The sequence below is a fragment of the Albidovulum inexpectatum genome, assembly GCF_002927635.1.
GTDB classification, from domain to species: domain Bacteria; phylum Pseudomonadota; class Alphaproteobacteria; order Rhodobacterales; family Rhodobacteraceae; genus Albidovulum; species Albidovulum inexpectatum.
The window spans coordinates 447,034-502,972 of sequence record NZ_PRDS01000001.1; the positions used below are offsets into that span (position 1 = coordinate 447,034).

The following is a 55,939-nucleotide window of genomic DNA, read 5'->3' on the forward strand; positions in this document are numbered from 1 at the left end:
AAATCGTGGCCGACCTTGTGCGGCAGGAATTGCAAGGGCCTCTGGGGCAGAAGATCACGCGCAGCGTGCGGATGCTGGTTCACCGTGAGGTCAATCGCATCCTGGCCGCGCGCGGGCTGGAGTAAGGGCTTCAACGCAGCGAGCGGCTGGCTTCGGCCCGAACGGATCTCACCGTCTGATCAGTTGCCGGGAACACGCACCCCCTGAAACACAAATCGCGCCCGAAGGGGCGCGACTTGTTGCATCGAAGTCCGGCCGTTCTCAGGCGGCTTCGGCTTCCTCGGCAGCCTGGCGGCGCTCACTCTCCTCGCGGGACAGGGCGACCGACGTCCGCACCCCGCGGCGGACGAATTCCATCAGCCCCTGCACGACGCGTTCATTCGGGTCGATGCCGGCGCACATCAGCACTTCGCGGCCATCGCGCGAACGCGCCCAGCGGGCGATCTGCTCGGGTCCGTTGCCGTATTTCTTGTCATCGGCGATCGCGTCATCCAGGGCAGCCAGAACGACCGCCGCAAACAGTTTGCGTGCCCGCTGGCCCTGCTCATAGTTGAACGCGTTGCCGTCCACGTAATCGCGCATGTTCCTGTTTCCGTTCTTATTGGTCTTGTGTTTCGGGCGTTCTGCTGTCTATGCCTTTCATGGCCGATTCGGTATTGCCCATTCAGAATACCAGCCATGCGCCTACCGCATGGCGACCTATTACGTCGCCGCGCGTCTGTCGGCTTGTCATGGCACGATCTGCCTTATATAGATGCCGGCCAATTCCTTTCAACCTTTGAAACAAGGTCGATCCGATGCCCAAGATCAACGGAAACGAGATCCGTCCCGGCAACGTTCTGGAACATGATGGCGGCCTGTGGGTCGTCATGAAGGTCAGCCATGTCAAGCCCGGCAAGGGCGGCGCCTTTGCCCAGGTCGAGATGAAGAATATCCGCGATGGCCGCAAGCTGAACGAACGCTTCCGCTCGGAAGACCGGGTCGAGCGCGTCCGCCTGGACCAGAAGGACCAGCAATTCCTGTACGAAAGCGACGGCATGCTGGTCTTCATGGACAACGAAACCTTCGAGCAGATCGAGCTGCCGGCCGACCTGCTGGGCGAACGCCGCCCGTTCCTGCAGGATGGCATGGTCGCCACCGTCGAATATCACGGCGAAGAGCCCCTGTCGGTCCAGCTGCCGCAGAAAGTCGTCTGCAAGGTGGTCGAGACCGAGCCCGTCGTGAAGGGCCAGACCGCGGCCAACAGCTACAAGCCCGCCGTCCTGGACAACGGGGTGCGCATCACGGTTCCGCCCTTCATCGACGCGGGCGAAGACATCGTGGTGAACACCGAAACCATGGAATATGTCGAGCGCGCCTGACAGCCGCCGATCAGGGCCGTAACGCAGGGCCGTCCCGTCGGGGCGGCCCGTTTCCTTTCACGCGGAGGTGTCGGGCCGAACGATCGCCTCTCCGGCCTGCATCCGGTCGCGCGCCCGATCGTGGCGCAGATAGGCGATGCCGAGGCCGCCAGACTGCGTGAACAGCCGCCCCACGACCTTGCCGTCGGCCTGGATCTCGGTTCCGATCGGCGCCGCGCCCTCGACACGGACACGGACCAGCCCCTTGCGCAACTCCGTCTTGTGCTTCATCCGCGCGGTCACTTCCTGCCCGACATAACAGCCCTTGCGGAAATCCACGCCGTTCAGCCGCTCGAACCCGGCCTCCAGGATATACGTCTCGTCGGGGATCAGCTCGATCCCGGTTTCGGGTATGCAATGCCGGACGCGGATCGCGTCCCAGTCCGTTTGCGCTGCCGCACCCGCGATGCCATAGGCCCGCCAGCCCAGCGCCGGGTGGCGCGGATCGGCCAGCGCACCTTCGGGCGCCTGCCCCAGCCCCCGGGCGACCGGCATGTCCAGACGCTCCAGCGCCACCTTGGCCCGCAGGCGATACATGCCCAGCCGACGCAAGAGGCCGTCGGCCAGGTCGGCCTTCACATCGATCAGGATTCGGTCCTTCTGCGGGACCAGCAGGAAATCGGCCAGATACTTGCCCTGCGGGGTGAGCAACGCGGCATAGACAAGGCCATCCTTCAGGCGCCGCACGTCATTGGTGACAAGCCCCTGAAGAAAAATTTCGCGATCGTCCCCGGACACCGCGATGATCGCGCGGTCGGCGGCTCTCTCTGCGGCAGAGGTCATGTCGCATGCTCCCTTGTTCACGCGCGCGCCGCAGCCAGGGCATCGGGCAGGGCGCGCGCCAGAAGCTCCAGATCCTCGGCCCGGCCACAGCTGATGCGGATGCACCGGTCCAGCGGCGCGACCGAGGGCATCCGGACGAAGATATCGCGCGCAATCAGTTCGGCAAGGACCCGGCGCGCGAAATCCCCGTCGCCGCCGCAATCGATGGCGACGAAATTCGTGGCCGAAGGAACAGGGGTCAGACCGTTTTGTCGCGCGATGCGGGCAATCGCGTCGCGCGCGGCGGCGACCTCCTTCACGACCCGATCCAGAGATGCGCGGTCGCCAAGGGCAGCCAGGGCGCCCGCCTGTGCGATACGCGATACCCCGAAATGGTTGCGGATGCGGTCAAAGGCCGCGATGACGTCCGCCGCGCCCAGCGCATAGCCGATCCGCGCGCCCGCCATGCCATGAGCCTTCGAGAAGGTCCGCAGGCGCAGCACACGCGGGTCCGATATGTCGATCGCCGGAACGGCCCCGGCCGGCGCGAATTCGACATAGGCCTCGTCCAGAAGGAACAGCACGTCCTCTGGCAGCTCGGCGATCATCCGTCCGATCGTTGCGGCATCATGCCAAGTGCCCATCGGATTGTCGGGATTGGCCAGATAGACGAGGCGCGCGCCATGCTCCCACGCCGCCGCGACCAGAGCCTCGGGGTCCTCGTGATCGTCGCGATAGGGCACCTGGACCAGGCGGCCGCCATGGCCCGCGACATGGTAGTTCAGCGTGGGATAGCCACCAAGCGAGGTCACCACCGGATCGCCCGGCGCCACGACCAGCCGCACGGCAAGACCCAGGATCCCGTCGATGCCTTCGCCGACCAGCACGTTTTCGGGCGCAACCCCGTGTTGGCTGGCAATCGCGGCACGCAGATCGTGGCATTCGGGATCGCCATACATCCACGCATCGCGCGCGGCGCGCGCCATGGCCTCGACCGCCGCCGGCGAAGGACCAAAGACGTTCTCGTTCGCGCCAAGGCGTGCGCGGAAGGGGCGGCCCCGCTGGCGTTCCTGCGTCTCGGGGCCGACGAAGGGGACGATCGCGGGCAGACCCGCCACGATTTCGGTCAGGCGTGGTCCCTTCATGCGATCCCCCGTGCCGGTCAGGCAGCCTCTTCCAGCCGCTTCAGCGCCGCGCGCAGCTTGGCGGCCTCGTCCTCGCCCAGTTGCAGGCGCTCGCGGGTTTCCTCGACGACGTCTTCTGGCGCGCTTGCCACGAATTTGGGGTTGGACAGGCGCGCGCTCAGCCCGCGCAGGTCCTTCTCCAGCTTCTCCAGCGTCTTCTGCAGCCGGGCACGTTCGGCCGCGATGTCGATCACGCCTTCCAGCGGGATGGCAAAGCTGCCGCCCTCGACCGCGACGGTGATCGACCCTTTCGGCGCGGCGCCTTCGGTCAATCCCTCGATGCGCGCCAGACGGTTGATCATGGGTTCATTGCGACGGAACGCCTCGCGCCCCTTTTCATCCAGCTCCAGCATGATCAGCGGCAGGCGCAAGCCAACGGGCACCCGCATCTGCGCGCGGGCCGAGCGGATCTCCTCGATCAGGCTGATGACCCAGTTCATCTCGCGGTCGGCCTCGGCGTCGATCAGCTCGGCGCCCCATTCGGGCCAGTCGGCATGAACCAGCATCTTCCCGCGCTCGCCGGTCAGGGCCCACAGCTCTTCGGTGATGAAGGGCATGAAGGGGTGCAGCATGACATAGCACTGGTCCAGCACCCAGGCCATCGTGGCCCGGGTTTCGGCGCCATGTTCCCCGTCCATCAGCGGCTTGGCGAATTCGACATACCAGTCACAGACCTTGCCCCAGACAAAGGCGTAAAGCGTGTTCGCCGCGTCGTTGAAGCGGAAGGCGTCCAGCGATTCATCCACCGCCATGCGGGCGCGGGCGACCTCGCCGATGATCCAGCGGTTGACATTGTGCCGGACATTCGCGGGCGGGGTGGCGGCATCGCCCCCGACATCGCGGCGCAGCGCGCCGTTCATCTCGGCAAAGCGGGTGGCGTTCCACAGCTTGGTGGTAAAGTTGCGATAGCCCGCGATGCGGTCCTTCGACAGTTTCAGGTCACGCCCCATCGCGGCCATCGCGGCCAGCGTGAAGCGCACCGCATCCGCGCCGTATTCCTCGATCAGGTCCAGCGGGTCCAGCACGTTGCCCAGCGACTTGGACATCTTCTTGCCCTTCTCGTCGCGGACAAGGGCATGGACATAGACCGTATGGAACGGCACCTGGCCCACCACCGCCAGCTGCATCATCATCATCCGGGCGACCCAGAAGAAGATGATGTCGAAGCCGGTGATCAGGACATCGGTCGGGAAGTATTTCTTCAGCTCCTCGGTCTCTTCGGGCCAGCCCAGCGTGCCGATCGGCCACAGGCCCGACGAGAACCAGGTGTCAAGGACATCCGGGTCGCGCGTCAGGCGCGCGTCCGGGCCCGCCATCCTGCGGGCCTCTTCCTCGTTCGGCGCGCAGTACTGGTTGCCCTGTTCGTCATACCAGACCGGGATCTGGTGTCCCCACCACAGCTGGCGCGAGATGCACCACGGCTCGATGTTTTCCAGCCAGTGGAAATAGGTCTTGGCGTCGCGCTCGGGCAGGATGCGGGTATAGCCCGCCTTTTCGTCGAAGGTGCCGGATTCGTGCGCCTCCATGCCGCGGCGGACGGCCTCCAGCGCGGGGCCGACGATCTTCGCCGTGTCCACGAACCACTGGTCGGTCAGCATCGGCTCGATGACGACCTTCGAGCGGTCGCCGAAGGGCTGCATGATCGGCCTGGTCTCGACCAGCGGCACACGCTCCAGATGCTCGGCGCCCGTCTCGGGGTCGATCGATTTCTTCAGAACGGTAACGGCCAGGCCCTCGGCCGTGATCTGTTCGACCACGCGCTTGCGCGCCTCATAGCGATCAAGCCCGCGCAGATCGTCCGGCACAAGGTTCAGCGCGTCGATCTCGGATTCCGACAGCGTGATTTCACCCCGGGCCAGCTTCTGCGCGATCTCCGCGGCCTCGGCATAGGGCAGGCCATCGCTGCGCATATGCGCCCGCGTATCCATCAGGCGATACATCGGGATGTTGTGACGGCGCGCCACGGCGTAGTCGTTGAAGTCATGCGCGCCGGTGATCTTCACCGCGCCCGAGCCGAAATCCGGGTCGGGATACTCGTCGGCGATGATCGGGATCAGGCGGCGATGTTCCTTCGGTCCGACCGGGATCTCGCAATACTTGCCGATTAAAGGCTTGTAGCGTTCGTCATCGGGATGCACCGCGACCGCGCCGTCACCCAGCATGGTTTCGGGGCGTGTCGTCGCGATCGAGATATAGTCCCGCACTTCGCGCAGGATGATGTTACCCTCCGCGTCCTTCTCGACATATTCATAGGTCTCGCCACCGGCCAGCGGGTACCTGAAGTGCCACATATGGCCCTGGACCTCGATGTTCTCGACCTCGAGATCCGAAATGGCGGTTTCGAAATGCGGGTCCCAGTTGACCAGCCGCTTGCCGCGATAGATCAGGCCCTTGTTGTACAGATCGACAAAGACCTTGATGACCGCGTCGTGGAAATTGCCCTCTTCGCCGGCGGGGGCGCCGGGCGCGCCGGACATGGTAAAGGCATTGCGCGACCAGTCGCAGGACGCGCCCAGCCGCTTGAGCTGGTTGATGATCGTCCCGCCCGACTTGGCCTTCCACTCCCAGACCTTGGCGATGAATTCCTCGCGCGTGAAGTCGCGGCGCGACTTGCCTTCCTTGGCCAGCTCGCGCTCGACCACCATCTGGGTCGCGATGCCGGCATGGTCCTGACCGGGCTGCCACAGCGTGTCATGGCCCCGCATCCGGTGCCAGCGCACCAGGATGTCCTGCAGCGTGTTGTTGAAGGCATGGCCCATGTGCAGGCTGCCCGTCACGTTTGGCGGCGGGATCATGATGCAGAACTTGGGCGCGCCGGGTCGCGCATTCGCCCCGGCCCGGAAGGCACCGGCCTTTTCCCAGGCCTCGTAAAGGCGCGCCTCGGCCTCGGCGGCGTTGAAGGTCTTTTCCATCGGCATGGTCGCATCCCTCTTTCCTTGCGCCTCCCTTAGCGAAAGGGCGGCCAAAGGAAAAGGGGCGCGGTCGGGATCAGATGGCCCGGTCCAGCTTTGTCGACAGGTGGATCAGGCTTTCCGAGGACCGCACGCCGGTCATCTCGCCGATCTGGTCCAGAACCGTGTCCAGCGCGGCGGTAGATGGCGCGGCCACCTGCAGCAGCAGATCGACCCGGCCCGAGGTCGTGTGAATGCTTTCCACCTCGGGGATCGATTTCAGCCGCGTCAGCACGTTGGCCTGCGCGCGCGGCTCGATGGTCAGAAGAACGGTCGCGCGGATCCGCCCCTGGCGACCCGTCTCGCCCAGCTTGACGGTATAGCCGGCGATCACGCCATTGGATTCCAGGCGCTCCAGACGGGCCTGGATCGTCGAGCGCGCGACCTTCAGCCGCCGCGCCAGTGTTGCCACAGACATGCGGGCATCTGCGCCCAATTGGGCAAGGATCGCGCGATCAAGATCGTCCATCTGGCAACACCGACAATTTGATGCCACGTTTCGTCATTCTGACGACACCGTCAAGCAGATTTGCACTTCTCTTTGCGCCGAAAGTGCCCCATATGGCGCGCACTTCGTTCAGGCAAAGGGCGGCTCATACGCACCTTACCTGGTTTGGTCAAATGCGTAAGCGCTTTCCAACCGGTGAGGCCGGGGCAGAGGTGGCTGCGCCTTGTTGGCAAGGGGGACTCTGCCGATGGGGCTTTCCAAGACGATCTGGGCGAATCCGTCCGAATTCCTGTGCGCCGAAAAGCCGGTCGATCCGGTGATGTTCTTCGCGCCCTCCGTCCTGCAGGCAACCGCGCGCCGGTTCATCGACGGTTTCCCGGGCCTTGTCACCTATGCGGTCAAGTCCAACCCCGAGGAAGAGGTCATCCAGAATCTGGTTGCCGCCGGCATTCAGGGCTTTGACGTGGCTTCGCCGGCCGAGATCGACCTGATCCGGCGGCTGGCGCCGGGCGCGGCACTGCACTACAACAACCCGGTTCGCGCGCGTCACGAGATCGCGCATGCCGTGGCGCAAGGCGTGCGATCCTACTCGGTCGACAGCCGGTCCGAATTGCGCAAGCTGATCGAGATCGTCCCCGCCGAAGGCGTCGAGATCTCGGTCCGTTTCAAGCTGCCGGTATCCGGTGCGGCCTACAATTTCGGCGCCAAGTTCGGCGCGACCCGCGAAATGGCGGTGGGGCTGCTGCGCGACGTGGCCGCGGCCGGCTTCATTCCGTCGCTGACCTTCCATCCCGGCACGCAATGCACCGATCCGGCGGCATGGGATGCCTATCTGCGCGCGGCGGCCGAGATCTGCCGCACCGCCGGGGTCAAGGCGCAGCGCCTGAATGTCGGCGGCGGTTTCCCGTCGCACCGGCTGGTCGGCGAACTGCCCCGCCTGGACGAAATCTTTGCCCTGATCGGCCGCGTGGCGCACGAGGCCTTCGACGGCGCGCCCCCCGCGCTGGTCTGCGAACCGGGCCGCGCGCTGGTGGCGGAATCGTTCAGCCTGGCAACGCGCATCAAGGGATTGCGCGACGACGAGCATGTGTTCCTGAACGATGGCACCTACGGCAATCTGGACGAGTTGCCGATCGCCGGCATCATCGACCGGATCACGGTCATGTCGCCCGAAGGCGAGATCCGCAACGCCGCCCCGCGCGAACGGGTGATCTTCGGGCCAACCTGCGACAGCGTCGATCGCCTGCCCGGCGAGGTTGCCCTGCCCGGCGACATCGCCGAGGGCGATTTCGTGATCTTCGCCGGGATGGGCGCCTATTCGGTGGCGACGAATACTCGCTTCAACGGCTTCGGCAATTCGACGATCGCCACGGTTCTTCAACTGACCCCTTGATCCCGATCTGTGGGAACCTTTCGGACGGGGCGGCCTGCCGGGGGCCGCCCCTTTCGCATAACCTTGCGCGCCGGCAAGCCGCGCCATCCGCCCCGACCGGCCCCGCCCTGCAAGGCCGCACACGCAATCGTTCCACCTTGTTGCGCAAACGCGACTGGCAGCCGCCCAGCTTCGCGCGCTAGGATGGACGCATGGAGAGGGAGAGGGACCCAACCCACGACGACAGCGCGCCCCGTTCGCTGATCGATCGGGTCAAGAGACTGTTCCGTTTCGCCGGACGTGTCGAAACCCGGGGTGCCGCGCGCGGTCGCGGGCCCGTCGATCACGTCATACTGCTGGACGGAACCCTGTCTTCGCTGGACCCGGGCCACGAGACGAATATCGGCCGCATCTACCGCCTGCTGCAGGAATGCCAGTCGGGGCGCCTGTCCATCTATTACGAATCGGGCGTCCAGATGCGCCTGTGGCGGCACCTTCCCGATGTTGCGATGGGACGCGGGATCAACCGCCAGATCCGGCGCGCCTATGGCTGGCTGGCCTCCCGCTATCACCCGGGCGACAGGATCTTCCTTCTGGGATATTCACGCGGCGCCTTCGCGGTGCGCTCGCTGGCGGGAATCATCGACCGGGTGGGGCTGTTGCGCGCAGAACACGCAACCGAACGCAACGTCCATCTGGCATGGCGCTATTACCAGCAGGCCGAATCCAGCCGCTTCGTGGATGCCTTCCGCCGCCGCTACTGCCATGATCACGTCGAGATCGAGATGATCGGGGTCTTCGATACGGTCAAGGCGCTGGGTGTCCGTCTGCCCTTCCTGTGGATGTGGACCGAGCCGCAGCACGAATTCCACAGCCACGCCCTGTCGCCCTGTGTGCGGCATGGCTATCACGCGCTCGCGCTTGACGAAAACCGTGCCGCCTTTGACCCGATCATGTGGGAAACCACCAATGGGGATTGGCAGGGCCGGATCGAACAGGTCTGGTTCCGCGGGTCGCACGGCGATGTCGGCGGCCAGCTTTCCGGGTTCGAGGACGCCCGCCCGTTGGCCAATATCCCGCTGGTCTGGATGCTGGAACGACTGGAACGCCACGGCCTGCCCCTGCCCGAGGATTGGCGCGAGCGGATCCATTGCGATCCAGGCGCACCATCGGTCGGCACATGGCGCGGCTGGGGAAAGCTGTTCCTGTTGCGCGCGCGCAGGCAGGTCGGGCGCGACCCCTCGGAAAGCATTCACCCGACCGCCCAGGGTGCCGATGAAGCCGCCGCCCGCGGCTGGCTTGGGGAACGGACGCGCCGAAGGGCATGACGCCCGCAGGCCGGGCGCCCCGATCAGGCGACGTTCTGCAACGACACCTGCGGCGCGATGCCCAGCGCATGACAGATCTCGCGGGTCATCTGCGGGCGGTTGAGCGTGTAGAAGTGCAGATCCCCGACGCCGCCGCGCAGGAGGTCGTCGCACAATTCGGTGATCACCGCGGTCGCCAGAAGATCGACGCGGCCGTCGCGCTCGGCCTTTTCGAAGGCGGCCTCCAGCCAGCCCGGAACATTGGCGCCGCAACGCGCCGCGAAACGGCGCGCGCCCTGCCACGAGACGATCGGCAGGATTCCCGGAATGATGGGTGCATCGATACCCGCCTTCTCGCAGGCATCGCGGAACCGGAAAAAGCTTTCGGCCTCGAAGAAGAACTGTGTGATCGCCGAGGAAGCCCCCGCCTCGATCTTGCGTTTCAGCCAGGCGACATTGGCCGCCATGTCGGGCGCGTCGGGATGCGATTCGGGATAGGCGCCCACGCGGATCGTGAACAGCCCCGTTTCGGCCAGCGCCTCGATCAGCTCGACCGACGAGGCAAAGCCTTCGGGATGGGGGGTGAAGCGCTCGGCCCCCTGGGGCGCGTCACCGCGCAGGGCGACGATCTCCTGCACGCCGGATTCGGCATAGGCGCGGGCGATGCGCAGCGTCTCCTCGCGCGTGGCATCCACGCAGGTCAGATGCGCGGCGACGTTCAGCCCGTAATGCGAACGGATCGCCGACACGGCCTCGTGCGTCAATTGCCGCGTCGTGCCCCCCGCGCCATAGGTGACCGAAACGAATTTCGGCCCCAGGGGCGCAAGCATCTGCACGGCTTCCCACAGCTGGAAGGATGCCTCGAGATCGCGGGGCGGGAAGAATTCGAACGAGATGCGGGGCGTGGTCATCGCTGTGTCCTCTTGGCTCTTGCCCAATCCTGACACTGGCATAAAAATGAAGCAAATTCATAATTCTCAACATCAACATGAATATGGTGACTATATCCGATGCATCTTGAGTTGCGACATCTGCGCACGATCAAGGCGATTCACGACGCCGGAGGGCTGGCCCGCGCGGCCGACATGCTGAACATCACGCAATCGGCCTTGTCGCACCAGGTCAAGGCGATCGAGGATCAGGCGGGGATGGAACTGTTCGTGCGCCGGACCCGCCCGCTGCGCCTGTCGGCCGCCGGAATGCGCCTGCTGCGCGCGGCCGAACGAATCCTGCCCGAGATGGACGCATTGGCCGAGGAATTCCGCGCCCTGCGCTCGGGCCGCTCGGGGCGGCTGCACATTGCGATCGAATGCCACGCCTGTTTCGACTGGCTGTTTCCCGTGCTCGAACAGTTCCGCCGCGCATGGCCCGAGGTGGACGTGGACATCCGGCCTGGCCTTGCGTTCGAGGCCATGGATGCGCTGCTGCGCGAACAGGTCGATCTGGTCATTTCCTCGGACCCCGAGGAGCTGGACGGCGTCACCTTTCACCCGCTGTTCGACTACGAACCGACTTTTGTCGCCGCGCGCGATCATCCCCTGGCCGCCAAGCCCTTTGTCGAGGCCGAGGATTTCCGCGATCAGGTGCTGATCACCTATCCGGTGGACCGTTCGCGGCTGGACGTCTTTACCCAGCTTCTGACCCCTGCACGGGTCGAACCGCGCGCGATCCGCCAGGTCGAACTGACGGCGGTGATCCTGATGCTGGTGGCCTCGGGGCGGGGCGTGTCGGTCCTGCCCGACTGGGTGCTGCGCGACGTGCGATACCAGCCCGATTACGTGACCCGCCGCGTCACCGAGACGGGCCTGACGCGGCGCATGCATGCCGCGATCCGCAGCGAGGAATCCACGCGCCCCTACATGGCCCATTTCCTGCGCCTCGCGCGGACCGAGCCGGTCAAGCTGCAGAAAAGGCTCGTCGAGCCGGGGCCGGCATGATGACGCATCCGTTCCTCGACCATCCCCGCCCCATCGGCTTTGCCCATCGCGGCGGGGCGCTCGAGGCCGAGGAAAACACGATGGCGGCATTCGAACATGCGGTGGCGCTTGGCTTCACCCATGTCGAAACCGATGTCCAGGCGACGCGCGACAATGTGGCCGTGATCTTTCACGACGACACGCTGCACCGCATGACCGGCCATCCCGGCAGGGTCGAGGATCTGACCTGGCGCGAATTGTCCGCCCTGCGCACCCATGGGGGGCAGGCCATTCCACGGCTGGACGATCTGCTGGCTGCCTGGCCCGACCTTTTCATCAATCTGGAAGCCAAGTCCGACGCCGCGGTCGAGCCGATGGCACATGCGATCCGCCGGGTGAATGCGCTTCACCGGGTCTGCATCGGATCGTTCGACGCCGCGCGCACGGCACGCGCCCGTCGGCTTCTGGGCCCCGATCTGTGCTGGTCGCCCGCGCATGGCGGTGTGGCCGCATTGTGGCTGGACGGCTGGGGCCTGCCGATCCCGAGACCCGAATTTCCCGTCATCCAGGTGCCGACGCATCATCGCGGCATCCCGATCGTGACGGCACGCACGCTGCGGGCGGCCCATAGGCGCGGCATCCAGGTCCATGTCTGGACGGTCGATGACGCCACGGAAATCGTCAGGCTGATCGATCTGGGCGTCGATGGAATCATGAGCGACCGGCCCAGCCTGCTGGCCCGCATCCTGTCGCAACGGCGCGGCTGAACGGCCTTGCGCCGCTTGCAATGCGGAATTGCCCTTCACAACAAGGCCCGGCGCGCGTATAGCCGCCCCTTGATTTCAGAAAGAGCGGAACGATGCTGGGCAGTGCCAATCTCAACCTGATGATCAAGGCCGCGCGCAAGGCCGGACGCAGTCTCGTGAAGGATTTCCGCGAGGTCGAGAACCTGCAGGTCTCGGTCAAGGGGGCGGGCGACTTCGTCAGCCGCGCCGATCTGGCGGCCGAACGCATCATTCGCGAGGAACTGACCCGCGCGCGTCCGACCTATGGCTGGCTGGGCGAGGAATCGGGCGAAACGCCGGGCGAGGACCCGACCCGCCGCTGGATCGTCGATCCGCTGGACGGCACGACGAACTTCCTGCACGGCCTGCCCCATTGGGCCGTCTCGATCGCGCTGGAACACAAGGGCGAAATCGTCGCGGGCGTCATCTTCGACCCGGCCAAGGACGAGATGTTCTATGCCGAAAAGGGCGCGGGCGCGTGGATGAACGAAAGCCGCATCCGGGTGTCGGGCCGTCGGTCCCTTTCGGACGCGCTGCTGGCCACCGGCGTTCCCTTTGGCACCAAGCGTACCCTGCCCGCCACGATGCGCGACCTGGCGCGGCTGATGCCGGCTACGGCTGGCGTGCGGCGCTGGGGCGCGGCCTCTCTGGATCTGGCCTATGTCGCGGCGGGCCGGCTGGATGGCTACTGGGAGCGCGAGCTCAGCCCCTGGGACATGGCCGCGGGCCTGATCATCGTGCGCGAGGCCGGCGGCATGGTCGATGCCGTGCGCGAAGGCCACAAGATCTTCGAGTCGGGCAGCGTCATCGCCGCGAATGCGGACATCTTCGACGCCTTTGCGGGGCTGTTGCGCAAACCCGAATAGGTCACCCCCGGTCGGAGGGATGAAAAACCCCATCGACCCAGGGCACATCGCCCAAATCGCGCGGATTGACACCCTCCAGACAGGCGGCGTTCACGCCGTATTCGTTCGGGTTCGAACGTCTGCGGTGATGGGTGTAGATACCGCAGATGCTGCAGAACCAGTGCTGCGCGGTATGGGTGTTCCAGGTGTACAGCGTCAGCACCTCCTGCCCCTTGACCACGCGCAGCCCGTCCAGCGGCGCGCTGACCGCGATTGCGCCGCGGCGCGCGCAGAAGGAACAATCACAGCGCCGGGCCGAGGCAAGGCCCTCGGCGACAAGCGTCACTTCAAGCTCGACCGCGCCGCAATGGCAGCTTGCCCGATGCGGGCGATTCAGGCGAGGCAGGCTCATCGCCGTCTCCTTCGGATGCGCGGGATCGAGGTGTGGGGATACTCGATCTCGGGATGCGGCGGCAGACCATGCGTCTGGCGCCAGAAAACCTGAGCGCCACGCGCGAACCATACGGGAATCGTCAAGGCGATGCCGGCAAGGAACCCGCCCGCATGGGCCCAATAGGCCACGCCACCGCCATCCGCGGGGGTCGAAACCCCGGACAGGATCTGCATCGCGAACCACAGGCCCAGCATCACCCAGGCGGGCACGGTGAAGATCCGCACGAAGACGAAGAAGATCAGCATCACATCGACGCGCGCGCGGGGAAACAGCAGCAGATAGCCCCCCATCACGCCCCCGATCGCGCCCGAGGCTCCGACCGTCGGCACGACCGACAGGGGGGCCGCGGCGACATGCGCCAGCGCCGCCACGACCCCGCAGGCCAGGTAGAACAGAAGGAAACCCAGATGCCCCATCTGGTCCTCCATGTTGTCGCCGAAGATCCACAGGAACAGCATGTTGCCGGCCAGATGCAGCAGGCCCGCATGCAGGAACATCGAGGTGAAGATGCCATGGACCTCGCCCGCCTGCGTCACGGCGGCCGGGATCATCGCCCAGTCGCGCCAGAAGGCCATCAGCAGGCGTTCATCGCCCATATAGGGCAACTGCATCAGGTAGATCACGACATTCGCCGCGATCAGCCCATAGACGACCCAAGGCGTCGACCCCGAAGGGTTATGATCGCGGATCGGAAACATGGGGCCACGTTTTCCGATCCGCGATGCGTCGTCAAGCCTCGCCGGCCTCGGCCAGAAGCCGCGCATTGCCGCCCGAGGCGGTCGTGTCCACGCAGACATGGCGTTCGTGCATGACATGACCGATATCGGGCCGGCCCGTGATCAGCGGCAGGATCGGGCCATCGCGCCGCGCCAGCGCCTGACCATAGGCGGCGGCGCGGTCCCGATCGCCCCACCAGATGACGCCCGAAAAGCCATTCAGGCCCAGCAGTGCGTCCGGATCAAGCGCACCGGGCACCGCGATCGCCAGCCCGCCCAGCGCGCGGACGGATTCGACCTGGGCCTGCGCCGCGGCCTTGCCGGGGCCAAGGCAAAGAAGCGGCGGCCGCTGGATCAGGCTCAGCCGGTTCGATTCGCCAGTCGGTCCCGGCATGTCGATGCGCGCCTTGACGCCGGGCGCGGGCGCGGCATCCAGCGCGGCCTGGATCAACGCGGGATCGGCCCGACCGTCAGGTTCAGACGCGGCGATCTTCGGCTCTGCGGGGCGCTGGAAGCGGGGCAGATAGTGCGGCCCGCCCGCCTTGGGACCCGTGCCCGACAGCCCCTCGCCGCCAAAGGGCTGGCTGCCCACGACGGCGCCGATCTGGTTGCGGTTGACATACATGTTGCCGACATGCAGCGCCTCGGTCACCTCCTGCACGCGGCTGTCGATCCGGGTATGCAGGCCAAAGGTCAGGCCATAGCCGGTGGCGTTGATCGCCTCGATCACGCGGGGCAGGTCATCGGCATCATAGGTGGCCAGATGCAGGACCGGGCCAAAGATCTCGCGCTTGAGATCCGAAATGCCGTTGACCCGGATCACGCAGGGCGCAACGAAATGCCCGGCCTTTGGCGCCGACAGCTGGCGCAGCAGGCGGCCCTCCTTGCGCGCGCGTTCGACATGGGCGCGGATCGTTGCTTCGGCCTCGGCATCGATCACCGGGCCGATATCGGTGGACAACTGCCACGGATCGCCGAGCGACAGTTCCTCCATCGCGCCATAAAGCATCTCGACAAAGCGATCGGCGATGTCGTCCTGCACATAAAGACAGCGCAGGGCCGAGCAGCGCTGACCGGCCGACTGGAAGGCCGAGATCACGATATCGCGCACCGCCTGTTCGGGCAAAGCGGTGGAATCGACGATCATCGCATTCAGACCGCCCGTTTCGGCGATCAGCGGCGCGCCGGGCGCCAGGTGCTGCGCCATTGCGCGGCGGATGATCTGCGCGGTTTCGGTCGATCCGGTGAAGCACACGCCGCCAACGCGCGCGTCCGAGGTCAGCTGCGCGCCCACCCGCGCGCCGTCGCCGGGCAGAAGCTGCAGCGCCGTCGCGGGCACGCCCGCCCTGTGCAGCAGATCCACCGCCAGCGCCGCGATCAGGGGCGTCTGTTCGGCGGGCTTGGCCAGCACCGAATTGCCCGCAGCCAGGGCCGCGGCGATCTGTCCGGTAAAGATCGCAAGCGGGAAGTTCCAAGGGCTGATGCAGACGAACTTGCCCAACGGCTCGCCCGGATGCTTCTGCGCCTGGGCGGCGTAATAGCGCAGGAAATCCACCGCCTCGCGCAGTTCGGCCACCGCGTCGGGCAGGGTCTTGCCGGCCTCACGCGCCAGCAGCGCAAAGATCGGGCCGAAATTCTGTTCATAGAGATCGGCCGCGCGGTTCAGGATCGCGGCACGCTCGTCGACCGGGGCCTGCCAGATCTGCGCGGCATCCAGCGCTTGGTCCACGTCCTCGGCCGCGGCTTCGGTGACGCGGCCCACCTCCTGTCCCGATGCCGGGTTCAGGACCGGCTGTTCGGGCCCGCCGGTCACCTTGCCCGCGATGATCGGCCCGGCGCGGAACGGCGTCTCGAGATAGGGGGCGCGCGCCGCGTCGATCCGGCGCAGCGTCGGTTCGTCGGTCAGGTCGAAACCGGCGGAGTTGACCCGTTCGGGCGCGAACAGATCCGGGCCCTTGCGGATCAAGGGGTTCGAGACCTGCGGCAGTTTCGCCTCGATCGCGGCAAAGGGGCAGGCTGCCACCTTTTCGGGCGGAATCTCGTCATTGACGATCTGGTTCACGAACGAGGAATTCGCGCCGTTTTCCAGCAGCCGGCGCACCAGATAGGCCAGAAGGTCGCGATGCGCGCCGACCGGGGCATAGATCCGGCACCGCGTCCCGTGACGGCGATGGACGATGTCGTGCAGGCGCTCTCCCATGCCGTGCAGGCGCTGGAACTCGAACGGCCGGTCGCCCGCCATGTCCAGGATCGCAGCCACCGTATGCGCGTTGTGGGTGGCAAACTGGGGATAGATCCGGTCGGTCATGCCCAGCAGCTTGCGCGCATTGGCGATATAGCTGACATCGGTCGCCTCCTTTCGGGTGAAGACCGGGAAATCGGCAAGGCCCAGAACCTGCGCCCGCTTGATTTCGGCGTCCCAGTAGGCGCCCTTGACCAGGCGCACCATGATGCGCCGGTCCAGCCGTTCGGCCAGGGCATGCAGCCAGTCGATCACCGCGCCCGCCCGCCGGCCATAGGCCTGGACGACCACGCCAAATCCGTCCCAGCCGGACAGTTCGGGGTCCGACAGGACGGCCTCGATCACCTTCAGCGAGATCGTCAGCCGGTCGGCCTCTTCGGCGTCGATGTTGAAGCCGATACCCGCCCGCGCCGCCGCGCGCGCCAGATCCCGCAGGACCGGCACCAGCTCGGCCATCACGCGGGCCTCCTGTGCCACCTCGTAGCGCGGATGCAGCGCCGACAGCTTGACCGAGATGCCCGGATTGTCACGGATGTCCTTGCTGCTTGCGGCCTCGGCAATCGCGGCGATCGCCTTGGCATAGGCCTGTGCATAGCGCTCGGCATCCTCGGCCGTGCGCGCGGCCTCGCCCAGCATGTCGTAGGAATAGGTGTAGCCCTGAGCCTCGGCCTTGCGGGCGCGCTCCATCGCGGCATGGATCGTCTCGCCCAGAACGAACTGGCGGCCCATCTCCTTCATCGCCTGGCGCACGGCGCGGCGGATCACCGGCTCGCCCAGCCGCTTGACCGCGGCGCGCAGATGGCTGGCCACGCCCGGGCCGCGCTCATCCTCCAGAACCTTGCCGGTCAGCATCAGCGCCCAGGTCGAGGCATTGACCAGCGACGAGGCCGATCGGCCCAGGTGGCGCCCCCAATCCGATGGCGCGATCTTGTCCTCGATCAGCGCGTCCATCGTCTCGGCATCGGGCACGCGCAGTAGGGCCTCGGCCAGGCACATCAGGGCGATACCCTCGTCGGTGGACAGGCCGTATTCGGCCAGGAAGACCTCCATCAGGCCCGGACGCGACTGCGCGCGGATCTCGCGCACAAGCTGCGCGCCCTGTTCGGCGATGCGGGCACGCGCCCCGGCCGACAGGGCCGCGGTCGCGATCAGATCCTGCAATAGCGGCGCCTCGGGCGCCAGTGTGCCGGTTTCGATCCTCTGCCAAAGATCCTGCATGGTCCCCTCCTGCGAATTTGGGCCATTCTACTGCTTGTCAGGAAGGCAGGTTTCCTGATTATTGTCATTGTGAAGTCCATTTGAACCGATTTTGGAACAATCTGCATGCCAAATGAACTTCCCGAACTGGATCGGTTCGACCATGCGATCCTGCGCGCGCTGTCGCAGGACGGACGGATGAGCGTGACCGAACTTGCGCGGCGAATCGGATTGACCAAGACGCCCACCCAGGCACGGCTGAAACGGTTGGAACAGGCCGGCGTGATCGCGGGCTATCGCGCGGTGCTCAGCCCGATCCGCATGGGGCTTGCCCATGTCGCCTTTGTCGAGGTGCGCCTGTCGGATACCCGCGAAGCCGCCCTGCAGGCGTTCAACCGCGCGGTCCTTGCGATTCCCGAGATCGAGGAATGCCACATGATGGCGGCCAGCTTCGATTACCTGATGAAGGTGCGGACACGCGACATTCACGAATTCCGTCGGGTTCTGGGCGAACAGATATCAAACCTGCCCCATGTCGCCTCGACCTCGACCTTCGTCGCGATGGAGGCCGTCAAGGAAACCGGGCTGTAGCATCCGCTTGCGCACCGGGCCGAAACGGCTATGGTCGCGGCCGCGTCGCGGGCGTGGTGGAATGGTAGACACAGGCGACTTAAAATCGCCAGGGCCTGGCCCGTGCGGGTTCAAGTCCCGCCGCCCGCACCATCGGCCGAATCCGGCGCCCTGCGGCCGCGCCGGCCCGGACGGCGGCCCTCCAGAACACCCGATTCAAGGATGATTTCAGAGACCTGGTGCTCGCGCCGATAGGCCATGACATGAACGCCCGCGACGCCGGGGATCTGACGGATCCGCTGGATCAGTTCGATGCAGATGCGCTTGCCTTCCTCGGCGGGTTTGGCGGCCTTCTCCATCCGCTCGATCAGGGCGTCGGGAATGTGGATGCCCGGTACGCTCGACCGCATCCAGCGCGCCGCCTTTGCCGAGGCAAGCGGGCCCACGCCCGCCAGTATGAAGACGCGCCGGTCCAGACCCAGATCGCGCACCCGTGCCATGAAGGCTTCGAACAGCGGGATGTCGTAGACATAGTTGGTCTGGATGAACTCGGCCCCTGCCTCGACCTTCTTGGCCAGCCGCTCGGGCCGCCAGTCCAGCGGCGGGATGCAGGGATTTTCCGCCGCGCCAAGGAACATCTGCGGCGGGCGGGTGATCCTGCGGCCCGACAGGAACATGCCCTGATCGCGCATGGTGCGGATCGTGCGCAAAAGCGTCAGCGAATCGAAGTCGAAGACCGGCTTGGCGCCCGGCTGGTCGCCCACCCCGACACCGTCGCCGGTCAGGCACAGCACGTTCGACACGCCCATCGCGGCGGCCCCCAGCACATCGCCCTGAATGGCGATCCGGTTCCGGTCGCGGCACGAGATCTGATACACGGTCGAGTATCCCGCCCGGGTCAGCAGCGCGCTGATCCCGATCGAGGACATGTGGCAATTCGCGCCCGAGGCATCGGTGGCGTTGATCGCGTCGGCCACCTCTGCCAGCGGGCGCGCGGCCTCGAAGACATCGGCCGGATCGGCGCTGTCGGGCGGGTTCAACTCGGCCGTGACGGCAAAGCGGCCGGCACGCAGCACGCGCTCGAGCCGCGAATGCGAGACATGGCCGGGCGGCGGGGGCGCATATGCAGGGGACGGGTCGGACTGGCTCATCTGCGCCGCTCCTCGCGATTCACGGCCGCGGGCGGTTCGGGCGCCAGGGGGGCGGTGGCCGGTTCGCTGGCGCGGGCTTCGGGAAAGGCGCGGGCGACGGCTTCGCGTGCAGCGGTCCCGCGGGCCGCGGCGCGGGCCGCGCGCCGCTCGGCCGCCTTTTCGCGGCTGACACGCAGCCAAGAGGACGACCCCGCAAGGGTTCGGTCCACCGGTGGCAGGACTTCGTGAATGCGCGCGCCGCCCTTCATGCGTTGTGCCCCTTCCCAGGCCAGGACCCAGACGCAGCGCATTTGTGGGCGCACTTCGCAGTACCCGCCCGGTCGCACCCCGCCGCAGGGGCCATTGCGCAATTCCTTGGGACAATTCATCGGGCATGACATGCCCGTCGAGGACAGCGCGCACTGGCCGCACATGCGGCAGTCGAACAGAAAGCCCTTGACCACGCTTTCAACCGCGGCAACGGGCCGTTCGACCCGATCATAGCCAATGCGCGCAAACAGGGGATCAAGCGCGATCATCACCCGCTCGACGGCGGCATAGATCCGCTCGAAGGCACGCGCATGGCGGACGGCGAACAGACGCATGCGATACATGGGGTCCCTCCCCTGGTCAGGCCATCAGCATATGACGGCACGGCCGCTTTCGGCCAGCGGCGATTTCGTGCCCTCGCACAAGGCCGCGCCGCGGCCTATGATGGCGCCATGCCAATACTGTGCCGCGATTGCCTGAAGGTCTTCGAGACGGGCCGGCGTTGTCCGGCCTGCCTTTCGGCGCGTATCCTGTCGCATCCCGAGCTTCTGTCCCTGTCCATCGCGCATGTGGACTGCGACGCCTTCTATGCCAGCGTCGAGAAGCGCGACGATCCTTCGCTGCGCGACAGGCCGGTGATCGTCGGTGGCGGGCAACGGGGCGTCGTCTCGACCTGCTGCTATCTTGCGCGAATCCGGGGCGTGCGGTCCGCGATGCCGATGTTCCAGGCGCTGCGGCTGTGTCCCGATGCAGTGGTCCTGCGCCCGCGCCCGTCGCGCTATGCCGAGATCTCGCGGCAGATCCGCGCGATGATGGAGGACTTGACCCCTTTGGTCGAACCATTGTCGCTGGACGAGGCCTTTCTGGACCTGTCGGGCACGCAGCGACTGCATGGCGCGCCGCCCGCGGTCATGCTGGTGCGTCTTGCGGGGCGCATCGAACGCGAACTGGGCCTGACCGTGTCCGTCGGGCTGTCGCACAACAAGTTCCTGGCCAAGGTCGCCTCGGATCTGGACAAGCCCCGCGGATTTTCGGTCATCGGACGGGCAGAGACACAGGACTTTCTGCGCGCAAGGCCCGTTTCGACGATCTGGGGCGTCGGCGCCGCGACCCGGGCCGAGCTCGAGGCCGCAGGCATCCGCACCATCGACGACCTGCTGCGCTGGGATCGCAAGGACCTGCATCGCCGCTTTGGCGCGATGGGCGACCGGCTGTGGACCCTGGCGCGTGGGCACGACAGCCGCCGCGTCAGCCCGAACGCGCCTCCCAGATCGATTTCGGCCGAAACGACCTTTGCCCAGGACATCCGCGATGTCGATCTGCTGGAAGGCCATCTGTGGCGTCTGGTCGAGAAGGTCGCCGATCGCGCCAAGGCCCGGAACCTGGGTGGCCGCACCGTGACGGTCAAGCTGAAGCGCACGAACTTCGTCACCCTTACACGCCGCCATGCCCTGCGTGATGCCACGCAGATCGCCGACCGCATCTGGGCCGAGGCACGCGGCCTGCTTGCCGCGACGATCGATCAGGCGCCCTTCAGGCTGATCGGCGTCGGGCTCAACGATCTGGTGCCTGCCGAACAGGCTGACCGCGCGGGCGATCTGCTGGACCCCCAGGCCGCGCGGAGGGCGCGAGCCGAACGCGCCGCCGATGCGATTCGCGCAAGATTCGGCAGCCAAGCGATCATCAAGGGACGCTCTCTGCGCTGAGCTACTCGGCGGCGATGGGACGCGCGGCCGTGCCGCCGTGTCGCACGATATCGGCAAGCTGCCTCAAGGCCACGTTGAGCCGCCGGCGGAAAGCGTCGAACCCGGCATGGGGGGCGATCAGCGTTTCATCCATGTAGAGCGCCCGGTCGATCTCGATCTGGACGGCATGGATGCCCCGAACCGGACGGCCATAGGCCTGTATCGTGTAGGCGCCGGCAAAGGGTGAATTGCGCGTGGTGCAGAAACCGGCCGATTCGAAGGCCTGTTCGATCTGCGCGATGACCCGCGGGCTGGCCGACGATCCATAGCGATCGCCGATCACGATCTCGGGCCGTCGCCCGCCCCGGATGGAAAAGCCCGAAATCGCGTCATGCGGCATCGAATGCATGTCGATCAGGACCGATTCGCCGAATGCCTGATGCGCCGTGCGCACCAGGTCGCGCAGACAGGCATGATAGGGGTCCCAGACCGCCTGCAGCCGCTTCTCGGCCTCGTCGCGCCGGATCTTTCCGCGATAGATCGCGCGGCTGCCTGCCACGACGCGGGGGATGACCCCAAGCCCGGCCGCCACGCGCGGATTGTGCGGCCGGTGATCCAGATCTGCAATCAGGGCGGGGTCAAGTTCGTCGCGCGCGCGGTTCAGATCGACATAGGCCCGGGGCATGCGCGCCAGCAGCAGCGGTGCGCCGAAATCCGGCACATCGGCCAGCAGCAGATCCAGAAAGGCATCTTCGGACGACCGAATCGCGCGTTCGTCCAGCATGGTGCGCCGCAGCAGGTCGGCCGGATAGTCGCGCCCCGAATGCGGCGAGGCAAAAACCACCCCCGAGGCAAGGCGTCTGGGCAGAATAAGATCAAAGGGCGCGTTCGGCATGCAAGACTTTCCCGATGTTCGCACTATAGCGCGACGAAAACCTGTGCCAAACCCCCTTGAAAGCCCCCCCGAGTCCTTTTATACGACCGGGGCCGAAGCGGTTCGGCCCGCTACTGAAAGTGGCGCGCGGGACTCGTCGACGGATCGGGCGGTTAGCTCAGCGGTAGAGCACTACGTTGACATCGTAGTGGTCACTGGTTCGATCCCAGTACCGCCCACCATCCGCCCCCCTTGCGGGGGCGCCAATGTTTCAAGGGCGCGACGCGCGCCGCGAATAGGAGAAGGCCGATGAAGGTCAAGAACTCGCTCCGCTCGCTGAAGTTGCGCCATCGCGACTGTCAGATCGTGCGCCGCAAGGGCCGCGTCTATGTGATCAACAAGACGCAGCGCCGCTACAAGGCGCGTCAGGGCTGAGACGCGGAAAGCGAATTTTCGTCAAAGAGGCCGCCGGACATCCGGCGGCCTCTTTCCTTTCAGTGCCGACAGATCACAGCGAATCGATCAGAAGTCGGGCCACGGTCTGCTGGTTCAGATAGCCCGTCACCGGCAGGCCGCGCGCGGTCTGATAGCGGCGAATCGCGCGCCTTGTATCCTTGTCGAAATTCCCGTCCACGCGACCGGGCTTCAGGCCCAGCGCATCAAGCCTCTGCTCGATCAGGCGACGGATGCCGGCATTGAGCCCCAGCGCGTTCTCGACCTTCTGGGCCTGCTCGATCTCGGCCTTGTTGCGGTTGTCGTCCTCGGCCTCGGCCAGCCGGGCGCGCGCCTGGTCGGCAAAGGCGCCGTTGGGATATGCGGCCAGATATTCGCGCCACGCGGCCGGCGTCCCGATCGATTCGGCACGATCCCACGCGGCGCGGTCGGCGGCCTGCGCCTCGGCGCGGCGGCGTTCCTCGAATACGGCCAGACGTTCCTGGGCCAGCTCCGCGAACAGCCCGTCGGGGTAGCGCTTTAGATAGGCCCGCAGGCCGGCCTCGTCGCCCGCGGCGCCGGTCTGTTCCCAATAGAGCCTGTCCTGACGCTCCTGCTCGGCCTGGCGCTTGGCGGCTTCGGCCTCCAGCTCGGCCGCGCGGCGCTCGGCCTGGGCCGCCAGCTGGGTGCGCTGATCGGCTGTCAGATAGCCGGTCGCTTCGTGCCCGTTCTGCGCCTGCCAGGTCGCGATCGCCCGGCGCGAGCCCGGGCCGAAGATGCCGTCGATTCCCTTCGGATCGATGTCGAGGATCGAGAGATCCCGCTGAACCTGGCGGCGCTGGTCGCGCGTCAGCTTCATTGCCTCTTCGGCCGCGCGGGCCCGCGCCACCGGATCGTTGGCCTCCTCGATCGCACGTCGGGCCTCGGCGGCATGGGGGCCGTCGGGGTAACGCCGCAGATAGGATTCATAGGCGGCGACGGTGCCGATTTCCCGGGTGCTTTGCCACAGGGTGCGCTCGGCCTGATCCATCTCGGCCCGGCGTTCGTCCGCCGTAGCGCCCTGGGCCTGTTGCGGGGTATCCTTGGGCGGCAGGAACGGCGCCAATGCGCCTAGATAGCCCATGACCGCCAGGTCCTGAGCCCTTGCCCGATCGGCAATCTGCGCGTGGCTCTGCCCGGGCTGTAGCAGCTCGCCCGCGGTGAAGTCGGCAATTTCGGCCGCATCGCCCGAAATGACCATCACCCCTTGCGGCACTTCGACGGGTCCGATTCCCGGGACAAGCCCCCGGCCCAGCGGAATCTTCCGATCCTCGGTTCCCAGGATGACGATCGCGCCGCCGGGGCGTTCGGCCGCGATCCGCAAGACCGTGTCCACTGCCAGGCCCTGAGCATCGACACGCGACAGATCGGGCCGATCGGCCTCGGCGCCCAGCAGCCAAGTCCGTTCGCCGGAATGCGCGAAATGACCTGCCAGCAGAATCACGCTGCGCCCCGGCCCGGACATGTCGGACAGATGCTGGGCCAGCAGGGCGCGCATCTTGTCCGTCGTCATGTCGCCGCCAAGACGCAGACGAAAACCAGCCTTCTCCAATGCCTCGGCCGCAAGGCGCGAATCATCCGCGGCGCGGATGTCGTCGGCGTTGCGGTAATTCTCGTTCCCGATGACCAGGGCGGCGTCCTGCGCCATTCCCTGGCCCGCGACCAACCCGATCGCGATGGCAAGCGCGCTTGCGCGTCCCGATGACTTCAGCATGAACGATCTCCCTGTGCGATCCGTTGTGACGCCATGTTGGCATGCAGCTCAACGTTATGCGATCACCGCGGGTTCCCCCACGGGTCAGATCGCGGACAGGGCAATGACAAGACCCACGCCGATCAGCAGACCCCCTGCGCCGGCATTCATCCACCACAGGGCGCGTGGCGAACGCAGAAGATCGCGCGCCCGGCCGACCATGTGCGACAGCGCCAGATTCCCCATCAGCGGCACCAGCGCCGAAACCCCCGCGATTGCGGCCGCATCCGCAAGGCTTACGCTGCGCAGGTCAAAAAAGCCCGGTAGGACACCCATGTAGAACAGAACCGCTTTCGGATTGCCCAGGATCGCCCCGACCCCGGCCGCAAAGCCCGCCCAGCGACCGGGTCGGGTCAGGCGGCTGTCTGCCCCCACGGGTCGTCCCGCGTGGCGGATCAGCGCGGCGCCCATGACACCAAAGACGATGGCCGCCACGATCCGAAGCACCCACATGAAGACATCGACCTGATCGACGATCCAGGCCAGCCCGTAGATCGCGACCAGAGGCCACAACAGATCGCCCAGGGTCACGCCCACCGCAAGCGGCCAGGCCGAGGCGAAACCGCCCGCCAGCGCCCGCGCCGTCAATGCAACCCAGACCGGGCCAGGCGTGAGCCACAGCAGGCCCACCGTAAGCGCATAGGCCAGAAGTGCGCCGACAGACAGCGTCATGCTGCGCGCGCCCAACCGCCAGACAGGATCAATGTCACGATCACGCCCTTTCCGTTATCTCCGAGACGCCCCCCTTCTCGGTCACCTCGCACAGCTGCGCTCGGTCCGCAAGCGGTGCGAACAGCTCTCTGCCCGTTCCGGTCAGGAATGCCTGGGCACCCAGATCGCAGATCCGATCATACAGCGCGGCCCGACGATCGGCGTCAAGATGGGCCGCGACCTCGTCCATGAGCAGGATCGGCGGCGCGCCGATATCCTGCACCAGCGCACGGGCATTGGCCAGAACGACCGAGATCAACAGCGCCTTCTGCTCGCCCGTCGAGGCCTGCGCGGCGGGCAGGTCCTTGGCGGAATAGGTCGCCTCGAGATCCACGCGATGCGGCCCGACCAGCGTCCGACCGGCCGCCATGTCGCGCGCGCGTCCCCGTGAAAGGGCCCGGGCCAAGTCCTCGGCCGTTTCGGGCATGTCCTCGCCATCCGGTCCGATGATCCGCAGGTCTGCCGCGGGAAAGGCGTCGTCCAGCTCCTGTTGCGCCGCCATGACCCGGGCCAGCGCCATGCGCCGGCTGGCAGCGATCGCCGCGCCGGCCTCGGCCATCCGCGCCTCCAGCGCCTCGTACCAGCGCGCATCGCGCACCTCGTCCTTCAGCAGGCGGTTGCGCTGGCGCATCGCCTTTTCATAGGCCAGCGAAGAATCCGCGTGAGTCGGATCGAAGCTGAGTGTCATGCGGTCAAGAAATCGTCGCCGCCCTTCGGCGCCTTCGGTCCAAAGCCGGTCCATCGCCGGAACAAGCCAGAGTAGCCGCACGATCCGCCCCAGCGCCGCCTGCGCCGCGGGCTTGCCATCGATCAGGACGCTGCGCCCCGCCCCGCCTTCGGCAAAGGTCTCGATCTCGTGCAGGCCGTGGGGCGTATCCAGATCGGCGCGCAGCTTCCAACCCAGCGATTCGGGCCGTCGGGCCAGCTCATCGACCGAGGCGCGCCGCAGGCCACGGCCCGGCGACAGCAGAGACACGGCCTCCAGGATGTTCGTCTTGCCGGCACCGTTGGGGCCGAAAATGGCAACGGGTCTGCCATCAAGGCGCATCTGGGTGCTGCGATGCGACCGGAAATGCGCCAGTTTCAGATGGGTGATGGCAAGCCGCGCCAACACAGCCCCCTTTGCCCGCGGCCCGGCCCGGGCGCGCCCGGACCCGGTCAGACGCGCATCGGCATCACGACATACAGTGCGGAAGTGTCGTTGCCTTCGCGCACCAGCGTCGGGTCGCCGGCCGAGTTGAACAGGAACACGGCATTCTCGCGGTCGATCTGACTGGCGATCTCCAGAAGGTATTTCGCGTTGAAGCCGATCTCGAGCCGTTCATCGGCATAGGCGACGGACAATTCATCCTCGGCCGCGCCCGAATCGGGGGCGTTCACGGACAGGATCAGACGGTCTTCCTCCATCTGCAGCTTGACCGCACGCGAACGCTCGGACGACACGGTGGCCACACGGTCGACCGCACGCGCAAATTCCGCGGCATCGACCTCCAGCCGACGCGAATTGGTGGTCGGAATGACGCGGCTGTAATCGGGGAACGTGCCGTCGATGACCTTCGAGGTCAGCGTGATCGCGGGGGCGGCAAAGCGTACCTTGGTTTCGCTGACCGATACGGCGATTTCACTGTCGTCATCGTCCAGAAGCTTGCGCAGCTCGCCCACGGTCTTGCGCGGTACGATCACGCCGGGCATCGATTCCGCGCCCGCCGGCAGCGGCGCGTCGATCCTGGCCAAGCGATGGCCATCGGTCGCGACGCAGCGCAGGACCTTGCCACCATCCTCGCCCTCGGCGACATGCATGTAGACGCCGTTCAGGTAATAGCGGGTCTCTTCGGTCGAGATCGCGAATTTCGACTTGTCGAACAGCCGTCGCAGCACGGGCGCGGGGGCTGCGAAATTGGCCGTGTATTCGGAAGACGCCATGACCGGGAAGTCTTCCTTTGGCAGCGTCGCCAGAGAGAAGGTCGACCGCCCCGCCTGAACCGTCAGCCGCCCGGCTGCCGGATCGTCGGTAATCGAGACCAGCGCGCCGTCCGGCAGCTTGCGCACGATTTCGTGCAGCAGCTGGGCCGAAACCGTGGTGGCGCCGGCCTTCTCGACCTGGGCCGGGGCACGATCGACCACTTCGATGTCCAGGTCCGTGGCACGGAAGCTGACCGTGTCGCCCTCGGCCTCGATCAGGACGTTGGCCAGGATCGGAATCGTGTTTCGGCGTTCCACGACCGACTGGGCCTGGCCCACCGCCTTCAGAAGCGTTGCGCGCTCGATGCTGAATTTCATGTCTGCCCCTCCGAGGTCGCCGGGAGCGGAAAGTTAGCGACTTTCCCAGCAGGCTCAAGACTTTTCGGGAAACCCGGCCGCCCGATCACCGGTCGAGCAGGCGGCGCAGCAGGTCCACGTCCTCGGCCAACTGGCTGTCACTGGCGATCAGTTCCTCGACCTTGCGGATCCCGTGCAGGATCGTGGTGTGGTCGCGGCCACCAAAGCGGCGCCCGATATCGGGCAGGGACCGCGTCGTCAGCGTCTTTGCCAGATACATCGCCACCTGGCGGGGCCGGGCGATCGTTCGCGACCGCTTGGGCCCGACCAGATCCGACAGGCGGATGCCGTAATGTTCCGCGACCTTGCGCTGGATGTCCTCGACCGTGATCTTGCGATCCGAAGCCCGCAGGATGTCGGCCAGGCAGTCCTGCGCCATCTCCAGCGTGATCTCGCGCCCCACCAGCGTGGCAAAGGCGAACAGGCGCGTCAGCGCGCCTTCCAGCACGCGCACATTGGTCGTGATCCGCTGGGCCAGGAATTCCAGAACGCCCGGCGCGATCGACAGGTCGGGATACTGGGCGCGGTGGCTTTCGACCTTTTGCTGCAGGATGCCAAGGCGCAGCTCATAGTCGGTGGGGTGCAGATCGACCACCAGACCCCATTGCAGGCGGCTCTTGATACGCTCTTCCAGATCCTTGATCTCGCCCGGTGCGCGATCGGCGGAAATGACGATCTGCTTGCCCTGATCGACCAGCGCGTTGAACGTGTGGAAGAATTCCTCCTGCGTCGAATCCTTGCCCGCGATGAACTGGACGTCGTCCACCATCAGGACATCGACCGAACGGAACATTTCCTTGAAGTCCATGATCTGGCGTTCGCGCAGGGCCTGCACGAAGCGATACATGAACTGCTCGGCCGACAGATACAGAACGCGGGCCTCGGGGCGGCGCACGCTCATCTCGTTGGCGATGGCGTGCATCAGATGCGTCTTGCCCAGGCCGACTCCGCCATACAGGAACAGCGGGTTGAAGCTGACCGGGCCACCCTCGGCCACGCGGCGGGCGGCGGCATGGGCCAGCTCATTCGGCTTGCCGACGACAAAGGTTTCGAAGGTCAGACGCGGATCCAGCGGCGCGCCCGGCAGGTCCGCATCGCTTGCGGCCCGGCGATTCGAAGCATCCGACGCATTGTCCGCCGCTTGAACCGGCTGCGGCGCGCCCGACCCGGCCGGCCTTGCCGACGCCGCGCTGGACACGACGAACTCGACACGCTCCACGCGTTCGCCCGCACTTTCGAAATGCCGCCGGATCTGCTCGGAGAAATTGCGCGAAACCCAGTCGCGCATGAAGCGCGTCGGCGTCTCGATCCGGGCGATACCGTCCTGCAGCCCCGTCAGGCGCAGGGGTTCGATCCACGCGGCAAAATTGTTCTTTCCAATGGATTTGAGAAGCTCTTCACGGACCTGCCCCCACGAGTCACCATTCATCACGATCTGCCCATGTCCTTTACAACGCCCGCACCCCAACGGGCGACCATCCCACACGCGACCCGTCGTGCGGAAAACACGTCTCCGTTGGCCCGATGCGGATGCCCGGTCCCGGTGTTCCGTTTTCCAACCCTTATGCCGGGACAAAGCGGCACAGGCGAAACACCCGATTCGCGGGTATTCCCTTCCTTTCCACGGACCGGGCCGAGCGGTCATCGACCGCGCGGTTTCGGCCGCAGTGGCCAGAGACTGGCCACATGCCGGAGGTTGTCAGGCAGGTCCGCCCCGACCCCCGTGGTTACCGCATGTCCCCCCAAGGCGACGTGAATCGCGAGGCCAAGCTAGCAAGCCCGCCGCACCGGTCGCAACAGAACTTCGCGCTTGACTCGGATACCGGCGGAACGAATCCCGAGTCGCGTGTTTTTTGGCCACATCGGCACCAGACGGGCACCCACGAAAGTCCGCACAGAAAAAGGGCGCGACCGAAATCGCGCCCTTTTTTCAATGACTTGGGATTTGCGTCAGGCTTCCAGAGCCTTCACGCGCTGCGCCAGGCGCGACATCTTGCGCGCGGCGGTGTTCTTGTGAAGGACGCCTTTGGTCACACCGCGGAACAGTTCGGGCTGAGCGGCACGCAGGGCGGCCGTCGCCAGCTCGCGGTTGCCCGAGGCGATCGCCTCTTCGACCTTGCGCAGGAAGGTGCGGATCCGCGAACGACGCGCCTTGTTCACGGCTTGACGACGCTCGTTCTGGCGGGCGCGCTTCTTGGACTGGGGCGTGTTGGCCATGTTTCGGTTTCCGGTTTCGCTTCGGGTAAATCTGAAGCCGCGCTTCTAGGGCCGACTCGACTGGAAGTCAACACCGTGACGCGCGAAATCCGCGCTATCGGTCGCGGAACTGGGCCTGGCGCTTTTCAAGGAAGGCACGCATCCCCTCTTTCTGGTCCTCGGTCGCAAACAGGGCATGGAACAGCCGCCGCTCGAACAGGATACCTTCGGCCAGCGTCGTCTCGAAGCTGCGGTTGACGGCCTCTTTCGCCGCGCTGACCGCAATGGCGGATTTCTCGGCGATCTTGCGGGCCGCGGCCAGGGCTTCCGGGATCAGGTTTGCTGCCGGCACGACGCGGCTGACCAGGCCGCACCGCTCTGCCTCTTGGGCATCCATGAAACGCCCCGTCAGATGCATGTCCATCGCCTTGGACTTGCCGACGAAGCGGGTCAGCCTCTGGGTTCCGCCGATCCCGGCGATCACGCCCAGATTGATCTCGGGCTGGCCGAATTTCGCAGTGTCGGCGGCAATGATGAAGTCGCACATCATCGCCAGTTCGCATCCGCCGCCCAGCGCATAGCCCGCGACCGCCGCGATGATCGGCTTGCGGCAACGCAGGAATCGGTCGGTCTCTTCGGCGAACATGTTCTGCGTGAACACGTCGACAAAGGACTTTTCGGCCATTTCCTTGATATCGGCTCCGGCGGCAAAGGCCTTTTCCGAACCGGTCAGGACGATGCAGCGCACCTTGTCGTTGGCGTCGAGCGATTCGACCGCATCGGCCAGTTCCGACATCAGCTGGGAATTCAGCGCATTCAGCGCATCGGGCCGGTTCAGCCGGACCAGCGCCACGTCGTCTTCGATCTCGACGATCAGGGTTTCATAGGCCATGGATCTGTCCCTTGAATTACAGGCACCGAGTCCTAGCAGCCCTGTCGCATGGATCAAGTCATCTCTGGCAGGCCGGGCAGAAGAAGGTGGAACGCCCCGACTGGACGATGCGGCGAATCGTGCCCGAACAACCCGGTGTGGGACAGGCGGCGCCTTCGCGTCCATAGGCGCGAAAGCTGTGCTGGAAATAGCCCAGCTCGCCATCGGCCCGACGATAGTCGCGCAAGCTCGACCCACCCGCCTCGATCGCCTCGGCCAGGACCGCGCGAATCGCCGGCACCAGCGCGGCGACCCTATGCCGGGCGATCGCCCGCATCCGGCGCCGCGGATCGATCCCCGCGCGGTGCAGGACCTCGCAGGCATAGATATTGCCCAGCCCCGCGACCACGCGCTGGTCGAGAAGGGCCGCCTTGACCGGGGTCGCGCGCCCCGACAGGCGATCGATCAGATAGTCTTCGTGAAACGCGTTGCCAAAGGGTTCGGGGCCAAGATCGCGCAACAGCCTGTGGTCGTCCGCCCGGTCGGTCGCGAACAGGTCCATCGCCCCGAAGCGGCGCGGGTCGTTGAAGGTGATCCGGACATCCCCTTCCACATGCAGGACGACATGGTCGTGCCGGTCGCGCGGCCGGTGATCGTGGACGAATGCGCCCGGCGCATGGCCCGAGATCAGCATCCGCCCCGACATTCCCAGATGAATCAGCAATGTCTCGCCGCCCGACAGATCGGCCAGCAGGTATTTCGAACGCCGCCGCAGGCCAAGCACGCGCCGGCCCGACAGGCGCGCGGCCATGTCGCGGGGCAAGGGAAAGCGCAGGTCCGGACGGTTGACCTCGGCCCGCAGGATCGTCCGGCCTTCCATCACCGGGGCCAGCCCGCGACGAACCGTTTCGACTTCGGGCAGTTCGGGCATGTCATCCGATCCTTCTGGTCGCATTGTCTTGGCGCACAGGGCCTCTATAAGGGGGGCAGGCGCAGAAACGGCAAGGTCCATGAGCGACAATACCACCCGTACGACCCATTTCGGCTTTCGCGACGTGCCGGAAGAGGAAAAGGCCAGCCTGGTTCACGGCGTCTTCACGCGCGTGGCCAGCCGCTATGACCTTATGAATGACCTGATGAGCGCGGGCATCCACCGGCTGTGGAAGGACGCGATGATGGACTGGCTGGCGCCACGTCCCGGCCAGCACCTGCTGGACGTGGCGGGCGGGACCGGCGACATCGCCTTTCGCTTTCTGCGCCGGGCCCCGCAGACCCGCGCGACCGTCGTGGACATGACCGAATCGATGTTGATCGAGGGCCGCCGCCGGGCCGAGGCCGACCAGCTGGGCGAGCGACTGGACTGGGTCGTGGGCGATGCCATGGCGCTGCCCTTTGCCGACAACAGCTTTGACCGCTACACGATCAGCTTTGGCATCCGCAATGTCACGCGAATCGAGGATGCCCTGGCCGAAGCGTATCGCGTGCTCAGACCCGGCGGGCGGTTGATGGTGCTGGAATTCAGCCAGGTGCCCGTGCCGGGCCTGCAATGGCTCTACGATCTCTATTCCTTCAACGTGATCCCGGCGATGGGACAGGTCGTGACCGGAGACCGCGACAGCTATCAATACCTGGTCGAATCGATCCGCCGCTTTCCCGATCAGGACACGTTTGCCGACATGATCCGCGCGGCGGGATTCGAACAGGTGAAATACCGCAACCTGACGATGGGCGTGGCGGCCCTTCACTCTGGCTGGAAGATCTGACCCTTGCGCGGACCTCACAATATCTGGCGGCTGATCCGGACAGGCGCGACCTTCGAACGCACGGGCGCCATGCGCGTGGCGCTGGAAGGTCTGGAGGCGCCGCCCCGCCTGCGGCTTCTGGTGCGCGTGCTGGCATGGCCCTTCCGCTGGCTTGGCTATCGCGGCGATCCGGCGCTGCCCCCGGTGACGCGGGCCCTGACGGCGCTTGGCCCGGCCTACATCAAGTTCGGCCAGGTCATGTCCACCCGCCCCGATGTCGTGGGCGAAGAGCTCGCGAACCAGCTGCGGGTGCTTCAGGACAAGCTGCCGCCCTTTCCGATGGAACAGGCCAGGGCCACCATTGCCGAAGAGCTGGGCCAGCCGGTCGAGACGCTCTTTTCGGAGTTCTCCGAGCCCGTGGCGGCGGCGTCGATCGCGCAGGTGCATCGCGCCCGGATCGCCGCGACGGGCCAGGAGGTCGCGGTCAAGATCCTGCGGCCCGGGATCGAACGCGCCTTCCGGCGCGACATCGACGCCTTCCACTTTGCCGCCGCGCTGATCGAGGCCCTGCTGCCCGGCACGCGCCGGCTTCGGCCGACCGACGTGGTCCGCCATTTCGAAGGCGTCGTGATGGGCGAACTCGACCTGCGGCTCGAGGCGGCCTCGGCTTCGGAATTCGCCGCGAATACCGCAGGGGACGAAGGCTTTCAGGTGCCCGAACCGGTATGGCACCTGTCCTCGCGCCGGGTGATGACGCTGGGCTGGGCCGAGGGCATCCCGCTGGGCGATGTCGAGGCCATTCGCGCCGCCGGTCACGACTGCGTGGCGCTGTCGCAGCGGGTGCTGCAGCTCTTCCTCAGCCACGCCCTGCGGGATGGCTATTTCCATGCCGACATGCATCAGGGCAACCTCAAGGTGGCAGCGAATGGCGACCTGATCGCCTATGATTTCGGCATCATGGGCCATATCGACGAATATACCCGCCGGGTCTATGCCGAGATCCTGATGGGCTTCATCCGGCGCGATTATCGCCGCGTGGCCGAAGTCCATTTCGAGGCAGGCTATGTCCCGCCCGACAAAGACGTGGACGAATTCGCCCGCGCCCTGCGCGCCGTAGGCGAACCGATCTTCGGCATGGATGCCAGCCAGATCTCGATGGCGCGGCTTCTGGCCTATCTGTTCGAGGTGACGGAGCGGTTTGGCATGCAGACGCGCACCGAACTGATCCTGCTGCAGCGAACCATGGTCGTGGTCGAAGGCGTCGCCCGATCGCTGAACCCCAACATCAACATGTGGCAGACCGCCCGGCCCGTGGTCGAGCGCTATATCCGCGAAAATGTCGGGCCAAAGGCGCTGGCGCGCGACCTGATCCGTACCGCCAGGGTGCTGGGCCGATTCGGGCCGCGCCTGCCGGACCTTGCCGAGTCGCTGCTGCGGCGCGAGGCCGAGGCCGAACCCGCGCCGATCAGGCACGGCCGCCTGCGCGGCGGGTTGACCTTCCTGGCGGGCGCGGCCATCGGCGCGGCGGCGCTGACGCTGGTCGCGGCGCTCTGACGCGGGCGCTCAGGCGGGAAAGCCCGGCGCGCGCCGCATCTCGCCTGCATGAAGGCCGCGCCAGCTGCGCAGCTCGACATCCAGGAACTTGCGCACCACGGGATGGGCCGGATCCAGCACGCCCAGATGGACCAGCAGCGCCGTCATGGCTGCTTCCGAGGCACGCGTGCCGCCGTCCACGATCTTCAGCGCAACCGCGCGTCCGATCTCGGGCAGGATGGCCACATAGACCGCTTCGGCCCCCGTCTTGATCGCGCCGCGTCCGCCGATCGCGCGCATCAATTCGGTGCAGGCGCGGCCCTCGCCCGCCACCAGGACGGGATTTGCCCCCATGGCGCGAACAAGCCGATGCGCAGCCCTTTCCCGCGCATCCCCCGTCTCGCGCGCGGCCGCGAAGAAGGCCATGGCGCGCGCCAGCCCATGGACCGTGGTCGCGAAATTCGGGGCCGAACAGCCGTCGATCCCCCAGCCGGGCGACGGAAGCCCCGTGAGCTCCTCGAACACCGCGCGTACGGCCTGCTGCATCGGATGGTCGGGTTCGACATATTCCGGGCCCGCCTTGATGTGGCGGCTGTAGGTCAGGAAACCGGCATGCTTGCCCGAGCAATTGTTGTGCAGCTGGCAGGGTTGCCGGCCCGAACAGACAAGGGAATTCTTCGTTTCATTGTCCCAGGGCAGATGCGTGCCGCAGCGCAGATCCGATTCGGACAGGCCGATCGCGGCCAGCCATCTCTCCACCGTCTGGGTGTGGATCGCCGCGCCGCTGTGACTTGCGCAGGCCAGGGCCAGATGGGCATCCGTCAGCCCATGCCGATCCGCCGCGCCGCTTTCGACCAGCGGCAGGGCCTGGACCATCTTGCACGACGAACGCGGATAGATCACGGCATCCAGGTCGCCCCAGGCCTGCACGACCTGTCCGGTTTCGTCACAGATCACCGCATGGCCCATATGGACGCTTTCCAGCAATCCGCCCCGCCACAGTTCGATCATTGGCACTGCTGGCATCTCTTGCCCCTGTCTTGCACATCACCGTTGCGCGATTTTCCGCCACGGGGGCTTTTACCCCGGCTGGCCGATAAGCTATGCAGTGCATAACGATGAACCGAAATCACCGCCACGGATTTTTCCGGCCCATGCCGGGCCAGGCGGGCACGAGGCAGACAGCGGGAGGCTGAGGCAGATGATCCTTCGCATCGCACAGGCCATGGCAGCAGCGGCACTGATCACGGCGCAGGCCGCACCGGCAACGGCGCAGGTTTCCACCAACCGTGTCGCCGCGCAAACGGCATGGAGCGTCTTTGTCGAGAACGACCCCAAGGAATGCTGGGGCGTTTCGGCCCCGACGGAAACGGTCAACACGCGGGACGGCAAGCCCGTCTCGGTGCGGCGCGGGGACATCCTGCTGTTCGTCACCTACCGCCCCGGCGCAAGCGAGGGCGAGGTCACCTTTACCGGGGGCTATCCCTTCGCCAAGGGATCGACGGTCAGCGTCGAGATCGGCGGACAGAAGTTCGCGCTGATCACGCACGAGGACAATCCCGAATGGGCCTGGTCGGCCTCGCCCGAGGAAGACGCCAAGATCATCGCCGCCCTGCGCGCGGGCTCCGAGGCCGTCATCACGGCCCGCTCGAGCCGTGGAACGCAGACGAAAGACACGTTTTCCCTGATGGGCGTCAGCGCCGCGCTGGACGAGGCCAGGAAGCGCTGCGCCAACTGACGGCCACTTGCGGGACGGCACCGGGCTGTCCGCAGCATATCCTGGCCTGTCCTGGGACGGGGTGCAGACATAGGTCCGTCTTCTGATCGGCAGGGATGCCGCCCTCTGCCACGCGCCGTCGTTCGGAATTCGGCATTCATGCGCAACAGGGCGGAACTTGCCGCCGCAGGGTTCCCCCGCAGCCGGGGGAACGCCAGTTCGGGAATTCGCCGGCGCGAAATCAGAAGTCGAGATTCTCGACGCTCAGGGCATTCTGCTGGATGAATTCGCGACGCGGCTCGACGACATCGCCCATCAGCTTGGTGAAGATGTCGTCGGCCTCGGCCACATCCGCGATGCGGACCTGGTTCAGAACCCGTGCGGCCGGGTCCAGCGTGGTTTCCCACAGCTGCTCGGGATTCATCTCGCCCAGACCCTTGTAGCGCTGCAGGGTCAGGCCCTTTTCGCCTTCCGAGATGATCGCGGACAGAAGCTCGGTCGGGCCGTGGATCGGCTGTTCGCGGTCCTTGCGGATCAACCGCGCGATGCCGCCATAGACATCCTGCAAGGCCCGGGTATGGCTGGCCAGACGCCGGGCTTCGCCCGAACGCAGGATCTGGCCGTCGAAGACGCGCACCTCCTCGACCCCGCGCAGCATGCGCGAAAAGCGCAGCCCATGGTCCTGGGTGGGGCGGCCCTGCCAGCCGCGTTCGTATTCGGCCGCGATCTCGTCCAGACGGCGGGCGACCTCGTCGGCGACGCCCTGCGCATCCGCATCCAGACGGCCCGGCAGCAGCGCGCCGGCAATCGCCATCTGTTCAAGGATGTGAGACGGGTAATGCGTGGGAAAGGCCGACAGGCTCTTGCGCACGACGCGCGCCTCATCCACCACGCGCTGCAGATCCTGCCCCACGATCTCCTCGCCCGAGGCAAGGCGCAGCATGGCGCCTTCGATTCCCTGCGCGATCAGGTAATCCTCGAGCGCCGCCTGATCCTTCAGATAGACCTCGGACTTGCCGCGGGCCACCTTGTAGAGCGGCGGTTCGGCGATATAGAGATGCCCGTTCTCGATCAGCTCGGGCATCTGGCGGAAGAAAAAGGTCAGAAGCAGCGTGCGAATATGGGCGCCATCCACGTCCGCATCGGTCATGATGATGATCTTGTGATAGCGCAGCTTCTTCAGATCGAACTCATCCCGCCCGATGCCCGTGCCCAGCGCGGTGATCAGCGTGCCGATCTGGTCGGAGGACAGCATGCGGTCGAACCGCGCGCGCTCGACGTTCAGGATCTTGCCGCGCAGTGGCAGGACGGCCTGATTGCGCCGCTCGCGGCCCTGCTTTGCCGATCCGCCGGCCGAGTCACCCTCGACGATGAACAACTCTGACAGCGCGGGGTCCTTCTCCTGGCAATCGGCCAGCTTGCCGGGCAGCGAGGCCACGTCCATCGCCGTCTTGCGCCGGGTCAGCTCGCGCGCCTTGCGGGCGGCCTCGCGCGCCAGCGCGGCCTCGATGATCTTGCTGACGATGATGCGGGCCTCGTTGGGATGCTCCTCGAACCATTCGTTCAGTTTTTCGCCAACCAGGCTTTCGACCGCCGGGCGCACCTCGGAGCTGACCAGCTTGTCCTTCGTCTGGGACGAAAACTTGGGGTCGGGCACCTTGACCGACAGCACGCAGGTCAGGCCTTCGCGCGCATCGTCACCGGTGAAATCGACCTTCTCGCGCTTGGCGATGCCCGATTCCTGGGCGTATTTCTGCAACGTTCGGGTCAGCGCGGCCCGCAGACCGGCCAGATGTGTGCCCCCGTCGCGCTGCGGGATGTTGTTGGTGAATGGCAGGACGGTTTCGTGATAGCTGTCGTTCCACCACATCGCGACTTCGACGCCGATGCCGTTGCGTTCGCCCGCAATGTAGATCGGCTCGTCGAACAGCGGATTCTTGTGACGATCAAGATACTTGACGAATTCCTTGACGCCGCCCTCATAGCACAGCTCGGTGCGCTGCAGCTCGGCGCCGCGATTGTCCTCGAGGATGATGCGCACGCCGGAATTCAGGAAGGCCAGTTCGCGCAGGCGTGTCTCCAGCGTCTTGTAATTGTAGTCGAGGTTCAGGAACGTGCCGTCAGGGTGGTTCACCTTCGAGGACGCAAGAAAGCGCACCTCGGTCCCGGTCTCGCCCGGCGCCGCGTCACCCACCACGCGCAGCGGCTCGACCGTCTCGCCGCGTTCAAAGCGCGCAAAATATTCCTTGCCGCCCCGCCAGATGCGCAGCTCCAGCCAGTCCGACAGCGCGTTGACGACCGAAACGCCCACGCCGTGCAGACCGCCCGAGACCTTGTAGCTGTTCTGGTCGAACTTTCCCCCGGCATGCAGCTGGGTCATGATGACCTCGGCCGCCGAGACGCCCTCTGTCGGGTGGATCTCGACCGGGATGCCACGCCCGTTGTCGCGCACCGAAACCGAATTGTCGGCATGAATGCGCACGCGGACGAAATCCGCGTGCCCGGCCAGCGCCTCGTCGATGCCGTTGTCCACGACCTCATAGACCATGTGGTGCAGACCCGACCCGTCATCGGTATCGCCGATATACATGCCGGGTCGCTTGCGCACGGCCTCCAGGCCCTTGAGAACCTTGATGGAATCGGCCCCGTATTCGGCCGCTTTCTGGGCTTGTTCGCTCATTCCCGCCTGTCCTTGCTTCTTGCCGCTTCTTATAGGCCCTTGGGTGGGTATTGTCACGCGGATGACACAAGATTTGGGGGTATGTCGTCGCTGCTGCGCGAGGTCGGGGGCTGACCCGCGCATCGCGCTCTGCTATGGGCCTGACCATGACAGACAGCACCTATGCACCGCCCGACACGCCGCTGACGATCCTGCATGCCGATCACGCCATCGTCGTGGTCGACAAGCCTTCGGGACTGCTTTCGGTTCCGGGCCGGGGCGAGGATCTGTCCGACTGCCTGATCACGCGCCTGCAAGGCGTCTATCCCGAGGCGCTTCTGGTGCACCGGCTGGACCGGGACACGTCCGGCGTGATGGTCTTCGCCCTTACACGCCACGCGCAGCGCCTCCTTTCGGCGCAGTTCGAGGCGCGCAAGACCAAAAAGATCTATCGCGCGCGCCTTTGGGGCCATCTGACCCCGCGCGAGGGGCGCGTGGACCTGCCGCTGATCGTGGACTGGCCCAACCGGCCCCGGCAGCATGTCGATCACGTCAACGGCAAGCCTTCTGTGACGGACTGGAAGGTCATCGCGCATGATCCCGATGGCACGACCCGCGTGCGCCTGTTCCCGTTGACCGGACGCAGCCACCAGTTGCGCGTTCACATGCGGGAACTGGGGCACCCGATCCTGGGCGACGATCTGTATGCCGAAGGTCCGGCGCGCGACTTTCCCCGCCTGATGCTGCACGCCGAAACCCTGCGCTTCACGCATCCCGAGACGGGCAAGGGCGTCAGCTTTTCCTCGCCGGTCCCGTTCTGATGCTGCGGCGCAGGCACCGAAAGGACGACCTGCGATCCGAAGCGCTGTATTCCCCTTGCGGCACATGGCGCTATCGGCTCACGCGGCGATGGGGCGCGGGGCGACTTGTGACCTTCATCCTGCTGAATCCGTCGACCGCGACGGAAAGGGCGGATGATCCAACGCTGGCCCGCTGTGTTTCTCGGGCGCGGGCGCTGGAAGCGGGCGGGGTCTGCGTGGTCAATCTGTTCGCCTTGCGCGCAACCGACCCGCGCGCATTGCGCCAGCATCCCGACCCGATCGGACCCAAGACCGACGGCGTCCTGCTGCGCGCGGCGCGCCAGGCAGGCATGCTGATTTGCGGCTGGGGCAATCATGGGGCATTGCGGGGCCGCGACGCGCAGGTCCGGTCGATGCTGCAAGCAATCGGTGTCCCGCTGTTTCACCTTGGGCTGACGGCCAACGGCCAGCCGCGCCATCCCCTTTATGTCCGGCTGGAGACTGCCCCCATCCTGTGGCACGATTCATCCGAGAATTGCAGCCAGCGCCACGAAAATTTCTAGAATTGAATCTATCCTCTGGCGGTTTGCGGCATCTTAATCATTTCGCACACAGATTGGTGCCGTGGGAAATTCGCCGCGCCAAGGCATCCGGCGCGGCGCGAAATGGTGGGGATGACGACAATGCTGATGCTGGCCGGGCTCATGGGCGTCATGGGCCTTCTGGCGGCAGGAGCCGCGATGGAACTGGCGGGCGTTTTCGACAGTCGCGAAGACGACGACGATGACACCGCGCCCGAAGACGAAGTGCAGACCCGCACCATCGACCAGACCGATGAAAAGGGGATCGAAGGCACGCCGCTGGCCGACATCCTGGTCGGCACGCCGGAAGGCGACATCATGGGTGGCGGCGGCGGCGACGACCAGATCGGCGGCGCGGATGGCGCGGACGTGATCGAAGGCGGCGACGGGCGCGACGACCTGCATGGGCAGGCCGGAAACGACGTGCTCTTCGGCGATGAGGGTGACGACAGCCTGCATGGCGAGGATGGCGACGACACCCTGTCCGGCGGGGCGGGCGACGACGTCCTTCTGGGGCATGAGGGCGACGACAAGCTCGACGGCGGGGCGGACGACGACCGGCTGATCGGTGGCGGCGGGCGGGACCAGCTGGATGGCGGGACGGGCAATGATGGTCTGTCCGGCGCGCTGGGCGATGACACGCTGACCGGCGGGGCAGGACAGGACACCCTGATGGGCGATGACGGCGATGACCTTCTGGATGGTCGCGATCCCGACAATGCGACGCGCGACTTTCTCAACGGCGGGGCGGGCGACGACACGCTGCTTGCGGCGGGCGATGACTGGGCCAGCGGTGGCGAAGGCCACGACCTGTTCGCCCTGGTCGACTGGGCCGGAAGCCCCGATGCCCCGACCGTGATCGCCGACTACAACCCGCAGGAAGACCGCATCGTCCTGCTTTACGATCCGCAAACCCATCCCGACCCCGAGGTAACGGTCGAGCACGACGCCGCGGATCCCGAGACCGCGCGGGTCCTGATCAATGGCGATTTGGTGGCCAAGGTCCTGAACGCGGCGGGTCTCGGATCCGGCGACATCGGCCTTGTGGCAGAAGGGCATGATCCCGACTAGGCCCCTTTTCTTTCGCGCCGAATCCGACTATACGCCCGCATCCGCCGGGCACATTCCCGGCGGATCATCTCCCGGGCCTTGCTGGACGACATCCCGGCTTGCGCCCCTGACACCGAAACGAAAGGAGACCCCGATGTCGATTACCGCCGAAGAAAAAGCCCGTGTCATGAAGGAATTCGCGACCAAGGAGGGCGACACCGGTTCGCCCGAGGTCCAGGTCGCCATCCTGTCCTCGCGCATCGCGACGCTGACCGAGCACTTCAAGACGCACAAGAAGGACAACCATTCGCGGCGTGGCCTGCTGAAACTGGTTGCCCAGCGCCGCAAGCTGCTTGACTACCTCAAGCGCAAGGACGAAGCGCGCTATGCCAAGCTGATCGAGCGTCTGGGCCTGCGCCGCTGAGCCCGACCGACAGCCCGAACACGAAACGGCCGCCGATCCATTTCGGCGGCCGTTTTCTTTGTCCCTGCGCGCCGGTCACAGGCCCAGCACGTCCAGCATGTCATATTCGCCGGGCTTCTTGTCCTGACCCCACAGCGCCGCACGCAGGGCACCGCGCGCAAAGATCGCCCGGTCCGTCGCCACATGGCGCAGCACGATCCGCTCGCCATCCGCCGCGAAGATCACGTCATGTTCGCCCACGACATCGCCGCCGCGAATCGCGGCAAAGCCGATATGGCCGCGCTGGCGTGGCCCGGTAATGCCCTCACGCGCGGGATCGCGCAGATCCTGCAGCGGCTTGCCCCGTCCCTCGGCCGCGGCCTCGCCCAGCATCAGCGCCGTACCCGAGGGTGCATCGACCTTGTGGCGATGATGCGCCTCGACGATCTCGATGTCCCAGTCCTCGTCCAGTGCGGCGGCAACCTTTCGCGTCAACTGCACCAGCAGGTTGACGCCCAGGCTCATGTTTCCGGCGCGGATGATCACCGCGTGACGCGCCGCGGCACGAATCCGGGCCAGATCGTCGTCGGACAATCCCGTGGTGCCGATCACGTGAACGGCACGGGCCTGGGCGGCAAGCGCCGCAAATTCCACGGTCGCGGCCGGCGCCGTGAAGTCGATCACCGCCTGCGCACGAGCGAATGCCTGCAACGGATCGTCCGTCACGGTCACGCCGATCGGCGCACCGCCCATGGCCTCGCCCAAGTCGCGGCCGATCCAGTCGTGTCCCGCCCGCTCGACCGCGCCGACAAGACGGGCACGACCCGATTCGCGGATCACCCGCACCAGCATCTGCCCCATGCGGCCCGAAACGCCGGTCACCACGATCCCGGGGGTGTCTTCGCTCATGCCCATCTGATCCTCCGCCTGTTTTCACAGGGGGTTTAGCGTGCCAGCCTTGCAATGGCAAAGGCCGTTGCGGGCGCCGCGCGGCTGGATTAAATCAGTCCCATGGCTGCCAATAACTCCTTTCGCGGTTCGGGCCCCTCGCAGCGCCAATTGCGCGTGGGTGAGCTTATCCGCCGCACATTGTCCGAAATCCTGCAACGTGGCGAAGTCCGCAACGATACGCTGCGCGCGATGTCCATCACGGTGGGCGAGGTTCGCGTCTCGCCCGACCTGCATTATGCCACCGTCTATGTCCTGCCCCTGGGCGGCAAGGACGCCGACGAGGCCATGGTCGCGCTGAACCGGTCAAAAGGCGAATTGCGCCACCATATCGGCAAGGCGATCAAGCTGCGCTTCGTGCCCGAGCTGCGCTTCATGCTGGACGAAACCTTTGACCGGATGGAGGCAATGCGCCGCCTTCTGGCCGATGAACGTGTCCAGCGCGACATCGCCAAACGCGACGATGACGACGAACCGGGCGAGTCGCCGGACGATGATTCGGATCGCGGCTAGGCTCGCGCTGCTTTGGGTCTGCCTTGCGGTGCCGGCCTGGGCCCAGACCTGCCGGCAAACGTCCCATGATGGCCAGTCCTATGCCGTGTGCGAAGTCCATGCGGGCGACGATCTGCGTCTTTTCCTGACGGATGAGGCCGGCGCGACGATCGGCACGTTCGATCGGCTGCGCGCGATGGTCGCGGGCCAGGGCAAACGCGTCGTCATGGCGATGAATGCGGGCATGTATCACCCCGATCGTCGCCCTGTCGGGCTGTACCTGGAAAACGGCCAGATCGGCGGCCGGCTGGTCACACGCCCGGGGCCGGGCAATTTCGGGATGCAGCCGAATGGCGTCTTCTGCATCGCGCGCGACGGCTTTGCCGTGATCGAAACGCTGGCATATGACCGTGTCCGCCCCGAATGCCGCTATGCCTCGCAATCCGGCCCGATGCTGGTGATCGATGGCCGACTGCACCCGCGCTTTCTGCCGGATTCGTCCTCGCGCTTCATCCGCAACGGGGTGGGCGTTTCGGCCGATGGGCAGACCGCGTGGCTGGCGATCTCGGACCGGCCGGTCACGTTCCACGAATTCGCGCGCCTGTTCCGCGACGCCCTTGGCGCGCGCGACGCGCTGTATTTCGACGGCCGGATCTCGCGGCTTTATGCGCCCGAGCTTGGCCGCGACGATTTCGGCTTTCCCATGGGGCCGATCGTGGCGCTGATCGCGCCGGCTGACGATGGCCAGACGACTGGCAACCGTTGACGCGGCTTCATCCATTCGCTAGCAGGCTGCCTTCCCTGCAAGGAGGCAGAGCATGGCACGCAAGAAGGGTCGCGACATTTCCGGTTGGCTGGTCGTGGACAAGCCCGCGGGCATGACCTCGACGGCTGTTGTGAACAAGGTGCGCTGGGCGCTTGGGGCGAAAAAGGCGGGCCATGCCGGCACGCTGGACCCCGCCGCGACGGGCATCCTGCCCATCGCCGTGGGCGAGGCAACCAAGACCGTGCCCTATGTGACCGATTCGCTGAAATGTTACCGCTTTGCCGTCCGGCTGGGCGTGCAGACCAATACCGACGATGCCGAGGGCGAAGTCATCGCGACCTCGGAAATCCGCCCGACCGATCAGGAAATCGAACAGGCGCTTGATGCGTTCCGGGGCGAGATCATGCAGGTCCCGCCGCAATTCTCGGCCGTCAAGGTGGATGGCGAGCGCGCCTATGCGCTGGCCCGCGCGGGCGAGGATCTGGAACTGGCCGCCCGCCCCCTGTGGGTGGAAAGCCTGACCATGACGGCCCGGCCCGACGCCGATACCGTCGAGCTCGAGATGGTCTGCGGCAAGGGCGGCTATGTCCGCTCGGTCGCGCGCGACCTGGGGCGTGCGTTGGGCTGCCTTGGCCATGTCCTGTGGCTGCGCCGGGAATGGACCGGGCCGTTCGATGCCGAGGACGCCGTGACCATCGAGACGATCGAGGATTTGGCCCGCACGCCCGAACTCGACGATCATCTGCTGCCGCTCGAGGCCGGGCTCGCCGACCTGCCCGAACTGCGAACCACGGCCGAAGGGGCCGTCCGGCTGCGCAACGGCAATCCCGGCATGGTTCTGGCCTCGGATGTCGAATGGGGCGACGAGGCCTGGGCCAGCTGGCAGGGCCGGCCCATCGCCGTGGGCGTCTACAAGTCGGGCGAGCTGCACCCCACGCGGGTCTTCAACCTGCCCGACGCATGAGATGCGGGGGCGGGGCCAACGCGCTCGCGCCCCTCAGATCCCCGCGCTGCTGTCCCAGCCCGAGATCGCCTTGACCTCGAGGAACTCCTCGATTCCCCAGACCCCGCCTTCGCGCGCGCGGCCCGAAGCCTTGACACCACCAAAGGGCGAGCCCGCGCCACGCGGCTGGCCGTTCATCTCGACCATGCCGGATTTCAGGCGCAGGGCTAGCCGGTTGCGCCGCGCGCCGTCCTCGCTCTGGACGTAATTCGTCAGGCCATAGGGCGTGTCATTGGCGATCCGCACGGCCTCTTCCTCGTCGGTGAAGGGAATGATGCACAGGACCGGACCAAAGATTTCCTCGCGCTCGATCGTCATTCCGGGGCGGACATCGGCAAAGACGGTGGGGCGCACGTAGTAGCCGCGATTCATGCCCTCGGGCAGGCCGGGGCCGCCTGCCACCAGGCGCGCGCCTTCCTCGATCCCCTTCTGGATATAGGACTGTATCTGGTCCCATTGCCGCTTGTTGACGACCGGGCCGATATGGCGTCCGGGCTCGCTGGCCGGTCCGACCTTGATGCCGCGCGCGATTTCGGCGGCTTCCTCGACCACGCGGTCATAGATCGAGCGTTCGACCAGCATCCGCGAGGGTGCGTTGCAGCTCTGGCCCGAATTGTTCATCATGTGCAGCACGCCGCGCTTGACCGCCTTGTCGTCGGCATCGGCAAAGATCAGGTTCGCGCCCTTTCCGCCCAGCTCCAGCGCGACGCGTTTCAGTGTCTCGGCCGCCGCGCGGCTGATCGCGCGGCCCGCGCGGGTCGAACCGGTGAACGAGATCATCTGCACGACGGGATGCTCGGACAACCTTGTGCCGACCCCCGCGCCATCGCCGTTGACCAGGTTGAACACGCCCGGCGGCACCCCTGCATCGTGCAGCATCTCGGCAAAGATCATCGCGTTCAGCGGCGCTTCCTCGGACGGTTTCAGCACACAGGTGCAGCCCGCCAGAAGCGCCGGAATGACCTTCAGCGCGATCTGGTTGATCGGCCAGTTCCACGGTGTGATCAGCCCCACCACCCCGATCGGCTCCAGCACGATCCGGTCATCGGGGGCGTGCGGGCCAAGCGGCCGGATCCATTCGATCTGGTCAAAGGCCGTCAGAAAGTTCTTCAGATGCCACGGCAGGCAGGGCGCCTGCTGGTCGCGGGCCATGTCGATGGGGGCGCCCATCTCCATGCTGATCGCCTGGGCCAGTTCCTCTTTCCGGCGCTCGTACTGGTCAAGGATCGCGGCGACGATCCGGCGCCGTTCGGCCGGCGGCGTGGCCGACCATTCGGGCAGCGCCGCCTGCGCGGCGGCAACGGCCGCGTCGGCATCGGCAGCCGATCCCAGAGAGATCACCGCGCAGGGCTCCTCGGTCGAAGGGTCGATCACCGGGCAGTCGCGCCCCCCGATCGGCGCGACCCAGCGCCCGTTGATATAGAATTCGCGACGTTCGATCATGGCGCACCTCATTGTCTGTCGCGGGCAGGGTGTCAGGGGCCGGCCGATTTGCCAAGGCCCCAGATTGCCGGGGTGACAGGGCGGCGTGTCGCGACTTTTGACAGGTGCAATTCCCGCGCGGAATGCTTATCTCTGCGGCGTCACCTCAGACAACCGGACAAGGAGATTCCGATGGGCATCCGCATCAACGAAACCGTCCCCGATTTCACCGCTCAGACCGATCAGGGCGTGATCCAGTTCCATGAATGGATCGGCGACAGCTGGGCGATCCTGTTCTCGCACCCCAAGGACTTCACGCCCGTCTGCACCACCGAATTCGGCGCCGTGGCCCAGCTGGCCGAGGAATGGAAGAAGCGCAACACCAAGGTCATCGGCCTGTCGGTCGATGGCGTCGAAGAACACAAGCGCTGGAAGCGCGACATCGAATCCGTCGCCAAGGCCTATCCGGGCTTCCCGATCATCGCCGACGATGACCTGCACGTGTCCAAGGCCTTCGACATGCTGCCCGCCGACGCCTATCTGCCCGAAAACGCGACCCCGGCCGACACGGCCACGGTGCGCGCGGTCTTCATCATCGGGCCGGACAAGAAGCTGAAATTGTCGATGCTGTATCCGATGAATGTCGGCCGCAATTTTGCCGAGGTCCTGCGCGCGCTGGACGCCCTGCAGGCGGCCGAGGCCAACAACGTGGCCATGCCAGCCAACTGGACCCAGGGCCAGGACGTGATCGTTCCGCTGTCGGTCGATGACGAGACGGCCGAAAAGAAATACGGCAAGATCAACAAGGTCCTGCCCTATCTGCGCTACGCCAAGTTGCCCGGCTGAACCGGCGCGGGGGCAAGCCAAAACGGCCCGGCGGCATCAGCCCGCCGGGCCTTTTTCTGTCCCGCGGTCAAGGAAAGAAAAAGGCCCCGGCAATGATGCCGGGGCCGATCCCAGGGAAAGGCGCCTTATTCCGAGGCGTCTTCCTTTTCCTTCTTCTCGGGCACGATTTCCTCGCCAGTTTCCTGGTCGACCATCTTCATGCCCAGGCGGACCTTGCCGCGATCGTCAAAGCCCAGCAGCTTGACCTTCACTTCCTGGCCTTCCTTCAGCACTTCCGAAGGATGGTTCAGGCGGCGATTGGTGATCTGGCTGACATGGACCAGACCGTCGCGCTTGCCAAAGAAGTTCACGAAGGCGCCGAAATCGACCAGCTTGACGACCTTGCCGGTATAGATCTTGCCTTCCTCCGGCTCGGCCACGATCGAATGGATCATGTCATAGGCCTTCTTGATCGCCTCGGCATTCGACGAGGCAATCTTGATGACACCATCGTCGTTGATGTCGATCTTGGCGCCCGAAGTCTCGACGATCTCGCGGATGACCTTGCCGCCCGAACCGATGACCTCGCGGATCTTGTCGACCGGGATCTGCATCGTCTCGATCCGCGGGGCATGGGCCGAGAATTCCGACCGGCCCTGCGACAGGGCCTTGGACATTTCGCCCAGGATATGCAGACGGCCGTCCTTGGCCTGGGCCAGGGCCTGCTCCATGATCTCGGGCGTGATGCCCGCGACCTTGATATCCATCTGCAGGCTGGTGATGCCGTTTTGCGTACCGGCAACCTTGAAGTCCATGTCGCCCAGGTGGTCTTCGTCCCCCAGGATGTCGGTCAAGACCGCCCAACGGCCGTCTTCCTCGAGGATCAGGCCCATGGCGACGCCGGCGACCGGCGATTTCAGCGGAACACCCGCATCCATCATCGACAGGGAACTGCCGCAGACCGTGGCCATCGAGGACGAGCCGTTCGATTCCGTGATCTCGGACACGATACGGATCGTGTAGGGGAAGTCCGTCGGCGCGGGCAGCACCGCCTGAAGTGCACGCCATGCCAGCTTGCCATGGCCGATCTCGCGTCGGCCCGGAGGTCCAAAACGGCCGACCTCGCCCACCGAATAGGGCGGGAAGTTGTAATGCAGCATGAAGTTTTCACGGAAGTTCCCGTGCAGCGCGTCGATGATCTGCTCATCCTCGCCGGTGCCCAGCGTCGTCACGACCAGCGCCTGGGTCTCGCCGCGGGTGAACAGCGCCGAGCCATGCGTGCGCGGCAGAATGCCGACTTCGGCCGAGATCGGCCGCACCGTCCTGGTGTCGCGCCCGTCGATCCGGGCCCCGCCATTGATGATATCGCCACGCAGGATGGACGATTCCAGCTTCTTCAGCGCCGAGCCCAGATTCTCGTCGGCCAGTTCCTCCTCGGTCAGCGCGGCCTTGATAGCCTCGCGCGCGGCCGAGATCGCGGCCTGCCGTTCCTGCTTGTCGCGGATGGCAAAGGCGGCGCGCATCTGCGCTTCGCCGGCGGCCTTGACCTTTTCGTACAGCGCCGAGTAGTCCGGCGGGGTGAAGTCGAACGGCTCCTTGGCGCATTCCTCGGCGAAATCGACGATCATGTCGATGACCGGCTGCATCTTCTCGTGGCCGAACTTGACCGCGCCCAGCATCTCGGCTTCCGACAGCTCATAGGCTTCGGACTCGACCATCATCACCGCATCCTTGGTCCCGGCGACGACCAGATCCAGCCGCTGTTCGGGATTGGCGCGCAGATTGGCCATGTCCGAAACTTCGGGGTTCAGGATGTATTCGCCGTTGGCATAGCCCACGCGGGCCGCGCCGATCGGGCCGCGGAAAGGCACGCCCGAAATCGTCAGCGCCGCACTGGCGGCGATCATGGCGACGATATCGGGGTCGTTGACCAGGTCGTGGCTCAGGACGGTGCAGATGACCAGGACCTCGTTCTTGAAGCCCTCGACGAAGAGCGGCCGGATCGGCCGGTCGATCAGGCGCGAGGTCAGCACTTCCTTTTCGCTGGGGCGGCCTTCGCGCTTGAAGAAGCCGCCGGGCACCTTGCCCGCGGCATAGAATTTCTCTTGGTAGTGAACGGTCAGGGGAAAGAAATCCTGACCCGGCTTGGGTTCCTTGGCAAAGGTGACATTCGCCATCACCGAGGTTTCGCCAAGCGTTGCAACGACCGAACCATCGGCCTGCCGGGCAATCTTGCCCGTTTCCAGAGTGAGCGTTTCACGGCCCCACTGGATCGATCTTTTCGTCACGTTAAACATCTATTTCGGTTCCTCTGAGGAGCATCCGGCCCTCCGGTGCTCCCATACTTGTGGCGGCCCCATTGCCGCCGCCCCCAATCCTATGCATGCCCCGGGGGCCCAGGTTCACGTCTCAGATGGCCGCGCAATACCGCAGATCGCGCCTTTTGGGAAGCGCGATCTGACATGCTGCGTCACCAACGGCACCAAAGACCGCTCAGAAATCGACGGCGATGCCCTTGCGCTCCCAGTCGCCATAGCGGACGGGCTCCGGGCCCTCGCGGCCGCCCAGTTCCGGCGGCAGGTTCAGGGCGCGCGCCTGCGCGCGGCGCGCCTCGGCCTCGGCAAGGGCGCGGCGCGCGGCGGGGGGAAGTTCGTCACGTTCCGATTGCGGTCCGGGGTCGGTATTGTCCGTGTTGCGCGTCTCGTCGCTCATCGGCGCTTTCCTTGTCTGCGGCACGGCCATGATATAGGGCCAGATCAGACGCCGTCCAACCCGCCTGCGCGGCGACGGCAAGACGGGGGCACGATGGGCAGGATTTCGCAACAGATGGTCCGTTCGGCGCGACAGGGCGCGCTGCGGCTCGTGCTTGGCGTGACAGAGGCGCCCGACGGACAGGGTCGGTCGATCGCCGACCAGATTGCCTCGGGCCTGTTGGCGCCCCTGTCGCCACCAGACCGCGCGCGGGCCCAGCGCCTTGCGCTTGCAACGCTGCGCAATGTCGCGCGCGCCGAACACGTCCTGCGCCCGCGGCTGCGCAAGCCGCCGCCGCCGGTGATCCGCGCCCTTCTGCGTCTGTCCGTGGTCGAGATGCTTGCCGAAGGCGCGCCGTCGCACGCCGTCGTGAACGACGCCGTCGCGCTGACGCGCGAGATGGGCGCTGCCGGCATGGCCGGCATGGTGAACGCCGTGCTGCGCGCGGCAGCTGCGACACCGCAGGCTGACTGGGACGCCCTGCCGCCCCAGCCGCTGCCCAACTGGCTGCGCGGGCGGTTGATGTCAGCCTATGGCAAGAAGGCCGTTCAGGCGATCGAGGCGGCACATGCGCGCGGCGCGGATCTCGACCTGACGCCGCGTGATGGCGATGCCACGACGCTGGCCGCGACCCTGGGTGCCGAGGCTCTGCCCACCGGCTCGGTTCGCATCCGTGGCGCGGCGCAGGTCTCGCAGCTTCCGGGCTACGAGCAGGGCGGCTGGTGGGTCCAGGACGCCGCCGCCGCGATCCCCGCCCGGGTGCTGGCCGCACGGCCCGGGGAACGCGTGCTCGACCTTTGCGCCGCGCCGGGGGGCAAGACGCTGCAGCTTGCCGCGACGGGCGCAAGCGTCACCGCGCTGGACATCTCGGACCAGAGGATGGATCGGCTGCGCCAGAACCTGACCCGCTGTGGGCTCTCGGCCGAATGCGTCGTCGCCGACGCGCTGGACTGGCAGCCAGACCAGCCCTTCGACGCGGTGCTTCTGGATGCGCCATGTTCGGCGACCGGCACGATCCGCCGCCATCCCGACCTGCCCTTCATCCGCGACGGCAAGTCGATCGCACAGATCGCCGATCTGCAGGACCGGCTGATCGATCGTGCGCTTGGCTTCCTGCGGCCCGGCGGGCGGCTTGTCTTCGCGACCTGTTCGCTGCTGCCCGAGGAAGGCGAATCCCGGCTCGCGGCCGCGCTCGAACGCCACCCCGGGCTGCGGGCAAACCGCGAGGCCCTTGACCTGCCGGGAATTGCGCCGCAATGGATCACGGCAGATGGCGGCCTGCGCCTGCGTCCGGATTACTGGCCGGAACGGGGCGGAATGGATGGGTTCTTCGTGGCCCGGCTGGATCTTCCGGGCGCATGAGGCAAGAGCGGGAGCGGCGGATGGCGCGGCGACAGGCGAACGGGCGGGTCAGGATCGGTATCGCGAACCGGTTTCATGCGCGCCTTGCGGCCCTGTCGGGCGCAACGCCTGAACTGACCCGCCCGCCCGAACCCCGGGACATCGGATCGATCCCGCGCGGACGCGATCTGGCGCGCGGACGGTTCCGCATGGCCGGCCACATGATCGACAGCGATCCCGAACGGATCTGGGACCAGCCTCCACCCGACAGATACTTCGCCCACGAACTGCACGGTTTCGGCTGGCTCGACGACCTTGCCGCCGCGGCCGATGCCGCCGCGCGTGAAACGGCCGCGCGGGCGGTCATGGCATGGATCGCGCGGTTCGGCCGCGGCAGCGGCCCGGGCTGGACCCCGGCGGTAACGGGCCGCCGGGTGATGCGCTGGATCGACCATTCCGCCATGATCCTGGACAAGGCGACGCCCGGCCAAAGCGCCGCCTTCCGCCGCAGCCTGGCCCAGCAAACGGTCTTCCTGTCGCGCCGCGCGCGCTCGGCGCCACCCGGCCTGCCCCGGCTGACCGCGCTTTGCGCGCTCATCCATGCCGGCCTGTCGCTCAGCGGCATGGATCGGCATGTTGCCCGGGCCGCCGATGCCGTGGGGCAGGACTGCGCGCGCCAGATCGACGCCGAGGGCGGCATCGCCAGCCGCAACCCCGAAGAGCTTCTGAACGCCTTTGCCCTTCTGACCCGTGCGGCGACGGATCTGCGCGAAGCGGGCTTCACGCCTGCCACACAGCATCTTTCCGCGATCGAACGCATCGCGCCCACCCTGCGCGCCCTGCGTCATGCCGATGGCGCGCTTGCCCGCTTTCATGGCGGCGGAAGCGGGGCCGAGGGACGGCTGGACCTTGCCCTGTCGCTGGCCGGCGGACGCGCGATGACGGCGCGTGGCCTTGCCATGGGCTATGCCCGCCTGGCCGCCGGTCGCAGCACGGTGATCGTCGATGCGGCGCGGCCGCCGATGGGGCGGCAATCGGTCAATGCCCATGCCTCGACGCTTGCGCTGGAACTCACCTCGGGGCGTCGGCCGCTGATCGTCAATTGCGGATCGGGCGCGCGGTTCGGCGCCGATTGGCGGCGGGCGGCACGGGCGACGGCCGCGCATTCGACTTTGGCGATCGAGGGCTATTCGTCGTCCCGCCTTGCGGCGGGCGCGCGCGCCGAACTGGCCGAGATCCCCGATCAGGTCTGGGCGCAGCCCGAATCCGACCCGCAGGGGCAGACCCTGACTGCCGGGCACAATGGCTATGTCCCGACCCATGGCCTGACCCATGTGCGCACGCTGCACCTTGCCGGCGATGGCCGCACACTGACCGGCGAGGACACCCTGGGCGCCATGAGCGTCGCCGACCGCCGCCGCTTCGAGACCGTGATGGAACGGATCGGCCATCGCGGCGTGCCCTTTGCGCTGCATTTCCACCTGCACCCGGATGTCGAGGCCACGGCGGATGCCTCGGGCCTGCGCGTCACGCTGCGCCTGAAATCGGGTGAAACCTGGATCTTCAGCCATGACGGCACGGCCGAAATGTCGCTTCGGCCCTCGGTCTATCTGGACGAACGCCTGCCCGAACCGCGCGCCAGCCGGCAGATCGTCCTTTCGGGAACGCTGCAGGACTACGCGATGACGCTGGGCTGGACGCTGGCCAAGTCGCAGGATACCCCGACCGCCATCCGCGACATCCTGCGCGATGACGACCCCGACCCATTCGCTTGACGACAGGAGCCCCAACCGTGACCGACACCGCCCATACCCCGATCCGCCGCGCCCTGATTTCGGTATCCGACAAGACCGGCCTGATCGATTTCGCCCGTGCACTGGCCGAACGCGGCGTCGAACTCCTGTCCACCGGCGGCACGGCCCGCAGCCTGCGCGAGGCCGGTCTGGCGGTGCGCGACGTGTCCGAACTCACCGGATTCCCCGAGATGATGGATGGCCGGGTCAAGACCCTGCACCCCAAGGTCCATGGCGCCCTGCTGGCGCTGCGCGACAATCCCGACCATGTCGCCGCGATGCAGGCGCATGACATCGCGCCGATCGATCTCTTGGTCGTGAACCTCTATCCGTTCGAATCCACCGTGGCTTCGGGCGCAGACTATGACACCTGCGTCGAGAACATCGACATCGGCGGGCCCGCGATGATGCGCGCGGCGGCAAAGAACCACGCCCATGTCGCGGTCGTCGTCGATCCCCAGGACTATGCCGCGCTGCTGCAGGACATGGATCAGCATGGCGGCGCGACCTGCCCGAAATTCCGCCGCAAGCTGGCCCAGCGCGCCTATGCCCGCACCGCCGCCTATGATGCGGCGGTGTCGAACTGGCTGGCCGAAGCGGCCGGCGATTTCGCCCCGCGCCGCCGCGCCTTTGCCGGCACGATGGCCCAGGCCCTGCGCTATGGCGAGAACCCGCATCAGCGCGCGGCCTTCTATGTCGATGGCTCGAACCGCCCCGGGGTTGCCACCGCGCGCCAGTGGCAGGGCAAGGAACTGTCCTACAACAACATCAACGACACCGATGCGGCCTTCGAGCTGGTCGCCGAGTTCGACCCGGCCGAAGGCCCGGCCTGCGCGATCATCAAGCACGCCAATCCCTGCGGCGTGGCGCGCGGCAACAGCCTGGTCGAGGCCTATCGGCGCGCCTATGACTGCGACCGCGTATCGGCCTTTGGCGGGATCGTCGCGCTGAACGGCACGCTGGACGGCGAAACCGCCCGCGCCATCACCGAGATCTTCACCGAGGTCGTGATCGCCCCGGATGCCACCGAAGAGGCACGCGAGGTCTTTGCCGCCAGGAAGAACCTGCGCCTGCTGACGACCGGCGCGCTGCCCGATCCGCGCGCGCCGGGCCTGGCCTTCCGGCAGGTCTCTGGCGGATTCCTGGTGCAGGACCGCGACAATGGCATGATCGACCCGGCCGACCTGAAGGTCGTGACGAAACGCGCCCCGACCGAAACCGAGATGGCCGATCTGTTGTTTTCCTGGAAGGTGGCCAAGCACGTCAAGTCGAATGCCATCGTTTACGTCAAGGGCGGCGCAACGGTCGGCATCGGCGCGGGCCAGATGAGCCGCGTGGATTCGACCCGGATCGCGGCGCGCAAATCGGCCGACATGGCGCAGGCCCTGGGCCTGCCCGAACCCACGGTCCGGGGCTCGGTCGTCGCGTCCGATGCCTTCTTCCCCTTCGCCGACGGGCTGCTGGCCGCGGCCGAGGCCGGCGCGACCGCGATCATCCAGCCCGGCGGCTCGATGCGCGACGACGAGGTGATCGCGGCGGCCGACGCGGCCGGGCTGGCGATGGTCTTCACCGGCCAGCGGCATTTCCGGCATTGAGGCCGCAATGAAGGTCAACCGCGCGTTCTGGTGGAGCATGGCGGCCACCCTGGCCGCCGACCAGGTGTCGAAGTTCCTTGTCGTGCACTGGCTGGACCTGTGGTCACGCCAGGTGATCGCGGTCATCCCTGGCTGGCTGAAGTTCCACATGGCCTGGAACCAGGGCATCAATTTCGGCCTGTTGTCGGGATCGAGCGAGATCACGCGCTGGACATTGATCGGGGTCGCGATCGCGGTCAGCATATGGGTCTTTTCGTGGGCACGGCGCGAGCCGCACAACCGCGTGGTGCAGCTTTCGGCCGGCCTGCTGATCGGGGGCGCGCTTGGCAATGTGATCGACCGCATCGCCTATGGCGCGGTGGCCGATTTCCTGAACGTCTCGATTCCCGGCATCCGCAATCCGTGGTCGTTCAATATCGCGGATATCGCCATCTTCGTCGGCGCATTCGGCCTGGTGCTGTTTTCGGGGCGCAACAAGACCCCGTGACGCGCAGGCGCACATCGGCTAAACGAGATCAGGAACGGCACGGGGAGACTTCTGATGGCGGCACGATCGGTTCTGGGCGCAATCGCGACGCTTGGCGTGGTGGCTCTGGTGTCGGGCTGCGGCACGTTCGGCGGCGGCGAAAACGACCCCCGGCTGATGAACATCCGATCGGCCAGCCGGTCGCCGGACGAATTCGCGATCCTGCCGACCAAGCCGCTGCAGATGCCCCAGGATCTGGCCGCGCTGCCTGAACCGACGCCGGGCGGGTCCAACCTGGTCGATCCCACGCCCGAGGCCGACGCCGTCGCGGCGCTGGGCGGCAACCCGGCGCTGTTGCAGCGCGACACGATCCCCGCCGCATCGGGCAGCCTGATCGCCCATGTCACGCGCTTTGGCGTGGCGCAGGACATCCGCGCGACGCTGGCGGCCGAGGATCTGGATTATCGCCGCAGGAATGACGGCCGGCTGCTCGAACGGCTGTTCGACGTGAACGTCTATTTCCGCGCCTATGCGCCGATGACGCTGGACCCCTATGCCGAGCTGGAGCGTTGGCGCCGCGCGGGGCTGCGCACCGTCTCGGCCCCGCCGCGCGAACTGACGCAAGAGTGACCGTCGCGCCGCGCCGATCCGCTTGACCGTGGCGTTCCGTCCGCTACCTCTGGTTCCATCGCAGGAGGAGACGATGCGGCATCGGAAAGACAATTCTCTCTGGGCGCGACTTGCCCGACCCGCAATATGCGCCGCGTTTCTGTCTGCCGCGTCGGGACTCGCCGCTGCGATCCCCGCGCGTGCCGAAACGACCATGCCGGCACAGGCGGACATTCAGGCCCAAGCCGCGGAACGGGTCACGGATTTCACGCTGGACAACGGCCTGCAGGTCGTCGTGATCGAGGATCACCGGGCGCCGGTCGTGGTGCAGATGGTCTGGTACCGCGCCGGCGCGGCGGATGAGCGCCCGGGCCTGTCCGGTGTCGCGCATTATCTGGAACACCTGATGTTCAAGGGCACCGACACCGTGCCCTCGGGCGAATTTTCCCGCATCGTCCAGGCCAATGGCGGCTCGGACAACGCCTTCACCTCGTGGGACTTCACGGCCTATTACCAGCGCATCGCGGCCGACAGGCTGGATCTGGTCATGCGGATGGAGGCCGACCGCATGCGCAACCTGCGTCTGACCGATGACGACTGGCGCACCGAACGTGAGGTCGTGATCGAGGAACGCAACCAGCGCACCGACAGCGACCCCGGCGCGCTGTTTTCCGAACAGCGCCGCGCGGCGCAATATCTCAACCACCCCTATGGCCGTCCCGTCATCGGCTGGCGGCACGAGATGGAAGCCCTGACGCGCGAGGACGCGCTGGCCTGGTACCGGACCTATTACGCGCCCAACAACGCGGTGCTGATCGTGGCGGGCGACGTGACCCCGGACAAGGTGCGCGAACTGGCCGAACGCTATTACGGCCCGCTGGAGCCCAGCCCCGACATAGCCCCCCGCGTGCGGCCTCAGGAACCGCCTCAGCTTGCCGAGCGGCACATGACCTTCATCGATCCGCGCGTGCGACAGCCCTATGTGGTGCGCAGCTATCTTGCGCCCGAACGTGA

The 55,939-nt window shown here is 66.4% G+C and carries 53 protein-coding genes and 2 tRNA genes (2 of these 55 running past the window's edge); 29 read left to right on the forward strand and 26 right to left on the reverse strand.

The annotated features are described in order from the left end of the window. Positions 1-125, forward strand: the 3' portion of a protein-coding gene (locus tag LV82_RS02305) for a hypothetical protein (protein ID WP_104069064.1). Its footprint begins 466 nt before the window's first position; 125 of the gene's 591 nt are visible here — the last part of the coding sequence; the start codon falls outside the window, past its left edge; its stop codon occupies positions 123-125. A 136-nt stretch (positions 126-261) separates the two neighbouring features. Here LV82_RS02305 and LV82_RS02310 read toward each other — a convergent pair whose 3' ends face one another. Next, positions 262-582, reverse strand: coding sequence for a DUF6280 family protein (locus LV82_RS02310; RefSeq protein WP_104069065.1), 321 nt, complete (start codon positions 580-582; stop codon positions 262-264). Between the two features lie 215 nt (positions 583-797). Here LV82_RS02310 and efp point away from each other — a divergent pair, with 215 nt between their 5' ends. Further along, complete coding sequence (efp, locus tag LV82_RS02315) at positions 798-1,361, forward strand: elongation factor P (protein ID WP_104069066.1); 564 nt, start codon at positions 798-800, stop codon at positions 1,359-1,361. Between the two features lie 57 nt (positions 1,362-1,418). Here efp and ygfZ read toward each other — a convergent pair whose 3' ends face one another. From ygfZ to LV82_RS02335, 4 genes are all read right to left on the reverse strand, one after another. Beyond that, positions 1,419-2,183 (reverse strand): CAF17-like 4Fe-4S cluster assembly/insertion protein YgfZ, encoded by a 765-nt coding sequence (ygfZ, locus tag LV82_RS02320; RefSeq protein WP_104069302.1) that lies wholly within the window; start codon positions 2,181-2,183, stop codon positions 1,419-1,421. A gap of 17 nt (positions 2,184-2,200) precedes the next feature. After that, a complete protein-coding gene (locus LV82_RS02325) occupies positions 2,201-3,307 on the reverse strand; it encodes a pyridoxal phosphate-dependent aminotransferase (RefSeq protein WP_104069067.1) in 1,107 nt (368 codons plus the stop codon). A gap of 17 nt (positions 3,308-3,324) precedes the next feature. After that, a complete protein-coding gene (locus LV82_RS02330) occupies positions 3,325-6,264 on the reverse strand; it encodes a valine--tRNA ligase (RefSeq protein ID WP_104069068.1) in 2,940 nt (979 codons plus the stop codon). Between the two features lie 70 nt (positions 6,265-6,334). Beyond that, complete coding sequence (locus LV82_RS02335; protein ID WP_104069069.1) at positions 6,335-6,766, reverse strand: Lrp/AsnC family transcriptional regulator; 432 nt, start codon at positions 6,764-6,766, stop codon at positions 6,335-6,337. Positions 6,767-6,992: 226 nt separating this feature from the next. Between LV82_RS02335 and LV82_RS02340 the strand changes: the two genes are divergently transcribed. After that, positions 6,993-8,138: a type III PLP-dependent enzyme gene (locus LV82_RS02340; RefSeq protein ID WP_104069070.1), complete on the forward strand. Its 1,146-nt coding sequence runs from the start codon at positions 6,993-6,995 to the stop codon at positions 8,136-8,138. Between the two features lie 191 nt (positions 8,139-8,329). Then, positions 8,330-9,445, forward strand: coding sequence for a DUF2235 domain-containing protein (locus LV82_RS02345; RefSeq protein ID WP_104069071.1), 1,116 nt, complete (start codon positions 8,330-8,332; stop codon positions 9,443-9,445). A gap of 23 nt (positions 9,446-9,468) precedes the next feature. On the opposite strand, the gene metF is transcribed toward LV82_RS02345, so the two are convergent. Continuing rightward, a complete protein-coding gene (gene metF / locus LV82_RS02350; protein ID WP_104069072.1) occupies positions 9,469-10,335 on the reverse strand; it encodes a methylenetetrahydrofolate reductase [NAD(P)H] in 867 nt (288 codons plus the stop codon). Positions 10,336-10,434: 99 nt separating this feature from the next. On the opposite strand from metF, the gene LV82_RS02355 reads away from it, so the two are divergent. From LV82_RS02355 to LV82_RS02365, 3 genes are all read left to right on the forward strand, one after another. Beyond that, positions 10,435-11,361, forward strand: coding sequence for a LysR family transcriptional regulator (locus LV82_RS02355; protein ID WP_104069073.1), 927 nt, complete (start codon positions 10,435-10,437; stop codon positions 11,359-11,361). Then, the gene (locus LV82_RS02360) at positions 11,358-12,107 is read left to right on the forward strand and encodes a glycerophosphodiester phosphodiesterase family protein (protein ID WP_104069074.1); all 750 of its coding nucleotides are present in this window, start codon (positions 11,358-11,360) and stop codon (positions 12,105-12,107) included. The genes LV82_RS02355 and LV82_RS02360 overlap by 4 nt, the downstream gene beginning before the upstream one ends. 92 nt (positions 12,108-12,199) lie before the next feature. Next, complete coding sequence (locus LV82_RS02365; protein ID WP_104069075.1) at positions 12,200-12,991, forward strand: inositol monophosphatase family protein; 792 nt, start codon at positions 12,200-12,202, stop codon at positions 12,989-12,991. A gap of 1 nt (position 12,992) precedes the next feature. Here LV82_RS02365 and LV82_RS02370 read toward each other — a convergent pair whose 3' ends face one another. The 3 genes from LV82_RS02370 to putA are packed head-to-tail and all read right to left on the reverse strand — an operon-like array spanning position 12,993 to position 17,600. Beyond that, positions 12,993-13,382 carry a GFA family protein gene (locus tag LV82_RS02370; RefSeq protein ID WP_104069076.1) on the reverse strand — a complete coding sequence of 130 codons (390 nt, stop codon included), beginning with the start codon at positions 13,380-13,382 and terminating at the stop codon, positions 12,993-12,995. Continuing rightward, complete coding sequence (locus LV82_RS02375; RefSeq protein ID WP_104069303.1) at positions 13,379-14,122, reverse strand: rhomboid family intramembrane serine protease; 744 nt, start codon at positions 14,120-14,122, stop codon at positions 13,379-13,381. The genes LV82_RS02370 and LV82_RS02375 overlap by 4 nt, the downstream gene beginning before the upstream one ends. 31 nt (positions 14,123-14,153) lie before the next feature. Beyond that, on the reverse strand, positions 14,154-17,600 hold the full coding sequence (gene putA / locus LV82_RS02380; RefSeq protein WP_104069077.1) for a bifunctional proline dehydrogenase/L-glutamate gamma-semialdehyde dehydrogenase PutA: 3,447 nt from the start codon (positions 17,598-17,600) through the stop codon (positions 14,154-14,156). 105 nt (positions 17,601-17,705) lie between these two features. On the opposite strand from putA, the gene LV82_RS02385 reads away from it, so the two are divergent. Both LV82_RS02385 and LV82_RS02390 read left to right on the forward strand, forming a co-directional pair. Continuing rightward, positions 17,706-18,170: an Lrp/AsnC family transcriptional regulator gene (locus tag LV82_RS02385; protein WP_104069078.1), complete on the forward strand. Its 465-nt coding sequence runs from the start codon at positions 17,706-17,708 to the stop codon at positions 18,168-18,170. 47 nt (positions 18,171-18,217) lie between these two features. Further along, a tRNA-Leu gene (locus tag LV82_RS02390) sits at positions 18,218-18,302 on the forward strand. Here LV82_RS02390 and LV82_RS02395 read toward each other — a convergent pair. Next, positions 18,281-19,300 carry a methylenetetrahydrofolate reductase gene (locus tag LV82_RS02395; protein ID WP_104069079.1) on the reverse strand — a complete coding sequence of 340 codons (1,020 nt, stop codon included), beginning with the start codon at positions 19,298-19,300 and terminating at the stop codon, positions 18,281-18,283. The two genes, LV82_RS02390 and LV82_RS02395, sit on opposite strands and share 22 nt — an antisense overlap. Next, positions 19,297-19,893 carry a methylenetetrahydrofolate reductase C-terminal domain-containing protein gene (locus LV82_RS02400; RefSeq protein WP_104069080.1) on the reverse strand — a complete coding sequence of 199 codons (597 nt, stop codon included), beginning with the start codon at positions 19,891-19,893 and terminating at the stop codon, positions 19,297-19,299. The genes LV82_RS02395 and LV82_RS02400 overlap by 4 nt, the downstream gene beginning before the upstream one ends. A 108-nt stretch (positions 19,894-20,001) precedes the next feature. Between LV82_RS02400 and LV82_RS02405 the strand changes: the two genes are divergently transcribed. Then, positions 20,002-21,255, forward strand: a complete 1,254-nt coding sequence (locus LV82_RS02405) for a DNA polymerase IV (RefSeq protein ID WP_104069304.1) — start codon at positions 20,002-20,004, stop codon at positions 21,253-21,255. Between the two features lies 1 nt (position 21,256). On the opposite strand, the gene LV82_RS02410 is transcribed toward LV82_RS02405, so the two are convergent. After that, entirely contained in the window at positions 21,257-22,129 is an 873-nt protein-coding gene (locus tag LV82_RS02410) for an N-formylglutamate amidohydrolase (protein WP_104069081.1), read from the reverse strand. Between the two features lie 146 nt (positions 22,130-22,275). Between LV82_RS02410 and LV82_RS02415 the strand changes: the two genes are divergently transcribed. Next, positions 22,276-22,350: transfer RNA gene (locus tag LV82_RS02415), tRNA-Val, on the forward strand. A gap of 67 nt (positions 22,351-22,417) precedes the next feature. Beyond that, the gene (gene ykgO / locus LV82_RS02420; protein ID WP_104069082.1) at positions 22,418-22,543 is read left to right on the forward strand and encodes a type B 50S ribosomal protein L36; all 126 of its coding nucleotides are present in this window, start codon (positions 22,418-22,420) and stop codon (positions 22,541-22,543) included. A 73-nt stretch (positions 22,544-22,616) separates the two neighbouring features. Here the strand turns inward: ykgO and LV82_RS02425 are convergent, their stop codons facing one another. The 8 genes from LV82_RS02425 to mutM form a co-directional block, all read right to left on the reverse strand. Then, the gene (locus LV82_RS02425; RefSeq protein ID WP_104069083.1) at positions 22,617-24,293 is read right to left on the reverse strand and encodes a peptidoglycan-binding protein; all 1,677 of its coding nucleotides are present in this window, start codon (positions 24,291-24,293) and stop codon (positions 22,617-22,619) included. Positions 24,294-24,377: 84 nt separating this feature from the next. Continuing rightward, complete coding sequence (locus tag LV82_RS02430) at positions 24,378-25,004, reverse strand: LysE family translocator (RefSeq protein ID WP_104069084.1); 627 nt, start codon at positions 25,002-25,004, stop codon at positions 24,378-24,380. 40 nt (positions 25,005-25,044) lie between these two features. Beyond that, the gene (gene recF, locus LV82_RS02435; protein WP_104069305.1) at positions 25,045-26,154 is read right to left on the reverse strand and encodes a DNA replication/repair protein RecF; all 1,110 of its coding nucleotides are present in this window, start codon (positions 26,152-26,154) and stop codon (positions 25,045-25,047) included. Between the two features lie 47 nt (positions 26,155-26,201). Further along, the gene (gene dnaN, locus LV82_RS02440) at positions 26,202-27,323 is read right to left on the reverse strand and encodes a DNA polymerase III subunit beta (protein ID WP_104069085.1); all 1,122 of its coding nucleotides are present in this window, start codon (positions 27,321-27,323) and stop codon (positions 26,202-26,204) included. An 85-nt stretch (positions 27,324-27,408) separates the two neighbouring features. Further along, complete coding sequence (gene dnaA, locus LV82_RS02445) at positions 27,409-28,791, reverse strand: chromosomal replication initiator protein DnaA (RefSeq protein ID WP_104069086.1); 1,383 nt, start codon at positions 28,789-28,791, stop codon at positions 27,409-27,411. Between the two features lie 521 nt (positions 28,792-29,312). Then, positions 29,313-29,579: a 30S ribosomal protein S20 gene (rpsT, locus tag LV82_RS02450; RefSeq protein ID WP_104069087.1), complete on the reverse strand. Its 267-nt coding sequence runs from the start codon at positions 29,577-29,579 to the stop codon at positions 29,313-29,315. A gap of 94 nt (positions 29,580-29,673) precedes the next feature. Then, positions 29,674-30,450, reverse strand: a complete 777-nt coding sequence (locus LV82_RS02455; protein ID WP_104069088.1) for an enoyl-CoA hydratase — start codon at positions 30,448-30,450, stop codon at positions 29,674-29,676. Between the two features lie 58 nt (positions 30,451-30,508). Beyond that, a complete protein-coding gene (gene mutM, locus LV82_RS02460; RefSeq protein ID WP_104069089.1) occupies positions 30,509-31,360 on the reverse strand; it encodes a bifunctional DNA-formamidopyrimidine glycosylase/DNA-(apurinic or apyrimidinic site) lyase in 852 nt (283 codons plus the stop codon). 79 nt (positions 31,361-31,439) lie between these two features. On the opposite strand from mutM, the gene ubiE reads away from it, so the two are divergent. Together ubiE and ubiB are read left to right on the forward strand one after the other, a co-directional pair. Next, complete coding sequence (gene ubiE, locus LV82_RS02465; protein WP_104069090.1) at positions 31,440-32,192, forward strand: bifunctional demethylmenaquinone methyltransferase/2-methoxy-6-polyprenyl-1,4-benzoquinol methylase UbiE; 753 nt, start codon at positions 31,440-31,442, stop codon at positions 32,190-32,192. A gap of 3 nt (positions 32,193-32,195) precedes the next feature. Next, positions 32,196-33,725 carry a 2-polyprenylphenol 6-hydroxylase gene (ubiB, locus tag LV82_RS02470; protein ID WP_104069091.1) on the forward strand — a complete coding sequence of 510 codons (1,530 nt, stop codon included), beginning with the start codon at positions 32,196-32,198 and terminating at the stop codon, positions 33,723-33,725. Between the two features lie 9 nt (positions 33,726-33,734). Here the strand turns inward: ubiB and LV82_RS02475 are convergent, their stop codons facing one another. Further along, complete coding sequence (locus LV82_RS02475; protein WP_104069092.1) at positions 33,735-34,730, reverse strand: asparaginase; 996 nt, start codon at positions 34,728-34,730, stop codon at positions 33,735-33,737. A 175-nt stretch (positions 34,731-34,905) separates the two neighbouring features. On the opposite strand from LV82_RS02475, the gene LV82_RS02480 reads away from it, so the two are divergent. Further along, positions 34,906-35,442, forward strand: a complete 537-nt coding sequence (locus LV82_RS02480) for an invasion associated locus B family protein (protein ID WP_170063331.1) — start codon at positions 34,906-34,908, stop codon at positions 35,440-35,442. Positions 35,443-35,662: 220 nt separating this feature from the next. On the opposite strand, the gene gyrB is transcribed toward LV82_RS02480, so the two are convergent. Next, on the reverse strand, positions 35,663-38,101 hold the full coding sequence (gene gyrB, locus LV82_RS02485) for a DNA topoisomerase (ATP-hydrolyzing) subunit B (RefSeq protein WP_104069094.1): 2,439 nt from the start codon (positions 38,099-38,101) through the stop codon (positions 35,663-35,665). A gap of 146 nt (positions 38,102-38,247) precedes the next feature. On the opposite strand from gyrB, the gene LV82_RS02490 reads away from it, so the two are divergent. The 4 genes from LV82_RS02490 (at position 38,248) to rpsO (ending at position 40,935) form a co-directional block, all read left to right on the forward strand. Beyond that, positions 38,248-38,901 (forward strand): RluA family pseudouridine synthase, encoded by a 654-nt coding sequence (locus LV82_RS02490; RefSeq protein WP_104069306.1) that lies wholly within the window; start codon positions 38,248-38,250, stop codon positions 38,899-38,901. Continuing rightward, entirely contained in the window at positions 38,901-39,443 is a 543-nt protein-coding gene (locus LV82_RS02495; protein WP_104069095.1) for a DUF1643 domain-containing protein, read from the forward strand. Before LV82_RS02490 ends, LV82_RS02495 begins: the two co-directional genes overlap by 1 nt. Positions 39,444-39,563: 120 nt before the next feature. Further along, positions 39,564-40,532 (forward strand): calcium-binding protein, encoded by a 969-nt coding sequence (locus LV82_RS02500; RefSeq protein WP_170063332.1) that lies wholly within the window; start codon positions 39,564-39,566, stop codon positions 40,530-40,532. Between the two features lie 133 nt (positions 40,533-40,665). Then, complete coding sequence (gene rpsO / locus LV82_RS02505; protein WP_104069097.1) at positions 40,666-40,935, forward strand: 30S ribosomal protein S15; 270 nt, start codon at positions 40,666-40,668, stop codon at positions 40,933-40,935. A 75-nt stretch (positions 40,936-41,010) separates the two neighbouring features. Here the strand turns inward: rpsO and dapB are convergent, their stop codons facing one another. Further along, on the reverse strand, positions 41,011-41,823 hold the full coding sequence (dapB, locus tag LV82_RS02510) for a 4-hydroxy-tetrahydrodipicolinate reductase (RefSeq protein ID WP_104069098.1): 813 nt from the start codon (positions 41,821-41,823) through the stop codon (positions 41,011-41,013). 102 nt (positions 41,824-41,925) lie between these two features. Here dapB and rbfA point away from each other — a divergent pair, with 102 nt between their 5' ends. The 3 genes from rbfA to truB are packed head-to-tail and all read left to right on the forward strand — an operon-like array spanning position 41,926 to position 44,084. Next, the gene (gene rbfA, locus LV82_RS02515) at positions 41,926-42,375 is read left to right on the forward strand and encodes a 30S ribosome-binding factor RbfA (protein ID WP_211289156.1); all 450 of its coding nucleotides are present in this window, start codon (positions 41,926-41,928) and stop codon (positions 42,373-42,375) included. Beyond that, positions 42,356-43,120, forward strand: a complete 765-nt coding sequence (locus tag LV82_RS02520; protein WP_104069100.1) for a phosphodiester glycosidase family protein — start codon at positions 42,356-42,358, stop codon at positions 43,118-43,120. Before rbfA ends, LV82_RS02520 begins: the two co-directional genes overlap by 20 nt. 52 nt (positions 43,121-43,172) lie before the next feature. After that, the gene (gene truB, locus LV82_RS02525; RefSeq protein ID WP_104069101.1) at positions 43,173-44,084 is read left to right on the forward strand and encodes a tRNA pseudouridine(55) synthase TruB; all 912 of its coding nucleotides are present in this window, start codon (positions 43,173-43,175) and stop codon (positions 44,082-44,084) included. 33 nt (positions 44,085-44,117) lie between these two features. On the opposite strand, the gene LV82_RS02530 is transcribed toward truB, so the two are convergent. Beyond that, the gene (locus LV82_RS02530; RefSeq protein WP_104069102.1) at positions 44,118-45,566 is read right to left on the reverse strand and encodes an aldehyde dehydrogenase family protein; all 1,449 of its coding nucleotides are present in this window, start codon (positions 45,564-45,566) and stop codon (positions 44,118-44,120) included. Between the two features lie 171 nt (positions 45,567-45,737). On the opposite strand from LV82_RS02530, the gene LV82_RS02535 reads away from it, so the two are divergent. After that, a complete protein-coding gene (locus LV82_RS02535) occupies positions 45,738-46,391 on the forward strand; it encodes a peroxiredoxin (protein ID WP_104069103.1) in 654 nt (217 codons plus the stop codon). Between the two features lie 125 nt (positions 46,392-46,516). Here LV82_RS02535 and pnp read toward each other — a convergent pair whose 3' ends face one another. Further along, on the reverse strand, positions 46,517-48,667 hold the full coding sequence (gene pnp, locus LV82_RS02540; RefSeq protein WP_104069104.1) for a polyribonucleotide nucleotidyltransferase: 2,151 nt from the start codon (positions 48,665-48,667) through the stop codon (positions 46,517-46,519). Between the two features lie 196 nt (positions 48,668-48,863). Further along, positions 48,864-49,082 carry a DUF1674 domain-containing protein gene (locus LV82_RS02545; protein ID WP_104069307.1) on the reverse strand — a complete coding sequence of 73 codons (219 nt, stop codon included), beginning with the start codon at positions 49,080-49,082 and terminating at the stop codon, positions 48,864-48,866. 93 nt (positions 49,083-49,175) lie between these two features. Between LV82_RS02545 and LV82_RS02550 the strand changes: the two genes are divergently transcribed. The 6 genes from LV82_RS02550 to LV82_RS02575 all read left to right on the forward strand — a co-directional run. Then, positions 49,176-50,483: an RsmB/NOP family class I SAM-dependent RNA methyltransferase gene (locus tag LV82_RS02550; protein WP_104069105.1), complete on the forward strand. Its 1,308-nt coding sequence runs from the start codon at positions 49,176-49,178 to the stop codon at positions 50,481-50,483. 20 nt (positions 50,484-50,503) lie between these two features. Next, positions 50,504-52,237 (forward strand): heparinase II/III family protein, encoded by a 1,734-nt coding sequence (locus LV82_RS02555; protein WP_245873044.1) that lies wholly within the window; start codon positions 50,504-50,506, stop codon positions 52,235-52,237. Positions 52,238-52,254: 17 nt separating this feature from the next. Continuing rightward, positions 52,255-53,850 carry a bifunctional phosphoribosylaminoimidazolecarboxamide formyltransferase/IMP cyclohydrolase gene (purH, locus tag LV82_RS02560; protein WP_104069107.1) on the forward strand — a complete coding sequence of 532 codons (1,596 nt, stop codon included), beginning with the start codon at positions 52,255-52,257 and terminating at the stop codon, positions 53,848-53,850. 7 nt (positions 53,851-53,857) lie between these two features. Next, positions 53,858-54,337, forward strand: coding sequence for a signal peptidase II (gene lspA / locus LV82_RS02565; RefSeq protein ID WP_104069108.1), 480 nt, complete (start codon positions 53,858-53,860; stop codon positions 54,335-54,337). Positions 54,338-54,391: 54 nt separating this feature from the next. Continuing rightward, positions 54,392-54,946: a DUF3035 domain-containing protein gene (locus LV82_RS02570; protein WP_104069109.1), complete on the forward strand. Its 555-nt coding sequence runs from the start codon at positions 54,392-54,394 to the stop codon at positions 54,944-54,946. A 193-nt stretch (positions 54,947-55,139) separates the two neighbouring features. After that, positions 55,140-55,939: the 5' portion of a M16 family metallopeptidase gene (locus LV82_RS02575; protein WP_245873058.1), read on the forward strand. 526 nt of this gene lie beyond the right edge of the window; the window shows 800 of its 1,326 coding nt (coding positions 1-800); its start codon is at positions 55,140-55,142; its stop codon lies beyond the right edge, outside the window.

Bases quoted from the DNA above. Each gene is read 5' to 3' on its own strand.
- LV82_RS02310 (WP_104069065.1), bottom strand. From the start codon at position 582: ATGCGCGATTACGTGGACGGCAACGCGTTCAACTATGAGCAGGGCCAG.
- efp (WP_104069066.1), top strand. From the start codon at position 798: ATGCCCAAGATCAACGGAAACGAGATCCGTCCCGGCAACGTTCTGGAA.
- ygfZ (WP_104069302.1), bottom strand. From the start codon at position 2,183: ATGACCTCTGCCGCAGAGAGAGCCGCCGACCGCGCGATCATCGCGGTG.
- LV82_RS02325 (WP_104069067.1), bottom strand. From the start codon at position 3,307: ATGAAGGGACCACGCCTGACCGAAATCGTGGCGGGTCTGCCCGCGATC.
- LV82_RS02330 (WP_104069068.1), bottom strand. From the start codon at position 6,264: ATGCCGATGGAAAAGACCTTCAACGCCGCCGAGGCCGAGGCGCGCCTT.
- LV82_RS02335 (WP_104069069.1), bottom strand. From the start codon at position 6,766: ATGGACGATCTTGATCGCGCGATCCTTGCCCAATTGGGCGCAGATGCC.
- LV82_RS02340 (WP_104069070.1), top strand. From the start codon at position 6,993: ATGGGGCTTTCCAAGACGATCTGGGCGAATCCGTCCGAATTCCTGTGC.
- LV82_RS02345 (WP_104069071.1), top strand. From the start codon at position 8,330: ATGGAGAGGGAGAGGGACCCAACCCACGACGACAGCGCGCCCCGTTCG.
- metF (WP_104069072.1), bottom strand. From the start codon at position 10,335: ATGACCACGCCCCGCATCTCGTTCGAATTCTTCCCGCCCCGCGATCTC.
- LV82_RS02355 (WP_104069073.1), top strand. From the start codon at position 10,435: ATGCATCTTGAGTTGCGACATCTGCGCACGATCAAGGCGATTCACGAC.
- LV82_RS02360 (WP_104069074.1), top strand. From the start codon at position 11,358: ATGATGACGCATCCGTTCCTCGACCATCCCCGCCCCATCGGCTTTGCC.
- LV82_RS02365 (WP_104069075.1), top strand. From the start codon at position 12,200: ATGCTGGGCAGTGCCAATCTCAACCTGATGATCAAGGCCGCGCGCAAG.
- LV82_RS02370 (WP_104069076.1), bottom strand. From the start codon at position 13,382: ATGAGCCTGCCTCGCCTGAATCGCCCGCATCGGGCAAGCTGCCATTGC.
- LV82_RS02375 (WP_104069303.1), bottom strand. From the start codon at position 14,122: ATGTTTCCGATCCGCGATCATAACCCTTCGGGGTCGACGCCTTGGGTC.
- putA (WP_104069077.1), bottom strand. From the start codon at position 17,600: ATGCAGGATCTTTGGCAGAGGATCGAAACCGGCACACTGGCGCCCGAG.
- LV82_RS02385 (WP_104069078.1), top strand. From the start codon at position 17,706: ATGCCAAATGAACTTCCCGAACTGGATCGGTTCGACCATGCGATCCTG.
- LV82_RS02395 (WP_104069079.1), bottom strand. From the start codon at position 19,300: ATGAGCCAGTCCGACCCGTCCCCTGCATATGCGCCCCCGCCGCCCGGC.
- LV82_RS02400 (WP_104069080.1), bottom strand. From the start codon at position 19,893: ATGTATCGCATGCGTCTGTTCGCCGTCCGCCATGCGCGTGCCTTCGAG.
- LV82_RS02405 (WP_104069304.1), top strand. From the start codon at position 20,002: ATGCCAATACTGTGCCGCGATTGCCTGAAGGTCTTCGAGACGGGCCGG.
- LV82_RS02410 (WP_104069081.1), bottom strand. From the start codon at position 22,129: ATGCCGAACGCGCCCTTTGATCTTATTCTGCCCAGACGCCTTGCCTCG.
- ykgO (WP_104069082.1), top strand. From the start codon at position 22,418: ATGAAGGTCAAGAACTCGCTCCGCTCGCTGAAGTTGCGCCATCGCGAC.
- LV82_RS02425 (WP_104069083.1), bottom strand. From the start codon at position 24,293: ATGCTGAAGTCATCGGGACGCGCAAGCGCGCTTGCCATCGCGATCGGG.
- LV82_RS02430 (WP_104069084.1), bottom strand. From the start codon at position 25,004: ATGACGCTGTCTGTCGGCGCACTTCTGGCCTATGCGCTTACGGTGGGC.
- dnaN (WP_104069085.1), bottom strand. From the start codon at position 27,323: ATGAAATTCAGCATCGAGCGCGCAACGCTTCTGAAGGCGGTGGGCCAG.
- dnaA (WP_104069086.1), bottom strand. From the start codon at position 28,791: ATGAATGGTGACTCGTGGGGGCAGGTCCGTGAAGAGCTTCTCAAATCC.
- rpsT (WP_104069087.1), bottom strand. From the start codon at position 29,579: ATGGCCAACACGCCCCAGTCCAAGAAGCGCGCCCGCCAGAACGAGCGT.
- LV82_RS02455 (WP_104069088.1), bottom strand. From the start codon at position 30,450: ATGGCCTATGAAACCCTGATCGTCGAGATCGAAGACGACGTGGCGCTG.
- mutM (WP_104069089.1), bottom strand. From the start codon at position 31,360: ATGCCCGAACTGCCCGAAGTCGAAACGGTTCGTCGCGGGCTGGCCCCG.
- ubiE (WP_104069090.1), top strand. From the start codon at position 31,440: ATGAGCGACAATACCACCCGTACGACCCATTTCGGCTTTCGCGACGTG.
- LV82_RS02475 (WP_104069092.1), bottom strand. From the start codon at position 34,730: ATGCCAGCAGTGCCAATGATCGAACTGTGGCGGGGCGGATTGCTGGAA.
- LV82_RS02480 (WP_170063331.1), top strand. From the start codon at position 34,906: ATGATCCTTCGCATCGCACAGGCCATGGCAGCAGCGGCACTGATCACG.
- gyrB (WP_104069094.1), bottom strand. From the start codon at position 38,101: ATGAGCGAACAAGCCCAGAAAGCGGCCGAATACGGGGCCGATTCCATC.
- LV82_RS02490 (WP_104069306.1), top strand. From the start codon at position 38,248: ATGACAGACAGCACCTATGCACCGCCCGACACGCCGCTGACGATCCTG.
- LV82_RS02495 (WP_104069095.1), top strand. From the start codon at position 38,901: ATGCTGCGGCGCAGGCACCGAAAGGACGACCTGCGATCCGAAGCGCTG.
- LV82_RS02500 (WP_170063332.1), top strand. From the start codon at position 39,564: ATGCTGATGCTGGCCGGGCTCATGGGCGTCATGGGCCTTCTGGCGGCA.
- rpsO (WP_104069097.1), top strand. From the start codon at position 40,666: ATGTCGATTACCGCCGAAGAAAAAGCCCGTGTCATGAAGGAATTCGCG.
- dapB (WP_104069098.1), bottom strand. From the start codon at position 41,823: ATGAGCGAAGACACCCCCGGGATCGTGGTGACCGGCGTTTCGGGCCGC.
- rbfA (WP_211289156.1), top strand. From the start codon at position 41,926: ATGGCTGCCAATAACTCCTTTCGCGGTTCGGGCCCCTCGCAGCGCCAA.
- LV82_RS02520 (WP_104069100.1), top strand. From the start codon at position 42,356: ATGATTCGGATCGCGGCTAGGCTCGCGCTGCTTTGGGTCTGCCTTGCG.
- truB (WP_104069101.1), top strand. From the start codon at position 43,173: ATGGCACGCAAGAAGGGTCGCGACATTTCCGGTTGGCTGGTCGTGGAC.
- LV82_RS02530 (WP_104069102.1), bottom strand. From the start codon at position 45,566: ATGATCGAACGTCGCGAATTCTATATCAACGGGCGCTGGGTCGCGCCG.
- LV82_RS02535 (WP_104069103.1), top strand. From the start codon at position 45,738: ATGGGCATCCGCATCAACGAAACCGTCCCCGATTTCACCGCTCAGACC.
- pnp (WP_104069104.1), bottom strand. From the start codon at position 48,667: ATGTTTAACGTGACGAAAAGATCGATCCAGTGGGGCCGTGAAACGCTC.
- LV82_RS02545 (WP_104069307.1), bottom strand. From the start codon at position 49,082: ATGAGCGACGAGACGCGCAACACGGACAATACCGACCCCGGACCGCAA.
- LV82_RS02550 (WP_104069105.1), top strand. From the start codon at position 49,176: ATGGGCAGGATTTCGCAACAGATGGTCCGTTCGGCGCGACAGGGCGCG.
- LV82_RS02555 (WP_245873044.1), top strand. From the start codon at position 50,504: ATGGCGCGGCGACAGGCGAACGGGCGGGTCAGGATCGGTATCGCGAAC.
- lspA (WP_104069108.1), top strand. From the start codon at position 53,858: ATGAAGGTCAACCGCGCGTTCTGGTGGAGCATGGCGGCCACCCTGGCC.
- LV82_RS02570 (WP_104069109.1), top strand. From the start codon at position 54,392: ATGGCGGCACGATCGGTTCTGGGCGCAATCGCGACGCTTGGCGTGGTG.